Below are 57,279 nucleotides of genomic sequence, written 5' to 3'. Positions count from 1 at the left end.
ACGGCTCGCTGACTGAAGATGAGTTCAAGCCGCTGCGCCTGATGAACGGCCTGTATCTGCAGCTGCACGCCTATATGCTGCGGGTTGCCATTCCCTATGGCACGCTGAACAGCGCACAGATGCGCCAGCTGGCCCTGCTGGCCGAAAAGTGGGACAAGGGCTATGGCCATTTCACCACCCGCCAGAACATCCAGTACAACTGGCCGAAACTGAACGACGTGCCGGATATGCTAGACGCGCTGGCCGAGGTTGGCATGCACGCCATCCAGACCTCGGGCAACACCATCCGTAACGTGACCGCCGACCATTTCGCCGGTGCCGCCGCGGATGAGGTCGCCGACCCGCGCCCATATGCCGAGCTGCTGCGCCAGTGGTCGACCGACCACCCGGAATTCCAGTTCATGCCGCGTAAGTTCAAGATCGCCATCACCGGTTCAGAAAACGACCGCGCCGTGATCAAGGCGCACGATATCGGCCTGCAACTGGTCGAGCGTGACGGCGTTCTGGGTGCCCGCGTCATCGTTGGCGGCGGTCTGGGCCGCACCCCGATGATCGGCAAGGAACTGTCAGACTTCGTCGCCTTTGACGACCTGCTGGCCTATCTTGAGGCTACCGTTTCCGTCTGGAACCAGATCGGTCGCCGTGACAACAAATACAAAGCCCGCATTAAGATCACCGTGCACGAGCATGGGATCGACGCCATCCGCGCCAAAGTCAACGAACGCTTCCTGCAGGTTCGCCCGCAATTCAAAGGCGCTGACATGGCTCTGCTGGACGAGATCAAGGGTCATTTTGCGGCTCCTGCCTTCCGCGAAGGTTCGGTTGCGTCCTTTGAATCTGCCTACACCAATGATCCGGTCTTCCGCTCGTGGGTCGACACCAACATTGCGCCGCACAAGAACGCGGACCACGCGATTGTCACGATCTCGATCAAGAAGCACGGTCAGACGCCGGGTGATGCGACCGCAGAACAGATGCGCGTGATGGCCGATCTGGCCGAGCAGTTCGCCTATGATGAACTGCGCATCAGCCATGAGCAGAACGTGATCCTGCCGCATGTTCACAAATCGGACCTGCCCGCGATCCATGCCAAGCTGAAAGAGCACGGACTGGCCACCGCCAATATCGGTCTGATCAGCGATATCATCGCCTGCCCCGGCATGGATTACTGCGCGCTGGCGACGGCCCGCTCGATCCCGGTTGCGCAAGAGATTGCGACCCGGTTCGAGGACCTGAAGCTGGAGCATGACATTGGTCACCTGAAGATCAAGATCTCGGGTTGCATCAACGCCTGTGGTCACCACCATGTGGGCCATATCGGCATTCTGGGCCTGGATCGCGCTGGCGTCGAGAACTATCAGATCACGTTGGGCGGTGACGGCACCGAAACGGCAGCCATCGGCGACCGCACAGGTCCGGGCTTTGCCTATGATGAGATCGTTCCGGCGGTCGAGCGCATCGTCGACACCTATCTGGAACAGCGCGAAAGCGCCGAGGAGACATTCCTGGAAACCTATCGCCGCGTAGGAATGGCGCCGTTCAAGGCGGCCCTCTACCCCGAGGCTCGGGCGAATGCCGCTTGACCTGATTCAGACGGAACTGGGTAAGGACCGCGCTGAACTGACCGAAAAGGTCAGCGCGCTGAATGCCCGGTTCCGCCATCACAGCGCGCATGATGTGATGCACGGCGCCATTGCAGAGATCGACGATCTGGCTTTGGTCTCAAGCTTTGGGGCCGAGTCGGTTGTTCTGTTGCACATGGCTGCCGTTGTCGACCGGATGACGCCGGTTCTGTTTGTTGACACTATGATGTTGTTTGTGGAAACGCTTGAATATCAACAGGAAGTCAGCGAACGCCTTGGCCTGAAAAACATCAGGATCATCCGCGCCGAGGATGAGGATATACAACGCGAAGACCCTTACGGCGCGCTGCGTATGCGGGATACCGATGCGTGCTGTAACCTGCGCAAAACCTTCCCGCTACAACAGGCCCTGACCGGCTATTGCGGGTGGATCACCGGTCGCAAACGGTTTCAGGCGGGCACCCGCGCCGCGCTCGAGTTCTTTGAGGTCGAGGACGGCACCGGCCGGATCAAGGTCAATCCGCTGGCCCATTGGGCGCCCGAGGACGTGCGTACCTATATGGATGAAAACAACCTGCCCCGGCATCCGCTGGTGGCCAAAGGCTATCCCTCGATCGGCTGTGCGCCCTGCACCTCGCCGGTCAAGGAAGGCGAAGACCCCCGCGCCGGGCGTTGGCGCGACCAGAACAAAGAAGAATGCGGCATCCATTTCGTCGATGGCAAAATGGTGCGCGCCGGAGAGAAAACATGAACGTAATTGTATCGGATGAGGGGTTCTCCCCCGATGACTGGACCGACGGCTTTGTCACGCTGGAAGACGCGGCCAATGATGTTGTGGCGCTTGATGTGGCCTCGGACACTGACCCGGATGAGCTGATCGACCGTCTTGGCCAAGCTCAGATGGTGCGGGTGGATTTCCCGTCCTCGGCGGATGGTCGCGGTTTCACCATTGCCCGTGTGCTGCGCCTGAAAGGCTACACGGGCCGTTTGCGCGCCAAGGGGCACATTCTGGCTGATCAATACGCCATGGCCCGGCGCAGTGGCTTTGACGAGGTCGAGATCGACGACGCCCTCGCCACGCGCCAGCCTGAAGATCAGTGGTTGGCCCGCGCCAACTGGGAAGAAAACAACTACCAGGCCCGCCTGCGGGGCTGACCCCGCCATCGCCAGCTTGTGACATCAAAGGGGCGTTTCGCCCCTTTTCCTGACTTGGATCAAAGATTAAACGGAGATGTCGGTCTAGCACACCGACAGTGAAACGATGACAGAGATGAAACCCGTGAGTGAAGCAACCGCCGTAAAGGCCCCCGTTCTGCCGGACGCCCAGACCGTGACCGAGGTCAAGCACTGGACCGACAGCCTGTTCTCGTTCCGGGTGTCGCGCCCTGCGACGCTGCGCTTCCGCTCGGGTGAGTTCGTGATGATTGGTCTGATGGGCGATCCTGATCCGAAAACCGGTCGGCAGAAACCGCTGCTGCGCGCCTATTCGATTGCGTCTCCGTCTTGGGACGAAGAGCTGGAGTTCTACTCGATCAAGGTACAGGACGGCCCGCTGACCTCGAAACTTCAGCACATCCAGCCCGGCGATCAGATCATCCTGCGGCCCAAACCCGTGGGCACACTGGTGCATGACGCCCTGCTGCCCGGCAAACGCCTGTGGTTCTTTGCCACCGGCACCGGCTTTGCCCCTTTCGCTTCGCTGCTACGCGAACCTCAGACCTATGAGGACTATGACGAAGTGATCATCACCCACACCTGCCGCGAAGTGGCTGAGTTGGAATATGGCCGCCAGTTGATCGAAAACATCCGTCAGGATGAAATGCTGGCCGAGCTTATGGGCGAAGGTTTCGGCGACAAGATCCGCTACTACCCGACCACCACTCGGGAAGAGAGCCCGAAGATGGGTCGCATCACCAACCTGCTGAAAGACGGCACCGTGTTTGCCGATCTGGGGATCGAAGGCGGTATCAAGCCGGAAACCGACCGTGCGATGGTCTGCGGTTCACTGGCGTTCAACCTGGACATCAAGGAAATCCTCGAGGAATTCGGCCTGCGCGAAGGTGCGAACTCGGACCCGAAAGAGTTCGTCATCGAAAAAGCATTTGTCGGCTGATCAACCTGTCTGGCCGGGTCCATCGGGTCCCGGCCGGCAGTTTCCCGTGTTCAATCATGGGAAATTCCAGTCTTTGAGCCTTTATGCTGCTTGAAACACTGCGCGCACCCGTCTAAATTCCAACCTCGAAATTCTGCAATCATCAAAGGAATGAACCCATAGCTCGCAGACCCCACAACGCGCCGCCGCAGAGAGACACCGGCCCGCGCGTCAATGACAAGATACGTGCCCCAGAAATCCGCCTGATTGGTGCCGAAGGTGAAAATGTCGGGGTGGTTCATCCTGCCAAAGCCATGCAACTTGCCGCTGATGCCGGCCTTGACCTGGTCGAGATTTCGCCCAATGCGAACCCGCCTGTCTGCAAGATCATGGATTTTGGCAAGTTCAAATACGAACAGCAGAAACGTGAGAGCGAAGCCCGCAAGAAACAAAAGATTATCGAGGTGAAAGAGGTCAAATTCCGACCCAACACCGACACGCATGACTATGACGTCAAGATGCGCAACGTATTCAAGTTTCTGGAAAACGGCGACAAAGTAAAGGTCACTCTGCGCTTTCGTGGTCGTGAAATGGCGCACCAGAACCTGGGTCGCGAATTGCTGGAACGAGTCGCCGAAGACACCAAGGACCTGGGCAAGGTTGAGAACATGCCCAAGATGGAAGGCCGTCAGATGATCATGATGATCGGCCCACTGCCGCAGAAATAATTCGGCCCATCACCGCAATTGTCCAAGCCCCTTCGGCCTCCGAAGGGGCTTTTTTTCATTCCGCTTTCCGACTACGCATCCAATGTGCTGCATCACGCACGTCGAATACCAAAGAAATTGCATCGACAATCAACAGCAGCCACAGGAACCGAATGTAAGCCGGGTTGAGCGTTTCCGCGGCGCTCAGAAGCCCCATCGCTACAATCACCAATGGCACCCAGCACAAGATATGCGGCAGAGCCATCGCCCCGGTCATCCCGCGCGCCGCAATCATGATCGGCAGATTCAGTGCCATGCCGATGATCGCAAGACCGGCAATCAAAAGCCCCTGCGGCTGGTCCAGAAAGAACAGCGGCATCAGGTTGACCGGAACCAAAATCACGGCCACCCAGATTTGAACCCAAAGGTGCAATCCTCGGAAACTCCGCCAAATATCCTGCACCATAGCCGCACCCTTTTTCAGTTCGCGCCAAACCTAGCGAAATCGCGCTGGACGAAAAGAGCCGTCACGGGATTGTCAGATCACGGCGGCGATCGCCCGGCCAAGCTTGGCGACAAGCTCGTCTATCTGCTCGTCTTCGATGATGAAGGGTGGCGCCAGAAGGATGTGATCCCCGGCCTGGCCGTCGCGTGTTCCCGACATCGGGTAGCAGATCAACCCCTCGACCATCGCCGCCTTTTTGATCTTTGCAGCCACCCCCTGCGCCGGATCGAACGGAGTTTTGCTTTCGCGATCCGCGACCAGCTCAATCCCGCGAAACAGGCCCCGTCCCCGGATATCGCCCACATGGGCGTGCTGCCCAAAAGCCACTTCCAGCGCTGATTGAAGTTTACCCCCCATCACTCCGGCCCGCGCGGGCAAGTCTCGGCTGGTCAACTCACGAACCACCGCCAAGGCCGCTGCCGTCGCCACCGGATGGCCGATATAGGTATGACCATGCTGGAAAAAGCCCGAGCCCTGCTGGATCGCGTCATAGATCTTATCCGTGCAGAGCATTGCTCCAATCGGTTGATACCCGGCCCCCAAACCTTTGGCGATGCATAGAATATCCGGTGAGACGACATCGTGGTCGCAAGCAAACAGATGCCCGGTTCGCCCCATCCCACACATCACCTCATCGAGGATCAGCAGAACCCCGTATTGGTCACAAATCTCGCGGATACGTTTAAAATACCCCTCGACTGCGGGGACGGCGCCAAGGGTCGCTCCGACAACCGGTTCCGCCATGAACGCCATGACGGTTTCTGGCCCAAGGCGCAGGATCTCCTGCTCCAGTTCATTCGCGACGCGTTGACCGTAGTCAAAGCTGCTCTCGCCTTCGGGCTTTTCCGCGTATTCATAACACGGCGCAATATGGGTCATCTCGATCAGCATCGGCGCGAATTGCGCCCGCCGCCACGCATTGCCACCAGCAGACAACGCACCCAGCGTATTGCCGTGATAGCTTTGGCGACGCGCGATCACATGGTGACGTTCAGGCTGATTGATCTCCAGGAAATACTGGCGCGCCAGCTTGATTGCCGCCTCAGTCGCTTCCGAGCCGCCGGACACGAAATACACCCGGTCCAGATCGCCCGGAGCATGCTGGATCAGCAGATCGGCCAGTTCTTCTGCCGGTTCCGAGGTCATGAAACCGCTATGGGCAAAGGCAATCTGCTCAACCTGCTGCTGAACAGCTTCTATCACAGAGCGGTTGGAATGCCCCAAACAAGACACTGCCGCATCGCCGCAATCCAGATATCGTTTGCCGTTGGCATCAATCAGGTAACACCCGTCGCCGCCTGCCGCGACGGGTAGCTCGGCCTTTGTGTGGCGTGGAAACACATGGCTCATTCTTGTTCTCCTTTGATCAACGACACGAGTGTTGCAACCGACGCTGCGTTGTTCGGCCAAGTCTGGCCCGAGGAATCCGTCAGGCTGTTTTCAAATCCAACGCGCACATCCCCGCCCTGCCGCGCGGCCTTCAGCAAACAGGCATGCTCCTGTGCCCCAAACGCGCAGAGCATCCACGGCCCCGCATTCTGCGGAAACTGATCCAAATCTTCCGGAGCAGATTCCTGCCCCGTCGCATACCGCCCCAAAACAAACAGACGATCCACCTGCCCGGCCCTCACAACGCCTTCTGCCTGCAATCGCCCCAACAAAGCTGCGTCCTGCGCATCATAGAGGATATGTTGCACCCGCGTCCCCTGATCGTGGCACAGGCCGTAAACCCGATCCGCCATCTCAGCGACCTCGCGCACAGAGATCGACGCCCATTCGGGTCGCACCAACTTCAGGCACTCGAATTGAGCCTCTGCGTTATAGACCCCCGCCGCCTCGGTCGTGATTTGAACCTCCAGACCGGGGATCTGATGGCGCAACTCACCTAGGGCTTCAAGATACAGCCCCGCATCCAAAGAGTGCCACCCCTCGGCATCCCGCACATGCAGATGCAGCCCATCCGCTCCGGCCGCATGGCAGTCACGTGCCGTTTGAAGGGTCTCCTGCAAGCTCACTGGTAGCTGAGGATGATCCGCATGCCCACGCCGCGCCCCATTGGGGGCAACAAGGACATATGGCTTTGTGGCGGTGGACGTCATTAAGATCTCCGTTCTGTATGGGTTCGATCTACGCTCATCCAGATCGTTTTCAATTGGCTATCTTCAAAACATATGTTTTCTTCTATTCCATGACCGATACGCTCAGCCCTCTGATCTCTGCTCTCCGGCAAACAATCGACCAAATGCCTCCGCAACTACAGGCGGCGGCCAAATATGTGATAGACCATCCGGGCGACTTTGGCCTCGACCCGATCCGCACGACCGCGACGAAAATCGGTGTCAGCTCGAATGTTCTTGTCCGCCTCGCCCAGCGGATGGGCTTTGATAGCTACAACGCCTTCCGCAGCCCTTTTCGACATGCCCTCGTCACGGATGGTGAGGGCCGCTTGGATCAGGATTGGTTGAGCGACGAGCGAACTGACGCTTCGTTCGACACCGCTCAGGCAGGGTTTGCACGCAACGAGATGAACGTTGTGTCAAGGTCCCTACGCTTGATGGACCCGGCGAAAGCCAGCGCCGTGATCCAGCTTATTCTAGGCGCAAATCGCTGTTTCATAACGGCAACGCGCGCAAGCTATGCGCTCGCTCACTATTTCCACTATGCTGGCCGCATGGCCCATCCCGGCTTGCAACTGGTCCCGCGCCACATGGGATCCGCAACCGACGATCTTCTGGATGCGGGGCCAGATGACTGCCTGCTGGCCATAACCGTACGCCCCTATTCATCCGAGACGATCCGAACCATGCGCTTCGCGGCGGACCGAGGTCTGAAGATCATCCTGATCTCGGATAGCGACATGATCGCGCCGGGTATTCGCCCGGACCAGAGCCTGCAAATCAGCACGCGGTCGATGCACCACTTCTCCAGTTTTTCCGGAGCTATGGCCGTTCTGGAATGCCTGCTTGGCCACCTCTTTGCAGCTGGCGGAGAAAACGCGCTGCGCCGCGTGGAAGCCTATGAAAAAACGCGCGAAGACACCGGGGCCTATTGGCAACCTGCAAAGCTTCCGAAGGTTAGAAAACCATAGCAAAAGCCCCGGGGTTTTGCCCGGGGCTTTTGGGTTTGTTGTTTCTGCGTTTACGAGCAGTCTTGGACGGCGCGTTTAGTCATGACGCTGACCAGATGGGCGCGGTAGTCTTTGCTGCCATGCAGGTCGGCGATCATGTTCATCGGGTTGACGCTCAGGCCCATCAACGCCTCGGCGCTGAAGGATTTGTTCAAGGCCTCCTCGGCCTCTGCCCACCGGAACACACCGTCTTCGCTGGCGCCGGTCACGGCCACACGGACACCATCCGCAAAGCGCGCCAAGTAGACACCGACCAGGGCAAACCGGGACGCGGGCTGCAGGAACTTCTGATAGCTTGCGGCCTGCGGCACCGGGAACCGGACCGTGGTGATGATCTCACCCTCATCCAGCGCGGTGGCAAACATGCCCTGAAAAAAGTCATCCGCCGCGATCTGCCGCACGTTGGTCACGATGGTCGCGCCCGAACCTAGAACACCCGCCGGATAACAGGCCGCCGGATCATTGTTGGCCACCGACCCGCCGATGGTGCCGCGATTGCGCACCGCCGGATCACCGATCTGACCCGCCAACGCCGCCAGCCCCGGATACGACCCCGCCGCCTCGCGCGCCACCACCGCATGGGTTGTCGCCCCGCCGATGACGACCGATCCGTCATCCTCGACACAGACACCGTGCATCTCGGGAATCCCACCCATGCTGACCAGCACCGAAGGGGCTGCCAGGCGCTGCTTCAGCGTCGGGATCAGCGTCTGACCCCCGCCCAACGGCTGCGCATCCTCGGTCCCTAGCGCGGCAACCGCATCCGCAATGCTCGAGGGCTTCTCAAACTCGAAACTGTACATTTCGTCTTCCTTTCCGAAGAGCGCAGATCCGCTCTTCATCTGGCTATAAATACCTCGGGGGTCCGGGGGCTGGCCCCCGGTCCACCCTCTCAACTCAGCTGTTCATCGCCGCCCAGACGCGCGACGGGCTCACCGGCATGTCGATGTGATCCACCGCCTTGCCGCCCGAGTTCATCGCATCCAGAACCGCATTGACCACAGCCGGCGGAGAGCCAATCGCCCCGGCCTCACCGCAGCCCTTCACACCCAACGGGTTATGCGTACAGGGCGTCTGGCTGGAATGATCAACACTGTAAAAGGGCACGTCATCGGCACGCGGCATGGCGTAATCCATGAAGGACGCGCTCAGCAGCTGGCCATTCTCGTCATAGGCGCAGTTCTCCAGCAGCGCCTGGCCGATACCCTGACCAATACCGCCATGGACCTGGCCATCCACGATCATAGGGTTGACGATGTTGCCAAAGTCATCCGCTGCCGTGAAGGCTTCGATGCTGACCTGACCGGTTTCCGGGTCGACCTCGACCTCGCAGGCATAAGCGCCCGAGGGGAAGGTGAAGTTGGCCGGATCATAGAACGCGGTCTCTTCCAGCCCCGGTTCGACCTCCAGCGGGTAGTTATGCGGCACGTACGCCGTCAGGGTCACATCGCCCCAGGCCACCGACTTGTCGGTGCCCGCCACGCTGAACTGACCGTCCTTCAGCTCGATATCCGCCTCGGAGGCCTCGAGCAGGTGGGCCGCGATCTTCTTGGCCTTGTCGATCACCTTCTCGGTGGCATTCACCATGGCCGAACCACAGACCGCCAGCGAGCGCGAGCCATAGGTGCCCATGCCGAACGGGATCTTCGAGGTGTCGCCATGCACGATCTCGATCATCGATTCATCAATGCCGATCATGTCAGCCACAACCTGCGGAAAGGCGGTCTCATGCCCCTGCCCATGGCTATGCGCGCCAACCATGACACTGATCGAGCCGGTGGCATTCACCCGCACGGTCGCCGCGTCATAAAGACCCGCCCGGGCCCCCAGCATGCCAACGATGTTCGAAGGCGCAATGCCGCAGGCCTCGATATAGCAGTTGATGCCCAGACCCCGCAGCTTGCCTTTGGCCTCGCTTTCCGCACGGCGGGCGGCAAAGCCTGCCAGATCGGCGGCGGCCTCAAGCTTGTCCATGGTCCCGTTGTAATCCCCGGTGTCATAGGTCAGCGCCACCGGCGTGTCATAGGGGAACTGGGTGACAAAGTTCTGACGGCGCAGGGCGATCGGATCGACCCCCAGCTCGCGTGCGGCCTTGTCCACAACGCGCTCCAGCTGATAGGTCGCCTCGGGCCGACCAGCACCGCGATAGGCATCCACAGGCACCGTATTGGTGAACATCGCCTTAACATTCACCTGAATGACCGGCGTCTTGTAGTTGCCTGCCATCAACGTGCCGTGCAGCCATGTAGGCACGGAACTGGAGAAGGTCGACAGATACGCCCCCAGATTGGCAAAGGTATTGGTGCGCAACCCGATGAAGTTATTGTCTGCATCCAGCGCCAGTTCGATTTTGCTGACATGATCGCGGCCATGGGCGTCCGACATGAACGCCTCGGACCGGCTCGAGGTCCACTTCACAGGCCGGTTGCAGGCCTTGGCGGCGAAGGTACAGAACGCCTCTTCCGCATAGTGGAAAATCTTGGTGCCAAAACCGCCGCCTACATCCGGGGCCACCACGCGGACCTTATGCTCGGGCAGGCCAAGCACGAAGGCGCACATCAGAAGCCGGATCACATGCGGGTTCTGCGACGTGGTAAAGAGCGTGTACTCATCCGTGCCGCGCTTATACTCACCCACCGCCACGCGTGGCTCCATCGGGTTGGCCACCAGGCGGTTGTTGACCAGATCCAGCGTGGTCACATGGGCCGCATTGGCGAAGACCTCGTTGACCTTTGCATCGTCGGTCTCGCCCAGCTGCCAGTCATAGCAGATGTTGTTCTTCAGATCGTCATGGACCAGCGTCGCGCCATCTTGCGCGGCGGCCTTCATGTCGACCACAGCGGGCAGTTCCTCGATGTCCAGATCAATCGCCTCGGCCGCATCACGCGCCTGTTCCAGGCTGTCGGCCACAATGGCGGCAATCGGGTCGCCCACATGGCGCACCTTGCCCTGGGCCAGAATGGGATGCGCTGGTTCCTGCATGGGCGCGCCGTGCTTGTCGGTCACCTCCCAGCCGCAGGGGATGCCGCCCACGCCTTCGAAATCCTTGCCGGTGAACACCTTGACCACGCCCGGCATGGCCTCGGCCGCCGAGGTATCAAGGCTGGTGATCCGGCCATGCGCGATGTCCGAACGCAGGAAATGAACATAGGCCTGTCCGGCCACGTTGATGTCGTCGGTGTAATTGCCTGCTCCGGTCAGAAAGCGCACGTCCTCACGCCGCTTGGAACTGGCTCCGATGCCACTGTCTTTGGGCATTGCTTGTTCTCCTCCCTCGGGCCGCTTATTCGGCGGCGATGCTGCTGACGTCCTGACCCGAAGCGGCCATGATCGCCTTGACGATGTTGTGATAGCCCGTGCAGCGGCACAGGTTGCCTTCCAGATACTTGCGGATCTCGGCCTCGGACGGGCGTGGATTGTCCTTCAGCAAGGCCGCCGCGCTCATCACCATGCCCGGCGTGCAGAAACCGCACTGAAGCCCGTGGTGATCCTGAAACGCCTGTTGAAGGGTATTGAGCGTCCCATCTTCAGCCGCCTGCCCCTCGATCGTGTCGACCTCGGCCCCGTCGGCTTCAACAGCCAGCATGTTGCAGGACTTCACGGCCTCACCGTTCACATGCACCACACAGGCCCCGCATTGCGCCGTATCGCAGCCAACATGCGTCCCCGTCAAACTCAAGTGATCCCGTAAAAAACCGGACAATAATGTCCGGCCCTCAACGTCACCGCTCACGGACATACCATTCACATTCAGCGATATTTTTGGCATAAGACCTCCCCTTCTTTGGCTCATTCGCTTGAGGCGAGTTAAACACGGGTGGTCTTGCTTGAGAACAAAAATCTGTCGCTATTTGACGCCAATGAGACGGAAACCGCCAAGGACACAAACCCGTTTGCGCCCCAGCGAGGCTCTTGACCTACTTCTTGCGTTGCGCGCGGGGTTGCGGTCGGGTCGGGATTTCCTTGAGCAGACCGCCCACGCCCATCGCCGCAATATCGGCACCTGTAGTCTCGACCCCGCAGGCCACGCGCGACAAAACCCAATCGGCCCCGTTCAAAGCCGGAGAGCGCGCGCATCCCGGCAGACCGATCACGGGACGTTCGTTCAGCGCCCCCAGAAACAGCAAATTGCCCGGATCTACCGGCATGCCAAACCGATCAACGTCCCCGCCGGCTGCGCGCACCGCGGACGGTGCCACATCGTTCACATCCGACGTCGCCGAGGCCGTCAGGATCATCAGCACATCGCCTTCGGCACGATCAATAGCCAAGGCAAGTTGATCGGTCTTATGTGGAACGATCTGTACATCGCACAGGTCCATTCCCAACGCTTCGACACGCCCGCGCATGGCCGCGATGCCTTTCTCGTTGGGCGGCCCTCCGGCGATATCTGTCACGATCAAACCCGCGCTGCGATAGACTGGCACGACAAGACGGACCGAGGCTTGTGCTAAGGCGGCCGCGCGTTCGACATCGGCCTTGGGGACCGCATAAGAGATCACCTTGATCGTTGCGACCATGCCGCCCGCGCTCATTTGCTGATGCTGCGGGACCGTTGCGACGGTGATCATGGGATTGATGCGGTTGAACTGCTCAAGCGCGGCCACATCCAGCACCACCACGCCCGGACCTTCGGCCAGAAGGTTGACGCGACCGGTAAACGCCTCGGTCAGGCGCAGATTGGCGTCCGTAGGATCAGGGACCAGAGCGCGGGCCAGCATCTCGGCGGCTTCGTCTTCATGACAATCGCCGGGTTCCAGACGGGCGACGATGACCTCGTCAAAGCCCGCGCTGGACAATTGCGAGACATGTTGGGCGGTCAGCATAAGCCCCTTGCGCAGCTTTTGGTCCGCCACTTTGACGGAATGCGCGAGAATGGCTCCGACAGATTCGGTCACAGGCACAGGGCCGAATTTCATGCCTTACCTCGCAGAACGGCGGTCATTTGCGCCAGAATGGCCACGGCTATTTCGGAAGGGCCTGCGGCACCGATATCAAGGCCGACCGGCCCGTGAATGCGCGCGATCTGAGCTTGGGTAAACCCCGCCTCGGTCATTCGCTCGACCCTTTTGGCATGGGTGCGGGTCGACCCAAGGGCGCCAATGTAGAACACATCCGCATCCAGCGCGGCCTGCAGGGCCGGATCGTCCAGCTTTGGATCGTGGGTCAACAGGACTATGGCCGTGCGCTGATCCAGACCCAGTTTAGCAACAGCCTCATCCGGCCAATCGGTCAACAGGGTCTCTCCGGGGAACCGGCTGTCGGACGCAAATGCCTCACGCGGGTCGATGATGGCCGGGTCATAGCCCGCAATCCGCGCCATCGGCACCAAGGCCTGGGCGATGTGAACCGCACCGACGATGATCAACCGCAACGGCGGGTTGTGAACGGCGACGAAGGTCTTGTCGTCTTCCTCGAACCCGGACCGGTCCATACGCAACCGATCCGCATAAGCATTGCGGCGCAAGGCCCTGTGACCACTGTCTATATTCACTTCATAGGCCAGTGGTTCGCGGCGTGCACGGGCGGCGACCAGTTCGGCCAGCATCGGCTCAGGCAGGACAGAGCCTACCGGCTCGACCAACACACGGATCGTGCCGCCGCAGGCCAGACCGACGGCAAAGGCGTCTTCGTCGCTGACACCGAATTCAAGCAGGCGCGCCTCGCCCTCATCAATTGCTTCAATGGCTTCGACGATCACCGCACCTTCGACACAACCGCCTGAGACCGACCCTTCAATCCGCCCGTCCCCACCTATCACCAGTTGAGACCCCACACGGCGCGGTGCGCTGCCCCAGGTTTCGACAACAGTGGCCAGCGCGGCACCGCGACCGCTGCGGTGCCATTCCAAAGCGCGTTCCGGGCTGCTGTCGAATCGATCCATCGAATCCTCCTAGCTTGTTGCAAACCAACATAGGCAGCCTTGGGCCAATGAAAAGCGAACGTTCGTCGGAGACGGCAGTCAATTCGCGTTTATCTGGGCGATAAAAGGCCGATTTGATATTCACATTCTCAAAGGATTGATTGCGAATACCCCACGTCCTAAGTTGAAACTGCGCCTGAATTCAGACTGGGCGCTCTCACTAAATTTTTCAACGGAGACGAAGAGTTGAAACGCATTCTTACACTGGGAACGGCGCTCGGCCTGTTGGCCTCGACCGCTGCATGGGCTGAAACATTCGAACGCTACGGTGAGGTTGAAGGCTGGAAAGTCTTCATCGACAACGAAAAGAAATCCTGCCTGATTGAGGCCGTGGATGACGCGGAAAACGTTGTTCAGATGGGCCTGACCGAGGATCGTGGTGTGGGCTACGTTGGTGTGTTCACCAAGGCGGAAACCGACATCAAGCGCGGCGAGAAAGAAGCCGTGGCGATTTTGCTGGGTGAAAACCTGTATGTGGGTGAGGCCACGGGCATGAAGGGCAACATTACCAAGGGTTATTCCGGTGGCTATGTCCTGTCCGACGACCCACAATTTGCGGATGATCTGGCCAAGAAACAAGTCATGATCGTCTTTCCCGAAAAGGAATTTGCATTCACCGTCGATCTGACAGGCACTTACAAGGCCATGGAAATGGCGCGTGAGTGCAACGAAAAGCAGCTGGGCTGAACCCTAGCCGGAAAGCGCGGACATCAGCCGCGCTTTCTCTCCGACATCGTCTTGGACTGAGATGACAGTGGCGAGGTCTTCGAGCGACGCAATCGAATGACCTGCGCGGAAGCTGTCGACATGGGGCAGCATGGCGGCCACGCCCTGCGCTTTTGGGGCGAACCCATCCCAACGCAGCAGCGGATTCAGCCAGATCAGACGTCGGGCTGAAAGATGCAGGCGCTCGGTTTCTTTCGCTAGAGCTTCAGGCGCGCCGCGATCCAGACCGTCCGAGATCAGCAGAACCACCGCCCCCTGCCCCATGACGCGCCGCGACCAGTCCCGATTGAAGGCGTGCAGGCAGTCTCCGATCCGCGTGCCCCCTTCCCAATCCTGTGCCTCGGCCCCGGCGGCGGTCAACGCGGCATCCACATCGCGCTGGTGCAGGTGACGGGTGATATTGGTCAGTTGGGTGCCGAAGGTGAAGGCATGGACCTTGGCCCAGCCGGCCCCCTTCGCGTTCGAGACCGTGTGCAGAAAATGCAGGATCAGGCGGCTATACTGACTCATCGAGCCGGAGATATCGCAGAGCACGACCAGATTGGGCCAGCGCGGTCGGGGTTTTTGTTTCGCGATATCGCGCAACTCTCCGCCCTGACGCATGGCGGCGCGCAGAGTTCTTGCCCGATCTATCCGGTGACCTATATGGCTGGCCTGACTGCGGCGGCTGTTGATCGGTTTGACCGGCAGGCTGAGGCGCGACAGGAGGCGTTTGGCCTGTGCGATCTCATCGGTACTCATCTGTTCGAAATCCAGACTGCGCAGACGCTCCTCGGACGAGGCGGTTTGCGAAGCGTCGATCTCAAGCTCGGTTTCGCCCTCCTGATCCTCGGAGGTTTCGGGTTGATCGCGTTCAACCCCATCGAGCAACGCCTCAGCCGCGCGTTTTTCACCGGCGTCAGCTTTGCGTTCTTCCTGTACGCCGCGAATAGCGGGCAGCATCATGGACATCATGTGTTCCAGATACCTCGGGTCGCGCCAGTAGAGGCGAAAGACCTGCGCGAAGACGGTGCGATGTTCGGGGCGGTTCACGAAACAGGCATGCAGGGTCCAGTAGAAATCCTGCTTTTCGGTGAAGCCTGCGGCCTCAACCGCCCGAATGGCATCCACCACGCGACCGGTACCGATCGGTAGCCCGGCCTTGCGAAGGGCGCGGGCGAAATGTGTGATGTTCTGCGCCAGCTTCGGGTTTTCGGGAATGTCGAGCGGGATTTGTTCGGCCATCAGCATTCATGGGGGCTCTGCCCCCATACCCCCGAGGTATTTTCAAACAGAAGAAGCATCAGGCCGGTTCTAAGTCGGCCTTGGCTTCGTCAAGAATGCGTTTGGCCTCGGACCCTTGCAGCTTCTGGATGTCGTCCTGGTATTTGAGGATTGCGCCGAGGGTGTCTCCGATCACTTCGGGGCTGAGGTTGATGACGTCCAGCGCCAGCAGGCATTTGGCCCAGTCGATGGTTTCCGCCACGCCGGGTTTCTTGAACAGGTCTTCGGTGCGCAGGCGCTGCACGAAGGCCACAACCTCGCGGCTGAGGGATTGCGCCGCCTCGGGCGCGCGGGCGTTCAGGATTTCAATCTCCCGCTCGAAATCCGGGTAATCGACCCAATGGTAGAGGCAGCGGCGTTTGAGGGCGTCATGCACCTCGCGCGTGCGGTTGGAGGTGACGATCACCACCGGCGGTTCGGGGGCTCTGACGGTACCGAGTTCCGGGATTGTGACCTGAAAATCGCTGAGCGCCTCCAGCAGGAAGGCCTCGAAGGGTTCATCGGTGCGGTCAAGCTCATCTATCAGCAGCACCGGCGCGCCGTTTTCATCGGGCCTCATGGCTTGCAGCAATGGGCGTTCGACGAGGTAGTCATCCGAAAACAGCTCGGTCTGCAGGGCAGAACGGTCTGCGCCGCCCGCGGCTTCGGCGGTTCGGATGGCGACCATCTGCGCGGGAAAGTTCCATTCATAGACGGCAGAGGACGCGTCCAGCCCTTCGTAGCATTGCAGGCGGATCAGGCGGCGACCAAGCCCTGCAGCCAGCGCCTTGGCGATCTCGGTTTTGCCGACACCGGCCTCGCCTTCCAGAAACAGCGGCCGACCGAGTTTCAGCGACAGGAAGACGACCGTTGCGAGCGCGCGGCCGCAAACATAGCCCTGTGCGCTGAGCATTGTTTGAACCGCGTCGATGGAATCTGGCTGTGTCATGTGCTGAATTCTCCCTTGCCACAAAAGGTCATGGCCGCGCCTGTGCGTCAAGGCCATGACGCGTTTATGAGCTACGACGATCGAACGAGTTGACAAGGGCTTTTCCGGCGGCAGCCTCTGTGTTAGCCGGGGCATCATGACCGATAGCATCACGATCCGCCGCCCCGACGACTGGCATCTGCACCTGCGCGATGGCGCGATGTTGCAGGCCGTCCTGCCCGAAACCGCGCGCCATTTTGGCCGTGCGATCATCATGCCCAATCTGGTGCCCCCGGTGGTGACCGGCGCGCACGCCGCCGCCTACCGCGACCGTATCATGGCTGCGCTGCCCGAAGGGATGACGTTCGAGCCGCTGATGACCCTGTATCTGACCGAAGATACGGATCCCGAGGACCTGGCGGCTGCGCATGCAAGTGGGTTGGTCAAGGCAGTAAAACTCTACCCGGCAGGTGCGACGACCAATTCGCATTCGGGTGTGCGGAATTTCGACAAGGTGCGCCCGCTGCTGGAGAAGATGGCCGAGATCGGTCTGCCTCTGTGTGTTCATGGAGAGGTTACTGACGCCGAAATCGACATCTTCGATCGTGAGGCTGTGTTCATCGACCGCGTTCTTGATCCGATCCGCAAAGCGACCCCCGGCCTTCGCGTTGTGATGGAGCATATTACGACCCGCGACGGGGTTCAGTATGTTGCCGCCAACGAGACCGATCTAGGTGCTACGATCACCGCGCATCACCTGATCATCAACCGCAACCACATTCTGGTGGGCGGGATCAAACCGCACTATTACTGCCTGCCCGTCGCCAAACGGGAAGAGCATCGGTTGGAGCTGCTGAAAGCCGCGACCTCGGGCGATCCACGTTATTTCTTGGGCACGGACAGCGCGCCGCATACGGATGACAACAAGGAAATGGCCTGTGGCTGTGCGGGGTGTTTCACGGCGACAAACACCATGTCCCTGGTGGCCGAGATGTTCGACCGCGAAAGTGCCATGGACAAGCTGGAAGGGTTCGTGTCGTTGAATGGTCCGGCCTTCTATGGCCTGCCGGTGAACGAAAGCACGATCACGCTGACCAAGGGGGAACCAGTCGAGTACCCGTCTAAGATCGAAAGCGGCGACGGCCCTGTTACTGTCTTCGACCCCGGTTTCCCATTGCACTGGCGCGTGGTTTAACCCGCCAGTTTTGCAGCCAGATCACGGGCGCGACCTCCGGTGCGCAGCATCGACCAGATCGCGTCCGCCTCATCCCCTCCAATCAATTTCGACGCTTTGGCGCGGACACGGTCTTCCCGATCCGCCAGAGACATCGGAGCCATCAGATCATGCGTGACCTCGCGCCGCACGCCGTCGCGCCGTAGCAGCTCCAGATGGGTTTCGGTCTCAGTCAGGGCTTCATCCGCCTCGACCGTGATGCGGTCCTGTAATGAGCGGATGCGCGGATCGGCGCAGACCTTCTGCGTGTAGCTGCCTGGCAAGGCGGTGTCGTAGCCGAGCGCCTGCATGGCGATCACTGTGCGATAGGAAAACTTCGCCCCCAAACCCGTGGTCGGAGACATCTGGTTGCAGACGCTCATCCAGCGCGGATGGGTTTTGACCTTGATTTCAGCCACTTCGGGTTCGGCAATATCCAGACGCAGAGCGGCCTCAAGCGCCGCGTGCAGACCGTGGCAGCAGGCGTGAAACTTGTGGCTGACCGATTCGAATAACCATTCCTCGCCCAACCCGTCCAGAGCCGCCGACATATCCGCCGCGCCCTGATGGGTTGCGCCAAAGCCGTATTGGCCTTCTAGCGCGCCCGCATTTGGTTCAAAGCCCCGTTTTATCAGCAACGCGGCTTCGACCCCGGCTGATGCGGCTAACCCTGCATTGTAAGGTTTGCCCATAGTGCCGAACTGAGCTTTCAGACCGGCCGCGCGCGTAGTCGTCAGACCCAGAACTTTCTGCATCTGCGCGGCATCAAACCCAAGCACTCGACCCGCTGCAACTGCAGCCCCAAAGGCGCCAGAAGTCGCTGTTTGGTGAAACCCGGATTGATAGTGATCGCGACCGAGCCACAAACCGATCCGGATCGAAGCCTCCATCCCGATCAGGGCTGCCTCCAACAGATCCACGAGGATACGGTCATCCCATTCCGAAACCGCCAAGGCCGCAGGTAGGATGGCAACCGACGGATGGCCGATATGGGCGAAATGGGTGTCGTCATAGTCCAGCGCATGGGACACTGTTCCATTGACCAGAGCTGCCGCACGCAGGGGCGCTGCTCCGCCGCCGAACAGATGGGCCTGCGCTGTGCCGCCCTCCTCCTGCACCATGTCGCGGATGGCGACCGACACGGGCTCGGACACACCGGCACGACCCACCGCGATCCAGTCGAGAACGGAAAGAGACGTAACAGCCCGCGCCTGCGCGGTTGTGTTGACGGGGCCAGCGGCAAAACGCGCAAGCGTTGAGGTGAATCCAGACATAGCGCGCAGTCTAGCGCGCGTCGGTCGTTGGTAAAGCCTTAGCTGTAAAGCTCGGCAGCACGCGCCTCAAAAGCGCGCACAATACGCTGCATGGCCTCGTTGAAGACTACACCGATGATCCCTTGCAGGATGGCGTTCTTGAACTCGAAATCCACATGGAATGAGACGTTGCACCCACCTTCGGGGGCATCTTCAAACTGCCAGTCTGATTTCATGTATTTGAACGGACCGTCCAGATATTCGGTGTCGATCCTCTTTTGACCGGCAAACAAGGTCACACGGCTGCCAAACCGTTCGCGAAACACCTTGAACGAGATCACCAGATCGGCCTCCATCACCTCGGCCTCGCCAGCCGCATAGGTCTGGCGAATACGTGCGGCGGCGCACCAGGGTAGAAACTTGGGATAGCTCGCCACGTCAGCAACCAGATCATACATCTGCTGGGCCGTGTAAGGCAGGTGACGCGTTTCCGAGTGGATAGGCATGGCAATCCGGCATTAGAAGGTGACAATGGCGCGTCATGTCGTATGTTGCGCGCCAAAGATCAAGGGGGCTGCGATGACTGACCGCGCATATGTGATAGATGAGATGATCTCGGCCAAGGCAATTGCAGCCCGAATCGAAGAGCTTTGCCGCGAGATTACCGACGAATTCGGCACTACCGACAAGCTGGTGGTCGTCGGCCTGCTGCGTGGGTCCTTCGTGTTCATCGCGGATCTTGTGCGCGAACTGGACCTGCCGATCGAGGTGGATTTTCTGGAGGCCTCCTCTTACGGCGACGCGATGGAGAGCAGCCGGGAAGTGCGCATTCTCAAAGATTTACGCGGTGCTATTGAAGGCCGCGATGTGCTGGTGGTCGAAGATATCGTCGATACGGGCCACACGCTGAACCACGTCACAAACCTGCTGCATAGCCGCAAGCCGAAACGGCTGAAATCCATTGCCCTGCTGGACAAACCCAGCCGGCGCGAGGTCGATTTTCGTTCAGATTGGATCGGGTTTGAAATCCCAGATGAGTTCGTTGTGGGCTACGGCATCGACTACGCGCAGCGCAATCGCAACCTGCCGTTTATCGGTAAAGTTCGGTTTACCTAAAGTGTTTCGGGTTTTACCTGAATCGCCAAGTGACACGAATGTCCCGAGAACGCTGAAAGCGTGACAGGGTCTTCGTGTCTCAGGTTTAACCCGAAACGCTATAAACGCGGCCTCAGCCCAGAACCCGCCGGATCGCTGCCAGAAAGACTCCCGTGCCAACTGGGATCAGCGCATCCGGGAAATCATAGTCAGGATTGTGAAGTTGGGGGTGATCTTGCCCTGCGCCCAACCAGAACATCGCTGATTTCGCACCTTTGCCGAACTGGCCGAAATCTTCCGAGAACCTCTGCGGTTCATCAGCAAGGCGGCTGGGAACACTCTGATCGTCGCAAGCTTGAGCCAGAATAGCCACCGCTTCGGAATGATTGGTGCATGCCTCGAAGACATCCTCGTAGGTGATTTCGGTACTCAGGTTCTCGGACTTGGCGATCTGCTGGACCAAGGCCTCAGAATCGGCAATGAGCTTTGCCATCCGGTCGTCTGACACGGTGCGCAACGTCACCCACAGCTCGGCCTGACCGGGGGCGACGCCAAAGGTTTGCTCTCCGAGGCTGGCATGCGTGATCGTGGTCAGTGCATAGTCGTCGTTCAACGCGCCTGCTGTGCCGAGCCGGGTAAGTTCCGGGATCAGTGCAGACAATGCGCCCGCAGGGGAAACCCCATCCTGCGGTGCAGCAGCATGAGAGGTCTTTCCGGTCAACGCGATCCGCATACCCCGCGAGGCGCAGTTGGTTGGCCCCTGACACAATTCAACCTCGCCCAGTTTCAAACCCGGCAAGTTATGAAGAGAAAACACGTATTCCGGTGCGAGCTTAGCGAATTCAGGATCGTTACGGAATGCCTTGGCGCCTTGCCCGGTTTCTTCGGCGGGCTGGAAAATCAGAACCGCCCGTCCGCGCGCCGGGCGCTGTTCCTGCAATTCAAGAGCAACGCCCAGAACCATCGACATATGACCGTCATGCCCGCACAGATGCCCTTTACCCGGCACGGTCGAGACATACGGCAGCTCCGAAAGCTCCTGAATCGGCAAGCCATCCAACTCACACCGAATTGCGACGGTGGGACCGGTCGTACCGCTGTCGAAAACAGCTGCAACTCCGTGCCCGCCGAGGTCGGTCAGCACGATATCCGCCCCTGCACGACGCAGCTCATCAGCCATGCGCGCGGCGGTTTCACGCTCTTTCCCGGAAAGTTCGGGATGTTGATGCAAACTATGGCGCAGCGCTGTCAGCTGCGCCAATCCTTCAGGCGTCACGCTTTACCCAGCTTGGCCTGCCGCGCCGCACGCAAACGCGCGAAATCATCCCCCGCGTGGTAGGACGAGCGCGTCAGCGGAGTGGCCGAGACCATCAGGAAGCCCTTGCCATAAGCCGCTTTTTCATACGAGGCGAACTCCTCAGGCGTCACGAAACGATCCACCGCGTGGTGCTTGGGCGTTGGTTGCAGATACTGACCAATGGTCAGGAAATCTATGTCAGCGGCGCGCATGTCATCCATGACCTGACCGACTTGCTGCTTGTCTTCACCTAGACCAACCATGATGCCGGATTTGGTGAAGATCGACGGGTCCAGTTCTTTCACCCGCTGCAACAGGCGCAGTGAGTGGAAATAGCGCGCACCGGGACGAACCTCAGGGTAGAGGCCCGGTACAGTTTCGAGATTGTGGTTGAACACATCCGGCCTGGCTTCGACCACGGTCTCAAGCACCTCGGGCTCACACTTCAGGAAGTCCGGCGTCAGAATCTCGATCGTCGTCTTCGGCGAACGGTGACGGACGGCTCGAATGGTCTGCGCGAAATGATCCGCTCCGCCGTCTTTCAAATCGTCCCGATCAACCGAGGTGATCACGACGTGGTTCAAACCCAATTTTTGCACCGCATGCGCAACACGACCCGGCTCGAAGGCATCCAGCGAGTCCGGACGTCCCGTCGCGATGTTGCAGAAGGTACAGCCGCGGGTACAGATCTCACCCATGATCATCATGGTGGCGTGACCCTGGCTCCAGCACTCACCCACATTGGGGCATCCTGCCTCTTCGCACACCGTCACCAGATTGTTTTCACGCATGATCTTGCGCGTCTCGGCATAGCCCTTGCCGCCTGGCGCCTTGACCCTGATCCATTTCGGCTTCTTAGGCTGGGCGTTGTCCGGGCGATGCGCCTTTTCGGGGTGACGTTGTTCTGGGATTTTCAGATCGCGCACGGGCAGTTTTCCTAACTTTGGGTCAACTTTGTGTACCCATACCATAAAACACTCACGCCTGTTACACCAGCGACGCATAGCCGCTATGCAGGTATCTCGCGAGCATCAAGTTAGTTTAGCCTTAAACTATTTTTTCGCATGAAAAATCAATAGGCAACCAGACCAAACCTATCTTGCAGATGCAGCATTTCATGCATTGAAGGCCGTTTAGAACTGATTTAAATCGCCAGAAAGTCACAACTGAATCACAGGAACTTGAACATGAAGACCGGAGCAAAACTGCCCGATGTGACCTTCCACACGCGCGTCCGCGACGAGGCCGTCGAAGGCCCCAACCCGTTCCGCTGGGAAGACAAGACTACCGCCGATTATTTCGCTGGCAAGCGGGTGATCCTGTTCTCACTGCCCGGCGCTTTCACCCCCACATGTTCGACCTACCAGCTGCCCGGGTTTGAAAACGGTTACGCCGACTTCACCGCCAAGGGTATCGACGAGATCTACTGCATGTCCGTCAATGACAGCTTTGTCATGAACAAATGGGCGCAGGATCAGGGCCTGACAAACGTCAAGGTCATCCCTGATGGTTCAGGTGAGTTCACCCGCAAGATGGGCATGCTGGTCGACAAGGACAACCTTGGCTTTGGCATGCGCTCGTGGCGCTATGCGGCCATCATCAATGACGGCGTTGTCGAAGCATGGTTCGAAGAGCCCGGCCTGATGGATAACTGCCCTGAAGACCCCTATGGCGTGTCATCGCCCGAGACTCTGATCCAGCATCTGGAAGCCGCAGCCGAACCGGTCTTGGCGTAAATCTGATGCTAAAGCGTTGATTTCAGGCCCGCTTCAGGCGGGCCTTTTCATATCCGCGTGGCCGAAACGATCTGCTCCCCCACATCCCGGATCACCTGGGCCAAACGATCCACCCAACCGTCATCTGTTGTTGATGCACGCCGGACCAGCCCCACCGTGCGCGCCGGTTGCGGGGCGCCGAAACGCAAGAGTTTCATGCCGGGAACAGCCTCTGATTCCGATTTCGCGGCCAGTTCGGGCATCAGGGTCAGGCCGAACCCCTCGGCAACCAGCCGGGAAAGCGTCGCAAGCGAGGAGGCTCCCATGTTGATCTGCCCACTACCCCGGTCCTGCCCGCAGACCTCAAGCGCTTGATCCGTCAAGCAATGGCCATCCTCCAACAACATCAACTGCGCCGATTGCAAGTCCAGAGGGCGCAACATCTCGGGACTGGTCGTTACGCGTTGCAACCGCGCGGCGCTGCCTGCCAGCAGGAAGTGATCTTGGAACAGCGGCGTTTCGCGGAATTCCGAGCCGCCCGCCGGCAGGGCCAGAACCGCAGCGTCGATCTCACCTTCGCGGAGCAAAGACAGCAACCGTTCCGTCCGCGCCTCGCGGATCTGCACACGCAAAGAAACGTCTGCCGCTCGCAAGCCACCCAGAACACCGGGAAGAAGATAAGGGGCAATCGTCGGGATGATCCCGATCGACAGCGAGCGATGCCCGCCAGAGTGATCCCGCGCGAATTGGTCCAACCGCACAGCTGCCCCCAGCACCTGACGCGCATGTTCCAGAACGTCTCGGCCCAGCGGCGTCAGCAGGATGTCCCGCGCCTGACGCTCGAACAGTACACCGCCCAGCGTTTCCTCAAGCGATTTGATCTGCACAGAAAGCGCAGGTTGCGACACATTGCAAACCTGTGCGGCGCGGCCGAAATTGCGCTGCTCGGCCACGGCTTGAAAGTACTGCAACTGTTTGAGTGTGAAATTCATAGCCCTTGATTATCAGCAAGGGCCGAAACCACAAGAGAGGCTTATACCTATCCGATCATGCGATCTTGCCCGGAGAGATCCTCATAGTGTCGCTTCAAGCGTTGCAAGGCGATGCGCAGAACGATCTTACCCGAACGCGCGGACCAGCCCATGCGCTTTTCGGCCAGTTCCAGCCCCTCAAGATAGCAACAACAGCGCAGCGCGACGTCGCTCAGCCCCGGGCCAAGATCCGACAAGGCGCGTGCTACGCGGTCTTTCGCGTCCGAGGCCCCTCGCCCACCATGGGATTCACTGTCAAAACTGCCGCGCCCGCCGCCGGTCAGAAAACGATCCCAGTTCTGCGCGACCTGCGGGCCGATCTGCGCCAGCTCAAAATCTTCGCGCAGACGTTCACCGGCATTGACCAGCGTTTCATCCAGAAACGGATTGCCATCCCGATCCCGCCGCCGCGCCAAGGCGACCAGCGGGCTTTCCGCAGCACAATAGCGCATGCGTCGGGCGCGCTCTGGGACGCATCCGCCAGATTTCGGCTGGAACGAGGCCTGCGCCTCGGCCATTCCAAATTCGTTGCGCGACCGCGCCTTGTTTTCCGCCTCGGCCACCAAACGGTTGAGCGCGGCGCGCCCCGATGTCGAGATGCGGTACCGGGAAATGCGGCCCGGATTGTTACAGGAAATCCAGTCCTGCAAGGCAAGGGCCTGCGCGATCTTGCAATCAACAACGGCCGTTCTGGTGGTGCCAGCCTCGCCCGTGTCGCGTACCACAACAGCCTTGTCCATATCTTCGGCCACCGCCAGAACCGATCCCGTCTCACACAGGCGGCGCAACACGCGCATCGCTTCGCCGTCGAACGAGCCGTCGTCTTTCTCGTCCTGCCCCGCTACGTCAAAGCGGCGCGTCCGATCCGAGACCGCGAAATGTGTCTCGGCCAGCGATTGCAGGGCTGCATCGACCAAAGGATCATCACGGCGCATTTCGACACGGCGAATTTGTCTGAGAATGGTAGAGGCATGGCACCCGGCGGATCGTGCGATATCCCGGATCGACTGACCGGTTTCCGTGTGCGCAAGATAACGCTGTGCCCCCTCGGGAACCCATGCCGGAATAGAAAATGCCACGTTGTTTTCCATATTCATTTGCCCTCGTCGACAAAACAGACTGCCACTTTTGCCCCCCGAAATTAAAGTTAACCAAATCTAACTAGAGGTGATTTCGTTACTCGTTCGTTAACCCCGAAGCGCAGCAACCAGATTTGATTCAAAAAGATAAACAGTCGTGAAACCAACGTTCGGGGCGACCCTCTTGCACGCAACGCCCGCTTAGGTTGTGTGACAAACAGGGCGTCAACTATCCGAACACGAGGCACCTGAAATGCAAGACCTGATGACCATGATCACCACCCTGCGCCGCCCCCGCCTATTGGCGCGTGCTGCGAAACTCGGGGCACAGGATTACAACCGGGACCGGCATCTTCAGCGCATTCTGGGATATGGTCGACTGCCGGGGAACGGGGCCGCGCTGATGCGGCTTTTGGATATGGAGCGAGAGCAAAATACACTGCGAAAAGAAGAGGATGCCGCCTACTCACTGGTCAGGCACCTTGATCTTCTGATTGCGCTTTTGGGTGAGGCGCAGCTGTATCAAGCCAGCCGCGCCGCACAGTTCGATTGATCAGGTAAACGCGTCCGGCATCGAGGCTTTCTTGTCGGCAATATAAGCCTCAAGCGCCTCTTTGGTGGACGGGTCCATCTGCGGCTGCTGGTAATTGGCCAGCAGATGCTCGACCCGGGCCGAGGCCAGCTGACGCGTATCGCGCGAACCTTCGTCCTGCCAGGTCTCGAACGGTTTGTAGTCCAACACGTCGGATTTCCAGAAGGCTTCCTTGAAGTTGGCCTGCGTGTGGTCGCAACCAAGATAGTGACCGCCCGGCCCCACTTCGCGGATCGCACCCATCGCCTGCGCGTTCTCATCATAGGCAACGCCTTTGGCCAGACCGTGCAGAACACCCAATTGATCGGCATCCATCACGAACTTTTCAAAGTCAGCAACCAGACCGCCTTCGAGCCAGCCACACGAGTGCAGCATGAAGTTCACGCCCGACAGCAGACCCATATTCAGCGAGTTCGCAGTCTCATACGCCGCCTGCGCGTCCGGCAGTTTCGAACCACAGAACGACCCTGCAGATCGGAAAGGCAGGTTCAGGCGGCGGGCCAGCTGACCTGCGCCATATGTGATATTCGCGGCCTCGGGTGTTCCAAAGGTCGGCGCGCCCGAGTTCATGTCGATCGAAGTCACAAACGCACCAAAGATCACGGGTGCGCCCGGGCGAATGATCTGGCTATAGGCGATACCCGCCAGAACCTCGGCCAGAACCTGCGTCAGTGTTCCTGCAACCGACACTGGCGCCATTGCACCACCGACGATGAAGGGCGAAACGATACAAGCCTGATTGTTCTTCGCGTAGACTTCCAGCGCGCCCATCATCACATCGTCGAAGGTCATCGGCGAGTTGATGTTGGTCAGCGATGTCATCACGGTGTTGTTCTGGACAAAGTCCTTGCCGAACAGAATCTCGCACATCTCAACCGAATCCTGCGCCCGGCTGGGATCGGTTACGGACCCCATGAAGGGTTTGTCCGACAGGGTCATGTGCGCCATCAGCATATCAAGATGGCGTTTGTTCACCGGAATATCAGTCGGTTCGCAAACGGTCCCGCCCGAGTGGTGCAGCCACTTGGACATGTAGGCCAGTTTCACGAACTTGTTGAAATCATCCATGGTCGCATAGCGACGGCCACCCTGCGCATCACGCACGAACGGAGGGCCATAAACAGGCGCCAGAACCAGATTACGGCCACCGATCACCACCGATTTCTCGGGGTTGCGGGCGTGCTGAGTGAACTGGCTTGGCGCTGTTTTGATCAGCTGGCGCGCCAGACCACGCGGGATGCGCACGCGTTCGCCATCAACGTCAGCGCCTGCATTGCGCCAACGCTCCAGCGCGGCGGGATTGTCGACAAAGTTGACGCCAACCTCTTCGAGAATCGTTTCTGCGTTGTACTCGATGATCTCCAACGCTTCTTCGTTGAGGACCTCAAAGTTCGGAATGTTCCGCTCAATATACTTTGCAGTTTCAATCCGAACCGCAGTGCGTTCTGCCCGGCGGGCGGCTCCGCCACCACCGCGACCCCGACGACGTGCTGATGCTTCAGCCATTTTTCCTCACCATACTTTGGATGTCTTGATTTGGTTTCTGTCTAGCCCGACAACACCCGCAACTATTGGAAGATAACGGCTATTGGCACATAAAAGCGACATTGCGCCGCGACGTGACCCCTAGGAATAACGCGATTGGCTCTCGTTCACGTCTTCTCACGCGACACTCAGAATCCCCGGCACAAGCCCAAGAAGTGCTGATTATTTTGCTGAACGATTTCAGCGTGATCTTTGGCCAAGACAAAAACCTCGTTAATTTGCAAAGCCTTGCAGGCTGCCCCCTTTTTGAAACTCGACATACGCATCCCGTTTTGCACCAAAGCCATAGTGCCGCCGCACAAACATCCGCCAGCGCGCCTTCCGCGCATTGCACGAGGATGTGGAACTCATGTTCGGGGTGTCAGCGTGACGCATACGGAAAGATCGTCAAGTATTTGTTATAAAACTCCTACAAAAGCTGAGGCGCAGATTCACTGAAATGCGGGTAGACGCCCTGTTGCAAAGACCTTTCTCTTGCGAATTCGTCACGCTTGGCCTATGGCCCGCACATGAGTGATACATCCCACGACCGCCTTCTGATCATCGACTTCGGCAGCCAGGTGACGCAGCTGATTGCACGCCGCTTGCGCGAACTGAATGTCTATTGCGAAATCCACCCCTACCAGAACGTCACCATGGAATTTGTGCGCGAAATGGCGCCCAAAGCGGTGATCTTTTCGGGTGGGCCGGACAGTGTCACGCGCGAGGGCTCTCCGCGCGCGCCGCAAGAGATTTTCGACTATGGCGTTCCGATTCTGGGCATCTGTTATGGCCAGCAGGTGATGATGCACCAACTGGGCGGCAAGGTCGAAAGCGGCCATGGCACTGCCGAGTTTGGCCGCGCCTTTGTCACCCCGAAAGGTCAGTTGGATATTCTGCAAGACTGGTTCGCGGATGGTGATGAACAGGTCTGGATGAGCCATGGTGATCATGTCAGCGAGATCGCTCCGGGGTTTGAGGTCTACGGCACCTCCCCCAACGCGCCGTTTGCCATCACGGCAGACAGCAAGCGTCATTTCTACGCGGTGCAGTTCCACCCCGAGGTGCATCACACCCCCAAAGGTGCGAAACTGTACGAGAATTTCGTAAAACTCGCCGGGTTCCGCGGCGACTGGACCATGGGCGCCTATCGTGAGCAGATGATCGAGAAGATCCGCGAGCAGGTCGGCGACAAGAACGTCATCTGCGGCCTGTCCGGCGGTGTCGACAGCTCGGTCGCGGCGATCCTGATCCATGAAGCCATTGGCGATCAGCTGACCTGCGTCTTTGTCGACCACGGGCTGCTGCGCAAGAACGAGGCACAGGAAGTCGTCGGCATGTTCCGCGACAACTACAATATTCAGCTGATCCACGCGGACGAAAGCGATCTGTTCCTGGGCGAGCTGGACGGTCAAAGCGACCCCGAGACCAAGCGCAAGATCATCGGCAAGCTGTTCATCGACGTCTTCCAGAAACATGCCGATACGATCGACGGGGCCGAGTTCCTGGCCCAAGGCACGCTCTACCCGGATGTCATCGAATCCGTCTCGTTCAGCGGAGGCCCTTCGGTCACGATCAAGTCGCACCATAATGTTGGTGGCCTCCCCGAGAAGATGGGCCTGAAGCTGGTCGAACCCCTGCGTGAGTTGTTCAAGGATGAGGTCCGCGCGCTGGGTCGCGAATTGGGCCTGCCCGACAGCTTCATCGGCCGCCACCCTTTCCCCGGACCGGGCCTGGCCATTCGCTGCCCGGGTGAGATTACCCGAGAGAAGCTGGAAATCCTGCGGGAAGCGGATGCGATCTACATCGACCAGATTCGCAAACACGGGCTCTATGATGAGATCTGGCAGGCCTTTGTGGCGATTCTACCCGTCCGCACCGTAGGCGTCATGGGCGATGGCCGTACTTATGACTATGCCTGCGCGCTGCGTGCCGTGACGTCAGTTGATGGCATGACCGCCGACTATTACCCCTTCAGCCATGAGTTCCTTGGCGAAACAGCCACTCGGATCATAAACGAGGTCAAGGGGATCAACCGATGCACTTATGATATCACTTCGAAACCTCCGGGAACGATCGAGTGGGAGTAGTTCGATTGAGCGGGTGCCCATGGGTTATGGATACGTAAACAGATAAATCAAGTGGTCAGTCGCGGGATGCGCGACAGACTTCTACAACAATGAAATGGTTGCTAAAAATGTCAAATTCCGACTCCCAGTATTCGCAGAGCTTTCGGATTACAACGCGTACGATCTCTTGGAACAAGCCTAGGATTGGCAAGACAATTGCATCCTGGAAGCAATGGCGGGCCTTAAAGCAACAAAAAGACATCAAACTGGAACTGGGTTCCGGAGAGAAAATCGGAACAAATGGTTGGACAACCGTAGATACCGCGCCCTGCGACTTTCGCTATGATTTGCGCAATGGAATCCCGCTTCCTGACAACTCAGTTTCAGCGCTCTATGCATCTCACTTCCTGGAACACCTGAGCTACAAAGATCTCTGTACGTTCATTCCCGAATGCCACCGCATTCTGAAATCCGGAGGTACTTTCTCGGTCTGCGTTCCCAATTTCCGCCTCTTCATTGAGGCCTACATGGAGAACCGAGAGTTTGAGCCCAAAGAAGGTCAATTTCAGCCTGCCGTCGTTTCAACAGGGTCCAATATGGATCAGATAAACTACATCGCTTACATGAACGATGAGCATAAGTATATGTTTGATCAGGAAAACCTCTTGGCTATTCTCAAGAAAGGCGGTTTCGAAACTGTCGAAAAACGGGGGTTCGATCCGGAGCTTGATCTTGCCGAAAGGGATTATCAGTCAATCTACGCCCTCGCCACAAAGGCTTAAGTTGGCAGCTGTAACTTAAAGGAAAGAGATTGAGGGACGCGACTGGCTCGATTGGCAGGGCCGCCCTATGGATGACCGGTGCCATTGCCTCGTTTTCCTCAATGGCCGTCGCCGGGCGAGAGCTGAGCCTGCATCACGATACTTTCGAGATCATGATGTATCGCAGTTTTGTTGGTGTGTTAATTGTAGCGCTGGTACTGACGGTAACCCGCAAATGGCACCAGGTCACAACCAAGCATCTTGGTTTGCATGCGATCCGCAATACCTTCCATTTCACGGGTCAAAACCTGTGGTTCTACGCGGTTGGAGTGGCCCCTCTGGCACAGGTTTTTGCGCTTGAATTCACCCAGCCGATCTGGGTGATCCTGCTCTCTCCTTTGCTGCTAAAAGAGCGTCTGACCGCCATCAGAATGACTTCGGCGTTGATTGCATTTGCAGGGGTTCTTATGGTGACAAGGCCCGGAACCTCAAGCTTGTCGCCGGGCATTCTCATGGCTGCCGGAAGCGCAATTTTCTTTGCGTTTACAACGATCACGACGAAGCACCTCACCCGACATGCCAGTATCGGATGTATCGTGTTCTGGCTAACCGTGATGCAGGCTGTTCTTGGTACGGTTGCGGCAGGGATAGACCAGCAGATCGCTTTGCCAACGCCACAGACGGCACCCTTTTTGCTGCTGGTTGGTCTGGCCGGTCTTCTGGCGCATTTCTGCATCACAAACGCTCTGGCGATTGCACCAGCAACCGTGGTTGTGCCGTTCGACTTTGCCCGCCTACCGACAATCGCGGTTGTCGGCATGCTTCTTTATCATGAACCATTGGATCACTGGACGCTACTAGGCGCAGCCGTGATCTTTTCAGGTATCTTTCTGAATGTCTGGTCCGAAAATCGTAACAGTTTAGCAACAGTTCACGCAGACACTCACAAGAAGTAACGCACGGTCACCAGTTGACGATAAAACTGTGAGCAAGACAGTATCGGGCATCATTATTCGAGCGGGCCGGCATCTTTTCACTCACATGGACGCCATACAGGCCTTCGAGGGACAGTAAGGGAGGAATACATGAAAAAAGCGCTACTATCAGCGTGCGCAGTTTGCGTGGGGGCAACAGCGGGCCACGCTGGCGGCATAGACCGGAGCGGTCAGGGCATAAACATGATCTTCGAAGAAGGGTCGGTTGTGCAATTTCGTCTAGGGTACACGGACCCGAGTGTCAGCGGCACAATGCGTGGTGTCGATTCGGGTAACGTCGCGAACGACTTTTTTACCCCACATCTGGGCTACAAGACATCTTTGACCGAAAAGATCGACTTTGCGATCATGTATGATCAGCCGTTTGGTGCAGATATTGCGTACCCATCCAACTACCCATTGTCGATCAACCCTTTGGCACCAACAACACCTGGCTCATTGCGCGCGAAGGCCGACACCGATGCTATCACCGCTTTGTTTCGCTACAAATTCGACAATGGCTTCAGCGCCCTTGGCGGCATTCGCGCGCAACGCGTGGAAGCAAGCATAAATGTTCCGGTGGCGGCAGGGTATTCCGTTGACACCGACGCCGATACAGCTTTTGGCTATGTTCTTGGTGTTGCCTGGGAAAAGCCGGAAATTGCCGCTCGTGTCGCGCTAACATACAACTCGAAGATATCGCACGACCTCTCGCAAACAGAAAGTAGCGCATTCGGTACGTTCGAGACCAGCAGCGAGATCGAAACACCACAATCGTTGAACTTGGATTTTCAAACCGGCGTCGCGCCTAAGACGCTCTTGTTCGGATCGATTCGCTGGGTTGACTGGCCACAGCTGTCTTACGATCCGCCAAACTACCCGCCAACCACTGCACTGGTCGATTACTCCAATGCCACCTACACCTACACTCTAGGTCTAGGATATCAGTTCTCCGAAGAGTTCTCGGGCGCTGTGACCTTGGGATATGAGACCGACGAAGGTGAACCGGTCACCAATCTTGGTCCCACCGACGGCTTCTGGAGCATCGGCCTTGGCGGCACATACTCTCTCGAAAAAGCCAAAATCTCGGGCGGCGTTCGTTACACCGATATTGGGGATGCCATAGCCGATGGCACCGGTCCAGGCGATCGGGCTGACTTCTCCGGCAACAGCGCGTGGAGTGTTGGGTTCCAGATCACCTACGCTCTGGACTAAAAACCGGCACACAAAACCAATCAGACCCCGCCGTTTCGGTGGGGTCTTTTGTTTCCGCATCTTTCGGGTCGCCGCATGAACTCAAAGCTGCGACAACCTGTTCATGGAACAGCAAAAACACCTCTCCCCTCGCGCATGGATCGAGCTTGCATTGCTGGGTATCATCTGGGGTGCCTCATTTGTTTCAATCTGCATTGCGCTGGACACGATACCAGTGATGACCTCGGTCCTGCATCGGACGTTTTGGGCTATGCTGGCCTTGTGGTTGGTGGTTTGGTTCAAGGGCTCAAGCGTTCCGACCTCACCGCGCCTGTGGTTGGGTTTTTTGGTTATGGGGCTGCTCAACAACGTGATCCCGTTTTCTTTGATGGCGTGGGGGCAATTGTACATAGACACCGGCCTCACGGCGATTTTGAACGCGGCAACAGCTATCTTTGGCGTTCTCATCGCTGCCTGTTTCTTCTCAGACGAGAGGTTGACACCACAGCGTCTGCTTGGTGTCGGGCTGGGCTTTTTCGGCGTATCCATTGCAATCGGGATCGGCAATCTGACTGGCTTCAGCCTGCAAAGCACGGCTCAACTTGCCGTCCTCGCTGGCACCGTGTCTTATGCGTTTGCAGGCGTTTGGGCGCGTAAGCACCTTAGCTCCCTACCCCCGATTGTCGCCGCTGCCGGTATGCTGACCGGCTCGACCCTGTTCATGATCCCGATTGCCTTTGTGACGGACGGTATCCCAAGCCTCAGCCTGCCTGCAGCCACTTGGGCGGCAATCGCGTATTATTCTCTGATTGCGACGGCGGGTGCGTATCTTCTCTATTACCGGGTCCTTGCAATGGCGGGCAGCGGCAATCTGATGCTCGTTACCCTTATCATACCCCCTGTCGCGATCCTTTTAGGGGCAGCATTGCTGGACGAGGCCTTGGACCCGCGCGCCTATATCGGCTTTGCGGTGCTGGCTGCGGGATTATTGATCCTCAACCGGGCGGCCTCACGCGATTGACGCCGCCGCCTGCCCGATTTAGCAAAGGCAAAAACAAGGGACGGCGCAAGATGATCTACAGCTCGGCGAGTGATTGGCGTGGTGCGGCACGCAAAAAGGTGCTGTTTTTCGGCATGTCGGGGCTGGGCAAGACCTATGTATCCAACATCCTGCGGGACAGCGGCGGCTGGTTTCACTACTCGGTCGACTACCGGATCGGCACACGTTACATGGGCGAATACATCGCCGATAATGCCAAGGCCGAGGCAATGAAAGTTCCCTTTCTAAGGGATCTTCTGCTATCGGATTCGATCTATATCGGCTCGAACATCTCATTCGAAAACCTGACCCCTGTTGCATCCTACCTTGGCAAACCCGGCAATCCGGCGCTTGGCGGGTTGGAGATGTCCGAGTACCGCCGCCGGCAGGAGCAATTCCGGCTGGCCGAAATTCACGCCCTTCTGGACACGGAATATTTCGTGGATCGGGCAGAGCGTCTCTATGGCTATCCGCATTTCATCTGCGACACGGGCGGGTCGATTTGCGAGTGGGTCGACCCGGATGATCCAACGGATCAACTGATGTCCGAGCTGTCAAAACAGGCGCTGATGATCTGGCTGAAGGGCGACGACGACCACACGGCCGAGCTGGTCCGTCGCTTTGACAAGGCCCCCAAGCCGATGTCTTATCAGGCTGAATTCCTGACCCGCGTCTGGACCGAATATCTGGATCAACACGGCTGCGCCGAGGCTGACGTAGACCCCGACGCGTTCATCAGGTGGACCTACGCTCAGGCGCTTGCCCATCGTCAGCCCCGGTACGAGGCGATGGCGAAAAACTGGGGCGTTACGATTGCGGCCAAAGACATCGGAAAGGTGCGCGATGCGGCTGATTTCGATGAGTTGATCGAACGCACCCTTGAGACCGGGCGCGATCGCGCCTAACTACCTCCTCTTAACCTATTCAAAAGTCTGACCCGATGCCGATCAAAATCCCATCCGAACTGCCCGCCTTTGACGTCCTGACCCAGGAAGGCGTCATGGTCATGGCGGCGGATCAGGCAATGCGGCAGGATATTCGCCCCCTGCGGATCGGGCTTCTGAACCTGATGCCCAAGAAGATCCAGACCGAGAACCAGTTCGCGCGGCTGATCGGGGCCACTCCGCTGCAGATTGACCTGTCGCTGATCCGCATGACCGAGCATCGGACCAAGAACACCGCCGCTGCGCATATGGCCGAGTTCTATCAGCCGTTTCAGGACGTGAAGGATCAGAAGTTCGACGGACTGATCATCACCGGCGCGCCGATCGAGCATCTGGAATTTGATGCTGTCACCTATTGGGAAGAACTCCGCGAGGTGTTTGAGTGGACCCAGACCAGTGTCCACTCCACATTCGGGGTCTGCTGGGGCGGCATGGCGATGATCAACCATTTCCACGGCGTTAAAAAACACATGCTGGATGCCAAGGCCTTTGGCTGTTTCCGGCATCGCAACCTGAATCCGTCCTCTCCGTTTTTGCGGGGGTTCTCGGATGATTGCGTTATTCCCGTCAGCCGCTGGACCGAGATGAAACAGGCCGAGATCGACGCTGCCAAAGACCTGAATACCTTGCTGGGTAGCGATGAAGCAGGTCCTTGCCTGGTTGAGGACCCGGCGCATCGTGCGCTTTATATCTTCAACCATTTCGAATATGACAGCGATACGTTGAAGCAGGAATATGATCGGGACATCGCCAATGGCACACCGATCAATGTGCCAATGAATTATTACCCCGATGATGATCCGACACAGACACCGCAGAACCGGTGGCGTAGCCATGCGCATCTGCTTTACGGCAACTGGATCAATGAAATCTACCAGTCCACCCCCTTTGATATGAACGAAATTGGCAGTTAAAATCGGGATACTCGTGACGCTGGGCCTGATCGGGTTTGCAACGTTCACCTGGTGGCGCGCGGCGCAGAATGACGCCCGCGCCGAACAAGCATTTCCGCCCGAAGGCCAGATTCTAGACGTGGACGGGATTGCTGTGCATGCGGTTGTCACGGGGGATGGCCCTGATGTGGTCCTGATCCACGGCTCCAGCGGCAACACCCGAGACATGACTTTCGCCCTGGCCCCAATTCTGGCCAAAAACTACCGCGTGATCGTGTTTGACCGTCCTGGCCTTGGCTATTCGGATAGCTTCAATCCCGAAGGCGAGACCATTCAGGAACAAACGGATATTCTGCAGCGCGCCGCTGCCCAACTTGGCGCAGAGAAACCCATTGTCGCCGGGCAGAGCTTCGGTGGATCCGTCGCGTTGGCCTGGGCGGTGACCCGACCCGACAATATCTCGGGCCTTGTGCTGATCGCCCCGGCGGCGATCCCGTGGGAAACGCCGCTGGACAATTTCAACCAGCTGGCGGCGACCAAGCTTGGCAATGCGCTCGCCCTGCCCCTGATCTCATCCTACGTGCCGGAGTCTTACGTCGAAACGGCCCTCGACAAAGTATTCGCGCCGCAAACTGCCCCCGAAGGCTATGCCGAGCATTTCGGCCCTGCCCTGACGATGCGCCGCGCCTCGATGCACGCCAATGCCAAACAACGGGTCCGCTTGCTGGAAGAGGTCGAGCGTCTGCAACCCAGATACGGTGAAATCTCTGTACCCACCGAGATCGTTCACGGCACGGCGGACACGACGGTCAAGCTGGATTGGCACTCGACCCGTTTGATCGAACAGATCCCGGGTGCCGAGCTGATCGAGCTGCCAGGCATCGGCCATATGCCTCAGGTCGTCGCAGCCGATGAAGTTGCCGCCGCTATTGACCGCGCCGTGCAGCGGGCGGGTTTGCGTTAGGCCAACACCTAATCCATAGTAAGATATGGATTTTATCGCGAGGTAGCTGATGGCCCGGTCAGAAAAAGGTGCAATCGAGACGTATTTCCAAAAGAAAGCGCCAGATAACGTGCGCAAAATGATCGAAAAGGCGAACAAGGGCGAAATCCTCAATTCGACCTACCCCTATGCCGAAAAGATGAAGTCCAAGGACTATTACCGGCAGATGGATGCGCTGCAGATCGAGCTGGTCAAGATGCAGGCTTGGGTCCGGGAAACAGGACAGCGTGTTGCCATTATTTTCGAAGGTCGAGACGCCGCAGGCAAAGGCGGCACCATCAAACGTTTCCGCGAAAACCTGAACCCACGCGGGGCGCGGAACGTCGCGCTTAGCAAACCCTCGGCTTCCGAGCGCAGCCAGTGGTATTTCCAACGCTATGTCCAGCACTTGCCCTCGGCTGGCGAAATCGTGTTTTTCGACCGCAGCTGGTACAATCGCGGAGTCGTTGAAAACGTTTTTGGATTCTGTACGCAGGACGAGCGCGAACGCTTTTTCCGGCAGGTGCTGCCGTTGGAAACCGGGTTCGTGAACGACGGGCTCAACCTGTTCAAATTCTGGCTGAACGTCGGCCAGGCTGAACAGCTGAACCGCTTTCTGGCGCGCGAGACCGACCCGCTGAAGCAATGGAAACTCAGCCCCATTGATATTGCTGGTCTGGACAAATGGGACGAATACACTCAGTCGATTTCTGAGACTCTGACCCGATCACACTCGGAACATTGTCCTTGGACAATTGTCCGTTCCGACGACAAGAAACGTGCGCGCCTTGCTGCGATCCGGACGGTTTTGATGGCTTTGGACTATGATGAGAAAGACGAAAAAGCCATCGGCGCGAATGATCCGAAAATCTGTGGGGGTCCAGACGTTTGGGAATCATGAGGTCTGTGCGGGGCTGGCCAAGAATTGATTGCCTGGGCGTTGGACCATTGGCTGGAATTGAACTATCTGTTGGCACCCGAACACGTGAAAAACCAATAACCTGAGGCCGGAATGACGAAGCGCGGGTATCACCATGGAAACCTGAAGCAGGCCTTGATCGAGGCCGCGCTGTCGTTGATCGAAGAAAAAGGTCCCACGGGCTTCACCCTGTCCGAGGCCGCCAAGACCGCCGGGGTCACCCCCGCTGCCGTCTACCGGCACTATCACGGGCGCGAGGATCTGATTGCCGAGGCCGCCCGCCAAGGGTTCGAGATGTTCGCCGACCTGATGCAATATGCCTATGACGAGGGCCAGCCATCCGCGCTGGCCGCGTTTGAGGCCACCGGGCGCGCCTATCTGGCCTTTGCCCGTAAGCATCCCGGCCACTACATCGCCATGTTCGAAAGCGGGATTTCCCCGAACCGCACGCCCGAGCTGTCTTTGGCGTCAAGCCGGGCCAAAACGGTTCTCGAGAAGGCAGCAGCGGACCTGTCTCAACATATCCCACCTGAAAAGCGGCCACCCGCGTCCATGTTCTCGGCCCATATCTGGGCGATGAGCCACGGTGTGGTCGAACTCTATGCGCGCAACGCCACTGGCGCGACCTCGCCCTTTTCGCCCGAAGATCTGCTGGAAAGCGGTATCGGGATTTACCTGCGCGGGCTGGGTCTGGTGTCGCAGGACGACTGATCCTCAGATCGCTTTGCATTGGATTTGAATCGAAATACGCGGTCTTTCCCTGAGGTCGAACGCGCATTTCGATGGTTTCGCCTCAGAGAAAACGCAAAACGCTTTAAAATGATCGGCTTCCCTGAGTGACGCTGAGGCCCGACGAGACGTTGATCAGGTCCATCTCTCCCATCCCCTTGATCTCGACCCGCCCAAGGTCCGAGACCTGAAACTCGTCAATCAAAGCGTATTTCATCTCTTCCGGAGCGACGATATTCATCGGATTTGCAAAGACTTGCAGGCGCGCGGCGATGTTCACGGCTGGGCCGAACACGTCATAGACATATTTCTGAATGCCAACGACCGACCCGACAGCAGGCCCCATACCCAGACCGATCCGGGCCTGCCATTTATGCGGGTGGCTTTCGTTGCGCCTTTCCAAATAGCGCAGAAAACGCACCGCGCAATGGGCGACAGCCGTGGCATGGTCCGGCGTCGCGTCCGGCATGCCAGAGACGGCCAGATAGGCGTCCCCGATCGTTTTGATCCGCTCGCATCCGTATTGCTCGACGATCCGGTCGAAGGCCGTGAAGATATCATTCAACTCGCTCAACGTGACTGTCGGGTCGGTTTTGGCGGCAAAGTCCGTGAACCCGACGAAATCCAACATCACCACCGAGACCTGATCGAACAACTGAGGGGTCACGACGCCAAATGTCTTGAACTCTTCATAGACCGCGCGGGGCATCACGTTCAGCAACAGACGCTCAACCCTTTCCTTTTCGCGTTCCAATTCACGCGTATTGCGCTCGACCATGGTCGAGTAGCTGTCGATCATGCTTTCAAGCTCGCGAATGCGGGTGATGTTCTGGCATTCGATGATCAGCATCTGATCCGACGGCCCATTGGCCAGCGACACCGTGACGGCAAAGATCAATGTCCGTCGCTTGGGTTTGATCTGAAGCTCAACGGAATACCGAAGGCCGGATTGTTTGACATCCTCCAGTTCCTTGATGTCGAGGTCCGGCAGGATATCCAGCAGCGACTGTTTTTTCTCGGGCTTGCCAAACCATTCCGCGAACGGACCGTTGTGAAAGACAAATTTCAGATCCGAGGCCCGCACAATTGCAACGCCGACACCGATGGCACGCAAAAGCTGTTCATTGATGGCCAGGATGCTCATGCCGCGTCACGGCTAACGATGATCGAGCGTTTGCCTTCAATCGCGCCAAGGGCTGTTTTGATATCGCGTTCGGACATGCCATGCATCTCAAGCGCTTCGCCGAATAGCTCGGCCATGACATCGAAGTGGTCATGTGAAATATCAAGGTGCTGGTGTACAGCCTCGATCCTGTCGTCGCTGAACGACGCAGGACCACCAATCAGAGACGAGACAAACTTGGTCTGATGGTCGATCAAACGCGGCATGTCGATATCTTCGAAAAAATGCCCGATTTCGTCGGACTCCAGCGCTATTTCGTAGAAACTCATCACCACACGGCTGATGGTTTTGAAGCCGCCATATTTCTCGTAAAGCGTTTGTGACACCCCAACACCCAGTCAATAACCAGAAATAACGCCACAAGCTTATATCAAATTGGTATTTTTGTTAATGCTTTTGAAAACTTGAGGTCTTGGGCCTCGGTTTGCTTTTGCCCCGATGAAACAGACCTCAGACCCGAAGGTCCGTATCAACAGGAATGAACCCGGCAAACCCACCCTGATCGAGCAGGTTTTTCTGCCCTCCAAAGCGCCAACCTAGCTTGCGTCTTGCCGCCAACAGTTCGCGCCGCGCCCGGAACCAGAACGGGCCTTTGTCCAAGCCTGTATTGGTGGATTGATCGCCTTCCCGCTCGCTGGTCTTGACCTGTTCAAGATCCTGCTGCTGCTTCGACCAGATCATCTGCACACCTACAGCCGGGAACACCTGATACATCCGCCAGTCAGGCCGAGGGATCGAAACAAAATCGTCCAGATGATCGGAGTACTGCCGAGACCAGGCCAGCAGTTTGCGACACCCCTCCTGCGATAGAACATAGGCTGCGGCACTCGGTGCCATTTCCAGCAAAGGCCGAACCGTTGTGCCTCCAATGACGTCCTCGGCCCCAAAACGCAGACTGCGTGGCGAGTAGTCCAACTTTGCGAAATCGAACCGGTCCGCATTTTGCACAAGGCTCTCGATCGCCTGCCCCAGTCGGGACGACATCTCGACATCATCCTCGAAGATCGCGGCTGCCTGCAGGTTTTGATCCACCACTTGCTGCCAGACGGCGCGATGGCTTTCAAAACAGGCGATCTCGCTTTGTTTCAACCCCCAGCGAGAGCCAACACCCGGCACATACCCATTCCCCTCCAGAGCATCCGCCTGACGCGCATCAACCGCGCTGAAACGGATCGGGTCGGTCACGCCGGCACTCGCGAACTGCGCCTCCATGAACGCACGGCGTTCGGGAACCCGGTCAAGGTTTATGTAAAACACAGCCGTCTCCAGCTGCTTGTCCGCTTGCGTCACGCGTTGCCCTTTCGTCGCCGTCTATACGCCATGCGACCGATCATAGGCCGAGACACTTGGCTGAACATGCGACTGCCGCGCCGCCTCACCCGGATCAAAGATCTCGATCAACAACGGATAGCACGCGGCGGTGTCCGAGGAATGCTCGGACGAACAGTCGCCACCCGGACAGGCTGAGAGGCCGACGATCAGGTCAATCTCGGCGTGGAATTCAAGGTAATCACCCGGACGCACCGGACTGGCCTTCATGAAATACTGACCGGTGTCACGCGTGAACCCGGTACACATGAAGACATTCAGAACGTCATGCACATGGGTCTCCGCCTCGTGCAGAGGCAGATCGCAATGCTGCGCCAAGGCCCGGGTCAGGTTCGAATGACAGCAATAGTGATAGTCATCCCCGGACAGCAACCGCCCGGTATATGGGTCGCAGCGGGTACCGATCACGTCATGAACGGAGCCACCAAAGGCGTCAAAGCCGTACCAGTCCAGCGTGTCAGCCGTTATCGTCGCCATCGGCCGCATATTTGGGAAGGTCGACCACATGCGGTCTCCGGTCGAAAGATGCGTCCCGTGCAGGGCGCGGGTTTTACCGGAGTAGAACCGTTCGGTCAGATCGTGTTTGCTCCACAGGTTCAGATCGCCAACTTGCGCGCCTTCGACGGAAGTAATGCGGAAAAAAGCACCGGCTGGCACGTCGATACAGGAGGCGTCCCTCGGCGCGGCTGTAACTTCTGCGGATTTGACCGCAGTGCCCCGCAAACGTGTTAGCCCATCAAGATCTGGGCTGGGCAGAGTCTCTGGCGGATAGCAGATGACGGGTCGGATGGCCTTGCGGTCCTCGGCATCCGTGGGTGCCGGGAAATTTGGGGTTGAGAGTTTCACTTAGCACCTCCGCCAATACGGGCAATTCTGCACCTAACATCGCAAGACATAAAGCAAATACAGCTCGGCGGCCAATGCTCAAATCGGCCCATACTGATGCAACTACCCAGCCATACGCGCACGTCGCCGCGCCATGGACTTGTGAAACGCCCAATCGCTGAACAGTGTCAGTGGGAACAGGACCCTCTCACCCAACCCGTCAATGACGACAAGTCTGCCGCCGCGTTCTTGCGCGCGCACGATGTTTCCGATCCCCATGTCGCCAACAACGATGCGCCCGCGTTCCAGATCATCCAGCAATTCCAGCAATTCCGCCCGCAACTTCTGAAGAACTTCAGGGTCACCATTCGCAGCAACCATCTCGGCATGCAGGGACGGCGCAAGATCCCCATCCGGGCCGGTCATCTTTTCCACCACGATTGCAGGCCCCCGAGAGGTCTTCGCATAGCCCATAAACTGCGCCAGACGCTCGATCTCGGGGCAGCCACGGTGCAGTGCGGCAAGGTATTCGTTCGCTTCGCGGTTCCACTGTCGCAAGTTGCCGTAACGCCATTCCGCATAGCGCGGAATAAGGTGGTTGCGCTTCGGCTCATCCACGCGAACTTTCAACAGGGCGCCATCCATTTCGGGATGCTGGAAGATTTCATAGTTCTGGCTTGTACGCAGAGGCACCTGCCCGGTCAGGTCAATCATATTCGTCCGTCTGTCCTGTACAGAAAATTCGCGTCGACCGGCACTATATGGCTGTCATGGAATTGATACAATGCAACCTGAGCCCGCTCCATAGAGCGCTCATATCCAGGTGCGACATACATTGATCAATTGGATTGTGGCGGAGAGACAGGGATTCGAACCCTGGAGACGGTCTCCCGCCTACACACTTTCCAGGCGTGCGCCTTCGACCACTCGGCCACCTCTCCGTGAGCGCGATATGTGACGCAATGCAAAGGGATTTGCAAGGCCCCAATTCCGTGAATTCACGCCCGATTGTACATTAATTCACAGACCTTTCCCAAGGCGGTGGAAGGTCAGAGTTCATCCCCTCCATCACCGTCCAGATCGGCCTCGGTCATGGCAACGGGCTCGGCGCTGGGGACCTGTTGTTCAGGTGCCGGTGCGGGCGGGTCCTGAGCTTCGGCGCGCAGCGCTTCGGGGTTGCGAATCCAGACGTCGCGTTGTGCGAACGGGATCTCGATCCCTTCTTCCGCGAAACGGCGGTAGATTTCGTGGTTCATGTCGGATTTCACCGACAGAACCCAGTTCACATCCCGCAGAATGCCCCGGATTTCAAAGTCCAGCGAATCCGCGCCAAAACCCTGAAACACCACACTGGGGGCTGGGTTCCCCAAAACCATGGGATGAGAATTCGCGATCTCGCCCAGTATGGTCTCGACCTTGCGCGTATCGGTCCCGTAGGCCACACCCACAGGCACAATCACCCGACCAATCGTGTTGCCGCGGGTGTAATTGGTAACCACGCCGCTAATCAGATCCGAGTTCGGAACAATGACATCCGTCCGGTCAAACGTCTCAATCCGCGTGGAACGGACCGAGATATCGCGGACATAGCCCATCATCCCGTTCACATCGATCCAATCCCCTTTCGAGATCGGCCGCTCAACCAGCAGGATGATCCCCGAAACGAAGTTTGAAACGATGGTCTGAAGGCCAAAACCAATGCCGACAGACAGGGCACCGGCGACAATTGCCAGCGATGAGAGATCAAAGCCAGCAACCGTGATCGCAACGAGCGCGGCAAGGAAGATGCCGACGTAACCAGTGCCCGACACGATCGCGTTCTGACCGCCCGGATCAATGCTTGTCTTGGGCAGAAGTGAATTGCGTAACCCCCCCTGCAGCAACCGCGTCAGGCCATATCCAATGGCAAACACAGCCACAAACGTCAGGAAGTTGGACGGAGAGATCGTAACCCCGCCCATGCTGAACCCTTGCAGGATTTGCGACCAAATCTCACTCAGATCCGCTTGGCGCGCGCCCCAGATGATCGCAAGAACCGGGATCGAGACCAGGGCGAGGAAAAACCCGACGAGAACCGCGAACAGGGAATCGCGGGCGCTGTCGCCCTGCCCCGTGAACCAACCGTAGAGAGAGCTGACAAAGCGCTGCAGGATGACAAGTACAGCGATCAGGATCAACGTGTTGACGGCGGGGAAAACAATCGCTTCGGCGGCATTGGTATAGCCCAGCAAGGACAGAACAGGCGCGCTAATCCCAAGCAGGAATACAATCCGCCGGATCACCTCGACAACTTGGGAAAAGCCGCTGGCACGCGCGGTCTCTGCATCTTCGGACGGTGGATCTGTCCGCCTGATCTGGCGAATACGCAGCAGCAGAAGCGAGGTGACGACAATGACCGGAAAGATGACAACGGCGCGGGTGGATTCCGCTATGTTCTCTATCTTTTCGAACAGGTCGACCATGTCATGCAGGATCAGCATCACCGCCAGAATATCGACATAGATACGGATTTCGGTGATCTGCCCCGCCGAGAACCGTTGGAAATTCTGCGCAGAGGCCATCAGATAGACTTGCCGCCCGACCCAGTCGAAAACGAACAGGATCGCCGCCCAATACGGCACCTGTTGCAGCAAAAGCGTGCCACGCAGCCCAAGCACGCCTGTCAGGTCAATCGCAGCTGTCAGAGCCACCACACCGACCCAAGGCAGGATGATGCGCAGCAGGGATATGACAAAGGTCCAGGCACCTGTTCCGCGCCCACCGAAACGACGCAGGTAGTCGCCTCCGCGTTCAGACCACCTGCGCCCGTAAACCAGCAAGACGACGCCAAGGGCCAGCAACGCCAGAATTGCCGGAGCTTGATTCTGCACGCGTTCTTTGGTGACGTCCGAGGTCACATTGGTCGACGTCTCATTGAACAGCCCCAACAGGGCTTCACGAATATCCGACCACGCGGCGGGCCAGGTTGACAGGTTCAGTGGCGATGGCCCGCGTTTCAGAAGCTGTTTTTTCTGACGCTCCCGCAGGATACGGTCAATTTCGCTGATCAAGCCATTGGCACGACTGAATGCTTCCTCAGAGATGATCCGAGGCACACGCAGGTTGTTGAGCTGTTCGTCCAGATGGTCGCGGAGCTGTGCAATATCCGCCGGTTCCTCGGCCCCTTCTTCGGGCTTGGACCCCAGCGCCTTGATCTGGCTTTCCAGCGTCTGGATACGATCGGCATTGGCGCTTCGGGCCGTGTTAAACGTATCGCGATAGCCGTCGATCTCGATCCGCAACTGCTCCATCGCAGCATCCGACGCCTTGTCTGCCGCAACAACGCTTTCAGCGCGGTCCGCAGTTCTGAGCCAACCCTTGTAGAACTCGCTCTGCCGATCGGTCAGCTGGGCCGAGACCGCCCCCGCCAACCCGACAAGGATCAGCGCAGCGAGGGCCAGAAACAGGCGGACCTGTCGCAGCATCAGACGTCCTCGAACACGCCCGGTATCTTGCGCGGAACGTCTGTCATCCAGTCCGGAACCGGCAGTTCTTTTTCACGCAGGAATTCGGGGTTGAACAGTTTCGACTGGTAGCGCGTGCCATAGTCACACAGGATGGTCACAATCGTGTGCCCTGGCCCAAGGTCCTTGGCCAGTTTCACTGCACCAGCCATATTGATCGCGGTCGAGCCCCCCATGACCAGACCTTCTTCGCGCAGCAGATCAAAGATGTACGGCAGGGCCTCATTGTCGGTCGCCTGATAGGTGTAGTCCGGCTTGAACCCTTCGAGGTTCTTGGTGATCCGCACCTGCCCGATACCTTCGGCGATCGAGCCGCCCTCCATCGCGATTTCGCCAGTTGTGTAATAGGAATACAGCCCCGCGCCCATCGGATCGACCAGGCCGATCTTCACGCCCTTGGGCTGCAGCGCATCGGCCACGCCCGCCAGCGTTCCGCCCGAGCCGACCGCGCAGACAAAGCCATCGACCTTGCCGTCGGTCTGTTCCCAGATTTCGGGGCCCGTGGTTTCCACATGGGCCTGACGGTTGGCGACATTGTCGAACTGGTTGGCCCAGATCGCGCCGTTGGGTTCGGTCTGCGCCAGTTCCTCGGCCAGACGGCGCGAATAGTGAACGAAGTTGTTCGGGTTACGATACGGGGCCGCCGGGACCTGAACCAATTGCGCGCCGGCAAGACGCAGCATGTCCTTCTTTTCTTCCGACTGAGTTTCCGGGATCACGATCACCGTTTTAAAGCCCATCGACGCGCCGACCAAGGCCAGACCGATCCCGGTATTGCCTGCGGTGCCTTCCACAATGGTGCCACCGGGCTTCAACTCACCCCGCGCGACCGCGTCGCGGATGATATAAAGCGCGGCGCGATCCTTGACCGACTGGCCGGGGTTCATGAATTCTGCCTTGCCGAGGATCTCGCACCCGGTCTCTTCACTGATGCGCTTCAACCGGATCAGTGGCGTTTTTCCGACTGCGTCGGCAAGATCTCGTGCAATGCGCATGGCACCCTCATTTCGTTTTGTAACACTGCAGATTTACAGCCGCCTTGCGCCAACCACAAGCGCGATAGTCACCCGCGCAGACGGTCGCGATGGCGCGCCAGCCAATGGGCCAGGTTCAGCAGCTGCAAATCTTTGAAAACATGGCGGTCCACCATGTCAATGAACGTGTCAAACGGCAGGATCTGCGAACGGATGTCTTCCCCTTCGACATCCAACCCTCCGGCCATCGTCGTGTCGGTCAGCGAGGCCAGGCCAACATAGAAATACAGATACCCTGTCGAAGAGCCGCTGGAAGAATATCCACCCCCCGCAAAGTGCAACGCGTCGAAGGTAATCCCTGCTTCCTCCATCCCTTCACGATGGGCTGCCTGTTCCGGGGTTTCGCCGGGGTCGATCATACCGGCCACAGCCTCCCACAGCCAGGGTTCGGGATCTTCCAGCAGAAACACAGGCGGACGAAATTGTTCGATCAGCAGCACCGTATCTTGCACGGGGTCGTAGGGCAGAATGGCGACCGCGCTGCCCTGCATCAGGCTTGCCCTGCGCAACACCGGCCCCATGGTTCCGTCATGCTGCCGATGCTGCAGGTCGATCTCCTCCATCGCGAAGTAGTTGACATAGGCGCGGTGATGGCGATGGACGATCACGTCCTTGGACACATCACGCGCATCCCCCGTTCGCCGCTGACGGGCAAACAGTTTTGCCCAGGCCCGCGTCTGAATCGCTAGCATGCTGCGCGCCATATCCGAGGGTGCGACCCGTCCGAAATAGCCCATCTCCTCTTGAGCGGCCAGCGCGGTGACTTCTCCGAGGCGGTCAACCCACCCGTCCAGAGACCACGGCCCATCCGGCACCCAGGCCGTCGGTTCGGGAAAAAACACCTGCGCCTGTGCCCGGGTTCCCCCCTCAAGCGTCACAACCAGAGGCCTGAGGTCGTAGTCAAACCCGCCTTCATAGTAGGCCAGTCGATCCAGATCCACTTGTGTCAAGCCCTGTACAAACAACCCGACAGCCTGCGCGCCGCCTGCAGATTGGATCATTGGAAATTCCTGCCCCTGAACCGCAGAAACAACGTGGTCTGGCAGGATGGCAGGCGTCAGCGACAGTTCGGACGACGAACGCCCCAGAACGGCCTCTAACAGCGGCACATGCCGTAGGGTTCCATAGAAGAACAGATCGGACACGAGGGAACACGCTTTCGTTAAGAGGTCACATTCAGCGCCAGCGGCGGCTTGCTATTTCTGTCAGCACCCCGGTGGCGACGGCCCCGACACCCAAGCTGATCAGAATTTCAGGCACAAGCAACTGCTGACCGAATTCGACGCCGATCTTGAAAATGGCAATCAGGGCCTCGAAGGGGCCATCATAGCGGTGACGCATGGCAAGGCGGAACATCTCATAGGTGCCCTGAACAAACAGGCCCCAAAACACCAGCGAGGCTACTCCGGTCAGACCGTTGTTGACACCGGCCGTCCAACCTCGGCCAGCGCGCTTACCCATGATTTTCCAGCCACAAATCCAACCCAGGGCGATATTGACCACGGTAAAATACCCATAGTCCTTCCCCTCTTCTCCGTTTGCGATAACCATGCTGGACACGATGAACGCCAACACCACTAGACAAGCGGCGGCGACAAGGCGACTGGCGGTGGGCATGTATGACTTCCGTTCGTTAACTTGGCTTTGCTATTGTGATCTGTGTCACATCGCAATTGCCTGTGTCAAAGGCTGCGCCGCAGGCCGTCAAATAATAATTCCACATGCGGCGAAAACGCTCATCAAATCCCATATCCGCGATCTGGTCCCACTTGTCGTTGAACGTATCAAACCAACGCCGCAGGGTCAGATCATAGCTTTTGCCGAACTCTTTCGAACGCACCAGATCCAACCCCGCCTGATCAATCTGCTGTCGCAGGATCGAAGGCGAAGGCAGCATCCCCCCCGGAAAGATGTATTTCTGTATGAAATCAACGCCGTTCCTGTAGTAGTCCCAGCGATGATCGCCCACGGTGATGATCTGCAACGTGGCCTGCGCCCCCGGCTTCAACCGATCCCGCACAGTATCGAAATAAACCGGCCAGTATTTCTGCCCAACGGCCTCAAACATCTCGATCGAGGCAATTCCGTCATACTGCCCTTGTTCGTCGCGATAATCTTGCAGCTTCAGATCAACCAAGTCTGATATTCCCGCCTTATCAATACGTTGCTGCGCGAACTTCAACTGCTCTTGGCTGATAGTCAGGCCCGTTACGCGCAGGCCACGCTCTTTCGCGGCATATTCGGCGAAACCACCCCAGCCACAGCCGATCTCAAGCACGTGATCGCCGGGTTTCACACCCATCTCATCGACCATGCTGGCGTACTTGGCGGTCTGCGCCTTTTCGAGGCTTTCCTGCCCGGTTTCAAAAATCGCGCTGGAATAGGTCATCGTATCATCCAGCCAGAGCGCGTAGAACTCGTTCCCCAGATCGTAGTGATACGAGATATTCTTCTTGGCTTGTTTGCGATTGTTCCGATGTAGCCAAAACCGCAAACGCTCATAAGCCTGAACAAGGAATTTACCGGTAAACCCGTCATACACTGTTTCACTGCCCAAATGGACCAGATCCATGAACGCGCGCAGATCAGGCGTGCTCCAATGCCCTTCCAGATAGGCATCAGAGAACCCAAGCTCTCCTTCGCGGATCAGACGGGCAAACACGTCGGGTTCGTGAATTTCCACCTCGGCAACAGGGCCCGGTTTTGTGCCTTCAACACGGAAAGTTCGGCCGTCGGGCAAAATAATATCCAGGCGTCCGGATTCCATTTTGCACAGCATCTTGAACACCTGCGCGAAATATCTGGGCAGACCTTTTTGGCCTTCGGTCGTTGTCAAGATCATCGGCTCTCCCCTCTGCGGCCGTTGATGAAGGCTAGGACGCAATTGTGTTTGTGGCAAGTTTTCAGTTCCTTACTGGTTTTTTCGGCGTTCATACGCGGCCAGCGCGCGGGCGCGCCCTGTTGGCAGATCGACCACCGGCGGCGGGTAATCTGCCTTGGGGTTCAGACCCCAGAATCGGGGCGCGGCCTCAAAATAAGATAGCGCGGTCTCAGACGGGTTTGGGCGACCCTCGGCAATCCACTGCTTTAGGTAGGCACCCTTTGGGTCGAACTTTTGCTGCTGCGTAACCGGATTGAAAATGCGAAAGAACGGAGACGCATCCGGCCCGGACCCCGCCACCCATTGCCAGCCCATCGCATTGCAGGCCGGGTCCCAGTCGATCAGGCAGTCCCCGAACCAGTCCATTCCGATTTTCCAGTGGGTCATCAGATGCTTGGTCAGGTAACTTGCCACGATCATCCGTGCGCGGTTGTGCATCCGCCCGGTCACATACATCTGCCGCAAACCCGCATCCACAACCGGAATGCCGGTTCTGGCTTGCAGCCAGGCCTGCACCTCGGGCGTATCTGTGGCCTCGTTCCACGCAAAAGCGTCCCATTCCGGCTTCCAGTTGCCCGACACCAGCTGAGGCGTGTGGTACATCAGATGATAGGCAAACTCGCGCCAGACAAGCTGTCGCAGGAACGCACCGGTGCCTTGGGTCCCCTCGAAAGCCGCGCGTTGCACCCGATGCCAGACGGTACGCGGGCTGATTTCACCCAATGACAGGTATTCGGACAGGTTGGATGTACCATCCAAATCCAGCCTGTCCCGATCTGCGCCGTAGTCCGCGATCCGGTTCACGAACCCCTCCAGATGATCAAGCGCCGCTTGCTCGCCGGGTTGCACATAAGGCCTGACAACCGCCGCCCCTCGGTTCATCGCCGCGCCAAGGTGCCATGCCGCCAGATCGTCAGAGGCAGGCCAGTGCGCGGGGGCGGTTAGCCGGGTCGGTGCGGCCTCGGGTGGGGGGACCTCACGCCCCTGCACAGCGCGCCACATCGGAGTGAAGACGCGAAACGGCTGTCCGGCCTTGGTTGCAACTGTCCAGGGTTCGAACAGAAGATGACCGGCAAAGGATTTCGCCTCGATCCCCTGCTCTTTCAACGCCGATTTTATATCTGTGTCCCGCGCAATTGCGTCCGGATCGTAAGCGCGCGACCAGTACACTTCCGTCGCGCCGGTTTCAGCGATCAGCCGCTGCAATTGCGCCAAAGCATCGCCCTGTCGCAGAATCAGACGGCTGCCAATGTCGTTCAGTGAGCGGGCAAAGACCTCAAGCCCCAGCCCTAGTCGCCATTTCGGAGCAGCCCCTAGGTCTTGCAACAGGTTGTCGAAAATGAACACGGGAACCACGGGGCGACCCGCCCCGACCGCTGCGGCCAGCGCAGGGTGGTCACTTAACCGCAGATCACGCCTGAACCACAAAAGGATCGGAGGTCGCCCGTCTTCCATATTCGCCCCGCCGTTTTCTTTCCACTACGGAGCCTATCGAAAACTGGATCACAAAACCCGGTCAAGTACGTTCAATAACTGATCAATTTCCTGTTGGGACGTGTAATGCGTGAAGCTGACCCGCAATACGCCCTGTTTGGGATCAACGCCCATCGCCTCCAAGGCGCGCACGGCGTAGAAATCATCTCCACCCGCCATGACGCCATGTTCTGCAAGCTCTGCCGCCACAGAACCAGCCGGTCGATCCAGTGCCAGCGCCACGGTGGGTGCGCGCCTCGTGGCCTCGGACGGGCCTAGCAATCGCACTTTGTTTCGGTTTTTGACCGCATCAAGGACGGGCTGCAGCAGCGCGACCTCATGATTGCGCATCAGGTCATGGGCGAAAGCACCTTGCGCGGCGGCGCCCTCGGCGGGACCGCCATGGTGGGCGCTGAGCTGCGAGATATAATCCGCCATCCCCGCACTGGCCGCGATCTGCGCATGGTCCGGCCCCGCCGGAGTGAACCGTTTGTACAAAGTACCGCCGTTGAAATAGTGCCCCTGATTGGGCAGTAGCTCACCCAGAGCACGCCGGATGACCATACAGCCCTGATGTGGGCCGTATGTTTTGTAGGCTGAAAACAAATAGATATCCGGCCCAAGATCTCCCACATTCGGAAACCCATGCGGCGCGTAGGACACGCCATCCACACACACGAAGGCCCCCGCCGCATGAGCAATGGCAGTGATCTCGGTCACCGGGTTGATCTCTCCCACCACGTTCGAGCAATGCGGGAAACAGACCAGTCTGACCTTTTCATCCAGAAGGTTTTCCAGATCCTGCGGGTTCAGAGATCCCGTTTCAGGATCAATCTGCCACTCGCGCACTTCAATCCCGGCATCAGCAAGGCGTCTCCACGGGCCGGAATTGGCCTCATGATCCTGATTGGTGACGATGATTGTTTCGCCGGGGCTCATCCACTGCCGGAAGGCCTGCGCCAGAACATATGTGTTCTGGGTGGTCGATGGGCCAAAACTCAGCTCATCACTTTCAACGCCCAAAATTGCGGCCATCCGCGTGCGGGCCTCATCCATTTCTGCACCCGCAAGGCGGCTGGCTTCGTAGGGTGCATAGGGCTGCACCTTGCGCTGAGTGTAAAACCGCGTCAGCCGATCGATCACCGGCTGACAGGTATACGACCCGCCTGCATTCTCGAAAAAGGCCTGCCCCTGAAGGCTGGGCTCGGCAAAGGCCGGGAACTGAGCCCGAACGAAATCAATATCCAAAGCAGTCATGATCAGACCTTTCGATGACTTGAGGGAACGGGAATAGATAAGTGCGCGGCTTAGCCCTCAACCTTGGTATAGGTCCCTTCACCGGCCAGAATGCCGCGGAAGCCGCCCGGCTCATCCAGACCGAACACGATCAGCGGCAGGTTGTTGTCCCGCGCCAGCGCAATAGCCGAAGCATCCATGACCCGCAGTCGCTTGGCCAGAACATCATCATAGGACACCTTGTCATAGCGCACCGCATCGGCATGTTCTTTGGGGTCTTTGTCATACACACCATCCACGCCGTTCTTGCCCATGAAGATCGCCTGACAGGCCATCTCATTCGCGCGCAGAGTGGCGGCGGTATCGGTGGTGAAATACGGATTGCCCGTACCAGCGGCAAAGATACAAACCCGTTTCTTTTCAAGGTGGCGCACGGCGCGGCGTCGGATATACGGCTCACAGACCTCATCCATGCGGATGGCCGAGATCACGCGGGTAAACACCCCGATCTCTTCCAGTGCCGACTGCATCCCCAATGCGTTCATCACGGTCGCCAGCATCCCCATATAGTCTGCCGTGGTCCGCTCCATCCCCTGGGCCGAGCCGCTGAGACCCCGGAAAATATTGCCGCCCCCGATCACCATACAGATCTCAACGCCCAGATCATGGACCGATTTCACCTCCTGCGCGATGCGCTGGACGGTGGGCGGGTGCAGACCGAATCCCTGATCACCCATCAGCGCCTCGCCGGAGATTTTCAGCATCACGCGTTCATACTTGGGTTTTTGGGTGTCTGTGGACGAGGTCAGGCTCATGTTGCGCTCCGGGCTGGCACGGGTTTATTTTCCGGCGCAAAATGAAGCAAAACGACCGCAGGTTCAATGCGGATACTGAGGGCCCATGACCAATTACCCCACCGCACCGATCTGGGACCGTATCCCTACTATACCGGATGGCATGCCGATTCTGATCGCGGGCCCGACGGCCTCGGGTAAATCCGAGCTGGCACTGCGCATTGCCGAGTCGTTCGGCGGGGTGATCGTCAACGCCGATGCAAGTCAGGTTTACGACTGCTGGCAGGTGATCTCGGCCCGCCCCTCGCCGGAAGAGGAAGTCCGCGCGCCGCATCGTCTCTATGGTCATGTCGCCTATGATCAGGAATATTCCACCGGCCACTGGCTGCGCGAGGTCATTCCGCTGCTGACAGGCAGCCAGCGCCCGATTATCGTGGGCGGAACAGGGCTGTATTTCACCGCTTTGACGGAAGGAATGGCCGAGATCCCGCCGACACCCCTGAATGTGCGTCAGAATGCCGATCAGATGGATCTAGCCCAGCTGATGGCTGGCGTGGATGCCGAAACCCTGTCCCGGCTGGACACCAATAACCGCGCCCGCGTTCAGCGCGCGTGGGAGGTTCAGCAAGCAACCGGGCGCAGCCTGTCATCGTGGCAGGCGGACACTCCGCCGCCCATTCTCGCTCTGAAGGACACGGTCCCCATCGTTTTTGACGTCGACAAAACATGGCTACAGGACCGCATCACCCGGCGGTTCGATCTCATGTTAGAGGCTGGCGCATTGGACGAGGTTGCGGCAATGCGCGACCGCTATGATCCGTCTTTTCCCGCCTGCAAGGCGATCGGGGTACCCGAACTCATGGCCTATCTGGATGGCACAATGACCTTGGAGCAAGCGCGTGAGCGGGCCACAATATCGACCCGTCAGTTTGCCAAACGTCAGCGCACCTGGTTCCGCGCAAGAATGAAGGCATGGAATCACCTTGATTTATCAAACTGATACGAAAGGCGGTTGATTCCCCCTTATCCGGCCCGGCCATCCGGCAAAATGACCACAAATTCATAGTAGTTACGAAAACCTCGCCCGAAGTGTTGGCGAAATATTCCACGCCGGGAATAGGTAGAAAATATTGGGCACCCAACACGCAACGACTAACCCGAAATGTCGTTTTTTTGCACTTGATGCCGCATTCGAACGTTGACGTCACCGGGATTCTGTTGCCGAATACCGGCATGGGGAATTCCAAAGTTCAAAAATCCGAACCCTTCGACCTACGCCTTGGCCTGAAAAACGCCCGCTAGGTTCGTTCATTCAATGCAAAAACAATATATGTCACAGGGAGAGACATTCATGACCAACCAGACAACTAAGGGAATGTCGGTGCACTGGGCCGCAGAGATGCACGCCCAGGAATACCGCGACGGCAACCTAAGCCGCCGTGAGTTTCTGGCCCGCGTCACCGCTCTGGGCGTCGCCGCTCCGGTCGCCTACGGAATGATCGGTCTGCAATCACCCGCAGCCGCAGCTGAGCCGCAGCAAGGCGGTACCATCCGTTATCAGATGGAAGTGCGCGCACTCAAAGATCCGCGTACTTATGACTGGACACAGATCGCGACATTTACGGCGGGTTGGCTGGAATACCTCGTTGAGTACAACAACGATGGTACATTCAAGCCGATGCTGCTGGAAAGCTGGGAATCCAACGATGACGCGACCGAATACACTCTGAACGTCCGTAAAGGCGTCAAGTGGAACAACGGCGATGACTTCACTGCAGAGGACGTAGCGCGCAACATCGAAGGCTGGTGTGACTCGTCGCTGGAAGGCAACTCGATGGCCTCGCGCATGGCCTCGCTGATCGACGAGAGCACTCAGAAGGCGGCTGATGGTGCCATTACTGTGGTCGATACGCACACCGTGAAACTGAAATGTAACGCGCCGGACATCACCATCATCCCCGGCATGGCGGACTATCCGGCTGCCATCGTCCACAGCAGCTTTGACGCAAATGACATGCTGTCGAACCCGGTTGGCACGGGCTTCATGCTCCCTGAAAGCCACGAAGTTGGTGTGAAGGGCGTGCTGGTTCGCAACGAGGGCTTCGACTGGTGGGGCTATGAAGCAGGCAAAGGCGGCTACATCGATCGGATCGAATTCATCGACTATGGCACCGATCCTGCAGCCTTCCTTGCGGCTTACGAGTCCGAAGAAATCGACATGAACTGGGAGTCGGTCGGCGAATTTGTCGACATCTTCGACAGCATCGGTCTTGCCCGCTCAGAGATCCCCTCGGGCTTTACCATCGTCATCCGCCCGAACCAGCTGGCTGAAGACGCGGACGGCAACAAGATCTACGGCGACAAGCGGGTCCGTCAGGCCCTTGCCATGGCCGTGGACAACAGTGTCTGCCTTGAACTTGGCATGTCCGGCTACGGCATTCTTGCCGACAACTGCCATGTAGGCCCGATGCACCCCGAGCATGACTCGGCCGTGACCCGCCTGCCCTACGATCCGGCAGGTGCGAAGGCACTGATGGACGAAGCGGGCATGGGTGATTTCGAGCACGAAGTGCAGTCAATCGACGATGACTGGCGCCGGAACACGACCGCAGCTGTTGTTGCTCAGCTGAACGACGCGGGCATCAAAGCCACGCATACGGTTCTGCCGGGCTCGACCTTCTGGAACGACTGGACCAAATACGCCTTTTCCTCGACCAACTGGAACCACCGCCCGTTGGGCACGCAGGTTCTGGCGCTGGCTTACAAGTCGGGTGTCGCCTGGAACGAATCCGGCTTTGCCAATGAAGAGTTCGATGCGTTGCTGGCCCAGGCCAACTCGCTTGCCGATGTGGACCAGCGTCGCGAAGTGATGGCCAAACTACAGGCGATCATGATTGACGAAGGTGTGACCATCCAGCCGTACTGGCGGACTGCAATGCGCCACCATCGCGACAACATGGTCGGTGTCGAAAAGCACATCGCGGACCTGCCACAGCTGTACAAGTTCGGTCTGACCTCCTGACCCAAGACACAAGAAAGGGCCGCGCCACACTGGCGCGGCCCTTCGTCCTCAATACGGCGACCATAAGAATAGCAACACGTGAGGCGGAATACCGTCCACGCCAGCCGACCAACAGGGGCTAACATGGGACTTTTCATTTTAAGGCGTTTGGGGATTATGCTGCTAACAGCATTGTGCCTGACATTCCTGGTCTTTTTCCTCACCAATCTCTACCCGAACCTGGAAAAGCTTGCGAAAACGCAGGGCAATTTCCGGATGTCGGATGAACAGGTCGAGAGCTTTTTGCAAAAAGGCGGATACCTTCAGTCGACGCCCATAAAATACGGTGAGTGGCTGGGCGTTCTGCCCTCATACCGGCACACGAATGAGGACGGCACTGTTCAGGGCCGATGCATTCTGCCGGGCAAAACAGCCGAAGAGTCTCCTAATTTCTGCGGTATCCTTCAGGGCTACTGGGGGTATTCGACGGTCTTCAAAGAAGAAGTCGGGACCGTCGTCGGCACCCGTCTGGCCTTGACCGGGCGCCTGATGTTCTGGGTGATGCTGCTGATGGTTCCCTCAGCCCTGATCCTTGGTATTCTGGCCGGGATGAAAGAGGGGTCGGCCACGGACCGGACGCTTTCGACCTTTGCCATCACAACCACCGCGACGCCGGAATACGTGTCGGGGGTAATCTTTATCGCGATCTTCACGTCATCCGCTGTGGGCCTGAAATGGTTCAAAGGCACGGCAACGCAAGCGATGGAGAGCCCGACATTCGAGAACTTCTTCCTGCCGGTACTGACCATTGCGCTCTATGGGATGGGCTACATCGCCCGGATGACCCGCGCCTCGATGACCGAGGTGATGACGGCGCAATATATCCGCACCGCGCGCCTGAAGGGTGTCTCGTTCCCGAATATCGTTATGAAGCACGCACTGCGGAACGCGCTGATCGCGCCATTCACTGTCATCATGTTGCAGTTCCCATGGCTGCTGAATGGCGTGGTGATCGTCGAGACCCTGTTCAACTACAAGGGCTTTGGCTGGGCGCTGGTGCAGGCGGCGGGCAACAATGACATCCAGCTGTTGCTGGCGATCTCGGTCGTGTCGGTCTTTGTGGTTCTGGTGACGCAGCTGATCTCGGATATCGGCTATGTCTATCTCAACCCGCGCATTCGCATTTCTTAAGGGAGGGTCAGATCATGGAACCACTTACCTGGACCGGCTCTATCGCCTTCCTCAACCCGCTATTCGCATTGGCACTGGGGCTTACGGCCCTGTCCATCGTCGTCTGGATGCTGGCCAGCATTGTGCTGCCCGAGGATCAGATGACGGTAAACCCCGATGGCACGCTGACCTCAAGCTCGGGCCTGCGCAACATGATACAGGCTGCGCTGCGCTATAGCTTTATGGCCAGTGTTGGGATCGCTGTCGCCTATATCCTGCTTGGCATTCTGATGGGCACCAGCGCCGGGATCATCGGTGCGATTTCACGGCAATTCCTGCCCGTCTGGTTTTCGCTGGTCATTCTTTATGCGATGTCGATCGCTTTCAAACGCAAGCTGGGTCTTTACGGCAAGCTGTTCGACAGCCCCATCGGCATGATCGGCTTTGGCCTAGTGATGTTCTGGGTCTTCACGGGCATCTTCGGTGCGCTTGATCTGATCGTGACCCATGACCCGCTGGCGCAGATCTCTGGCATGAAGAACAAGGTACCCGGAACGCCGCTGCCCAATCTGGAGGACGGACAATACGCCTGGTACCTACTGGGCGGTGATAATCTGGCCCGCGACGTATTCAGCCGCATGGTCAAGGGCGCGTGGATCGTGGTGCAGATTGCACCGCTGGCCACGATGTTTGCCTTTATGGTCGGGGTTACAC

The 57,279-nt window shown here is 58.3% G+C and carries 55 protein-coding genes and 1 tRNA gene (2 of these 56 cut by a window edge); 25 read left to right on the top strand and 31 right to left on the bottom strand.

From position 1 onward, the window contains the following. The 5 genes from AC2FD8_RS10020 to infC form a co-directional block, all read left to right on the top strand. Positions 1 to 1,583: the 3' portion of a nitrite/sulfite reductase gene (locus tag AC2FD8_RS10020; RefSeq protein WP_496855761.1), read on the top strand. 82 nt of this gene lie to the left of the window's left edge; only the last 1,583 of its 1,665 coding nucleotides appear in the window; the start codon falls outside the window, past its left edge; the stop codon is at positions 1,581 to 1,583. Continuing rightward, a complete protein-coding gene (locus tag AC2FD8_RS10015; RefSeq protein WP_496855760.1) occupies positions 1,573 to 2,334 on the top strand; it encodes a phosphoadenylyl-sulfate reductase in 762 nt (253 codons plus the stop codon). The genes AC2FD8_RS10020 and AC2FD8_RS10015 overlap by 11 nt, the downstream gene beginning before the upstream one ends. After that, positions 2,331 to 2,738, top strand: a complete 408-nt coding sequence (locus tag AC2FD8_RS10010; protein WP_496855759.1) for a DUF934 domain-containing protein — start codon at positions 2,331 to 2,333, stop codon at positions 2,736 to 2,738. The genes AC2FD8_RS10015 and AC2FD8_RS10010 overlap by 4 nt, the downstream gene beginning before the upstream one ends. Before the next feature lie 106 nt (positions 2,739 to 2,844). Beyond that, the gene (locus tag AC2FD8_RS10005) at positions 2,845 to 3,696 is read left to right on the top strand and encodes a ferredoxin--NADP reductase (RefSeq protein ID WP_496855758.1); all 852 of its coding nucleotides are present in this window, start codon (positions 2,845 to 2,847) and stop codon (positions 3,694 to 3,696) included. A gap of 116 nt (positions 3,697 to 3,812) precedes the next feature. Next, positions 3,813 to 4,403 carry a translation initiation factor IF-3 gene (gene infC / locus AC2FD8_RS10000; RefSeq protein WP_496855787.1) on the top strand — a complete coding sequence of 197 codons (591 nt, stop codon included), beginning with the start codon at positions 3,813 to 3,815 and terminating at the stop codon, positions 4,401 to 4,403. A 55-nt stretch (positions 4,404 to 4,458) separates the two neighbouring features. Here infC and AC2FD8_RS09995 read toward each other — a convergent pair whose 3' ends face one another. The 3 genes from AC2FD8_RS09995 to AC2FD8_RS09985 all read right to left on the bottom strand — a co-directional run bounded on the left by AC2FD8_RS09995 (position 4,459) and on the right by AC2FD8_RS09985 (position 6,986). Continuing rightward, on the bottom strand, positions 4,459 to 4,848 hold the full coding sequence (locus AC2FD8_RS09995) for a hypothetical protein (protein ID WP_496855757.1): 390 nt from the start codon (positions 4,846 to 4,848) through the stop codon (positions 4,459 to 4,461). 72 nt (positions 4,849 to 4,920) lie between these two features. After that, complete coding sequence (locus AC2FD8_RS09990; RefSeq protein ID WP_496855756.1) at positions 4,921 to 6,237, bottom strand: aspartate aminotransferase family protein; 1,317 nt, start codon at positions 6,235 to 6,237, stop codon at positions 4,921 to 4,923. Further along, entirely contained in the window at positions 6,234 to 6,986 is a 753-nt protein-coding gene (locus AC2FD8_RS09985; protein WP_496855755.1) for a beta-keto acid cleavage family enzyme, read from the bottom strand. The genes AC2FD8_RS09990 and AC2FD8_RS09985 overlap by 4 nt, the downstream gene beginning before the upstream one ends. A gap of 89 nt (positions 6,987 to 7,075) precedes the next feature. Between AC2FD8_RS09985 and AC2FD8_RS09980 the strand changes: the two genes are divergently transcribed. Next, positions 7,076 to 7,975, top strand: a complete 900-nt coding sequence (locus tag AC2FD8_RS09980; protein ID WP_496855754.1) for a MurR/RpiR family transcriptional regulator — start codon at positions 7,076 to 7,078, stop codon at positions 7,973 to 7,975. Positions 7,976 to 8,025: 50 nt separating this feature from the next. On the opposite strand, the gene AC2FD8_RS09975 is transcribed toward AC2FD8_RS09980, so the two are convergent. From AC2FD8_RS09975 to AC2FD8_RS09955, 5 genes are all read right to left on the bottom strand, one after another. Further along, a complete protein-coding gene (locus AC2FD8_RS09975; RefSeq protein WP_496855753.1) occupies positions 8,026 to 8,817 on the bottom strand; it encodes an FAD binding domain-containing protein in 792 nt (263 codons plus the stop codon). Between the two features lie 94 nt (positions 8,818 to 8,911). Further along, complete coding sequence (locus AC2FD8_RS09970) at positions 8,912 to 11,272, bottom strand: xanthine dehydrogenase family protein molybdopterin-binding subunit (RefSeq protein ID WP_496855752.1); 2,361 nt, start codon at positions 11,270 to 11,272, stop codon at positions 8,912 to 8,914. A gap of 25 nt (positions 11,273 to 11,297) precedes the next feature. Continuing rightward, on the bottom strand, positions 11,298 to 11,783 hold the full coding sequence (locus tag AC2FD8_RS09965) for a (2Fe-2S)-binding protein (RefSeq protein ID WP_496855751.1): 486 nt from the start codon (positions 11,781 to 11,783) through the stop codon (positions 11,298 to 11,300). A gap of 148 nt (positions 11,784 to 11,931) precedes the next feature. Further along, the gene (locus AC2FD8_RS09960) at positions 11,932 to 12,933 is read right to left on the bottom strand and encodes a molybdopterin-binding protein (protein ID WP_496855750.1); all 1,002 of its coding nucleotides are present in this window, start codon (positions 12,931 to 12,933) and stop codon (positions 11,932 to 11,934) included. Beyond that, on the bottom strand, positions 12,930 to 13,898 hold the full coding sequence (locus AC2FD8_RS09955; protein WP_496855749.1) for an XdhC family protein: 969 nt from the start codon (positions 13,896 to 13,898) through the stop codon (positions 12,930 to 12,932). Before AC2FD8_RS09955 ends, AC2FD8_RS09960 begins: the two co-directional genes overlap by 4 nt. 225 nt (positions 13,899 to 14,123) lie before the next feature. Between AC2FD8_RS09955 and AC2FD8_RS09950 the strand changes: the two genes are divergently transcribed. Next, on the top strand, positions 14,124 to 14,624 hold the full coding sequence (locus AC2FD8_RS09950; RefSeq protein ID WP_496855748.1) for a hypothetical protein: 501 nt from the start codon (positions 14,124 to 14,126) through the stop codon (positions 14,622 to 14,624). A 3-nt stretch (positions 14,625 to 14,627) separates the two neighbouring features. Here AC2FD8_RS09950 and AC2FD8_RS09945 read toward each other — a convergent pair whose 3' ends face one another. Continuing rightward, positions 14,628 to 15,887 carry a vWA domain-containing protein gene (locus tag AC2FD8_RS09945; RefSeq protein WP_496855747.1) on the bottom strand — a complete coding sequence of 420 codons (1,260 nt, stop codon included), beginning with the start codon at positions 15,885 to 15,887 and terminating at the stop codon, positions 14,628 to 14,630. Positions 15,888 to 15,945: 58 nt separating this feature from the next. Further along, positions 15,946 to 16,854 (bottom strand): AAA family ATPase, encoded by a 909-nt coding sequence (locus AC2FD8_RS09940; RefSeq protein WP_496855746.1) that lies wholly within the window; start codon positions 16,852 to 16,854, stop codon positions 15,946 to 15,948. A 136-nt stretch (positions 16,855 to 16,990) separates the two neighbouring features. Here AC2FD8_RS09940 and pyrC point away from each other — a divergent pair, with 136 nt between their 5' ends. Beyond that, a complete protein-coding gene (gene pyrC / locus AC2FD8_RS09935; RefSeq protein ID WP_496855745.1) occupies positions 16,991 to 18,028 on the top strand; it encodes a dihydroorotase in 1,038 nt (345 codons plus the stop codon). Here pyrC and AC2FD8_RS09930 read toward each other — a convergent pair. Together AC2FD8_RS09930 and AC2FD8_RS09925 are read right to left on the bottom strand one after the other, a co-directional pair. Next, entirely contained in the window at positions 18,025 to 19,320 is a 1,296-nt protein-coding gene (locus AC2FD8_RS09930) for an MmgE/PrpD family protein (protein ID WP_496855744.1), read from the bottom strand. The genes pyrC and AC2FD8_RS09930 overlap by 4 nt on opposite strands. A 38-nt stretch (positions 19,321 to 19,358) precedes the next feature. Continuing rightward, positions 19,359 to 19,805, bottom strand: coding sequence for a type II toxin-antitoxin system RatA family toxin (locus AC2FD8_RS09925; protein ID WP_496855743.1), 447 nt, complete (start codon positions 19,803 to 19,805; stop codon positions 19,359 to 19,361). 73 nt (positions 19,806 to 19,878) lie between these two features. Between AC2FD8_RS09925 and hpt the strand changes: the two genes are divergently transcribed. Beyond that, on the top strand, positions 19,879 to 20,415 hold the full coding sequence (hpt, locus tag AC2FD8_RS09920) for a hypoxanthine phosphoribosyltransferase (RefSeq protein ID WP_496855742.1): 537 nt from the start codon (positions 19,879 to 19,881) through the stop codon (positions 20,413 to 20,415). 112 nt (positions 20,416 to 20,527) lie between these two features. On the opposite strand, the gene AC2FD8_RS09915 is transcribed toward hpt, so the two are convergent. Both AC2FD8_RS09915 and lipA read right to left on the bottom strand, forming a co-directional pair. Then, positions 20,528 to 21,670, bottom strand: coding sequence for an amidohydrolase (locus AC2FD8_RS09915; protein ID WP_496855741.1), 1,143 nt, complete (start codon positions 21,668 to 21,670; stop codon positions 20,528 to 20,530). Further along, complete coding sequence (gene lipA, locus AC2FD8_RS09910) at positions 21,667 to 22,617, bottom strand: lipoyl synthase (RefSeq protein ID WP_496855740.1); 951 nt, start codon at positions 22,615 to 22,617, stop codon at positions 21,667 to 21,669. Before lipA ends, AC2FD8_RS09915 begins: the two co-directional genes overlap by 4 nt. Before the next feature lie 261 nt (positions 22,618 to 22,878). On the opposite strand from lipA, the gene AC2FD8_RS09905 reads away from it, so the two are divergent. Further along, positions 22,879 to 23,427, top strand: a complete 549-nt coding sequence (locus AC2FD8_RS09905; RefSeq protein WP_496855739.1) for a peroxiredoxin — start codon at positions 22,879 to 22,881, stop codon at positions 23,425 to 23,427. A 47-nt stretch (positions 23,428 to 23,474) separates the two neighbouring features. On the opposite strand, the gene AC2FD8_RS09900 is transcribed toward AC2FD8_RS09905, so the two are convergent. Then, on the bottom strand, positions 23,475 to 24,398 hold the full coding sequence (locus AC2FD8_RS09900) for a LysR substrate-binding domain-containing protein (protein ID WP_496855738.1): 924 nt from the start codon (positions 24,396 to 24,398) through the stop codon (positions 23,475 to 23,477). A 47-nt stretch (positions 24,399 to 24,445) separates the two neighbouring features. Beyond that, a complete protein-coding gene (locus tag AC2FD8_RS09895; protein WP_496855786.1) occupies positions 24,446 to 25,528 on the bottom strand; it encodes a DUF6456 domain-containing protein in 1,083 nt (360 codons plus the stop codon). Positions 25,529 to 25,781: 253 nt separating this feature from the next. Between AC2FD8_RS09895 and AC2FD8_RS09890 the strand changes: the two genes are divergently transcribed. Beyond that, positions 25,782 to 26,069 (top strand): DUF6477 family protein, encoded by a 288-nt coding sequence (locus AC2FD8_RS09890; RefSeq protein WP_496855737.1) that lies wholly within the window; start codon positions 25,782 to 25,784, stop codon positions 26,067 to 26,069. Here the strand turns inward: AC2FD8_RS09890 and AC2FD8_RS09885 are convergent, their stop codons facing one another. Beyond that, positions 26,070 to 27,614, bottom strand: coding sequence for a trimethylamine methyltransferase family protein (locus AC2FD8_RS09885; RefSeq protein WP_496855736.1), 1,545 nt, complete (start codon positions 27,612 to 27,614; stop codon positions 26,070 to 26,072). 548 nt (positions 27,615 to 28,162) lie between these two features. On the opposite strand from AC2FD8_RS09885, the gene guaA reads away from it, so the two are divergent. From guaA to AC2FD8_RS09835, 10 genes are all read left to right on the top strand, one after another. Beyond that, positions 28,163 to 29,722: a glutamine-hydrolyzing GMP synthase gene (guaA, locus tag AC2FD8_RS09880; protein WP_496855735.1), complete on the top strand. Its 1,560-nt coding sequence runs from the start codon at positions 28,163 to 28,165 to the stop codon at positions 29,720 to 29,722. 107 nt (positions 29,723 to 29,829) lie between these two features. Next, complete coding sequence (locus AC2FD8_RS09875; RefSeq protein WP_496874301.1) at positions 29,830 to 30,483, top strand: class I SAM-dependent methyltransferase; 654 nt, start codon at positions 29,830 to 29,832, stop codon at positions 30,481 to 30,483. Between the two features lie 71 nt (positions 30,484 to 30,554). Beyond that, on the top strand, positions 30,555 to 31,418 hold the full coding sequence (locus AC2FD8_RS09870) for a DMT family transporter (RefSeq protein ID WP_496855733.1): 864 nt from the start codon (positions 30,555 to 30,557) through the stop codon (positions 31,416 to 31,418). A 222-nt stretch (positions 31,419 to 31,640) separates the two neighbouring features. Further along, a complete protein-coding gene (locus AC2FD8_RS09865) occupies positions 31,641 to 32,651 on the top strand; it encodes an OmpP1/FadL family transporter (RefSeq protein WP_496855732.1) in 1,011 nt (336 codons plus the stop codon). Positions 32,652 to 32,754: 103 nt separating this feature from the next. Continuing rightward, complete coding sequence (locus tag AC2FD8_RS09860) at positions 32,755 to 33,651, top strand: DMT family transporter (protein WP_496855731.1); 897 nt, start codon at positions 32,755 to 32,757, stop codon at positions 33,649 to 33,651. Between the two features lie 50 nt (positions 33,652 to 33,701). Further along, positions 33,702 to 34,574 (top strand): ATPase, encoded by an 873-nt coding sequence (locus AC2FD8_RS09855; protein ID WP_496855730.1) that lies wholly within the window; start codon positions 33,702 to 33,704, stop codon positions 34,572 to 34,574. Positions 34,575 to 34,609: 35 nt separating this feature from the next. Next, positions 34,610 to 35,527, top strand: a complete 918-nt coding sequence (gene metA, locus AC2FD8_RS09850) for a homoserine O-acetyltransferase MetA (protein WP_496855729.1) — start codon at positions 34,610 to 34,612, stop codon at positions 35,525 to 35,527. Further along, a complete protein-coding gene (locus tag AC2FD8_RS09845; protein WP_496855728.1) occupies positions 35,517 to 36,470 on the top strand; it encodes an alpha/beta fold hydrolase in 954 nt (317 codons plus the stop codon). Before metA ends, AC2FD8_RS09845 begins: the two co-directional genes overlap by 11 nt. A 49-nt stretch (positions 36,471 to 36,519) precedes the next feature. Further along, the gene (ppk2, locus tag AC2FD8_RS09840; protein ID WP_496855727.1) at positions 36,520 to 37,389 is read left to right on the top strand and encodes a polyphosphate kinase 2; all 870 of its coding nucleotides are present in this window, start codon (positions 36,520 to 36,522) and stop codon (positions 37,387 to 37,389) included. 111 nt (positions 37,390 to 37,500) lie between these two features. After that, positions 37,501 to 38,118: a TetR/AcrR family transcriptional regulator gene (locus AC2FD8_RS09835; protein ID WP_496855726.1), complete on the top strand. Its 618-nt coding sequence runs from the start codon at positions 37,501 to 37,503 to the stop codon at positions 38,116 to 38,118. A gap of 103 nt (positions 38,119 to 38,221) precedes the next feature. Here the strand turns inward: AC2FD8_RS09835 and AC2FD8_RS09830 are convergent, their stop codons facing one another. The 14 genes from AC2FD8_RS09830 to pyrH form a co-directional block, all read right to left on the bottom strand. Continuing rightward, complete coding sequence (locus tag AC2FD8_RS09830; RefSeq protein WP_496855725.1) at positions 38,222 to 39,280, bottom strand: adenylate/guanylate cyclase domain-containing protein; 1,059 nt, start codon at positions 39,278 to 39,280, stop codon at positions 38,222 to 38,224. Further along, positions 39,277 to 39,645, bottom strand: coding sequence for a group I truncated hemoglobin (locus tag AC2FD8_RS09825; protein ID WP_496855724.1), 369 nt, complete (start codon positions 39,643 to 39,645; stop codon positions 39,277 to 39,279). Before AC2FD8_RS09825 ends, AC2FD8_RS09830 begins: the two co-directional genes overlap by 4 nt. A gap of 124 nt (positions 39,646 to 39,769) precedes the next feature. Next, a complete protein-coding gene (locus tag AC2FD8_RS09820) occupies positions 39,770 to 40,609 on the bottom strand; it encodes a glycosyltransferase family 25 protein (RefSeq protein ID WP_496855723.1) in 840 nt (279 codons plus the stop codon). 21 nt (positions 40,610 to 40,630) lie between these two features. Further along, entirely contained in the window at positions 40,631 to 41,494 is an 864-nt protein-coding gene (locus AC2FD8_RS09815; RefSeq protein WP_496855722.1) for an urea carboxylase-associated family protein, read from the bottom strand. A 102-nt stretch (positions 41,495 to 41,596) separates the two neighbouring features. Beyond that, entirely contained in the window at positions 41,597 to 42,187 is a 591-nt protein-coding gene (locus AC2FD8_RS09810) for a YrbL family protein (protein ID WP_496855721.1), read from the bottom strand. A 137-nt stretch (positions 42,188 to 42,324) separates the two neighbouring features. After that, positions 42,325 to 42,414: transfer RNA gene (locus tag AC2FD8_RS09805), tRNA-Ser, on the bottom strand. Positions 42,415 to 42,522: 108 nt separating this feature from the next. Further along, the gene (locus AC2FD8_RS09800; RefSeq protein WP_496855720.1) at positions 42,523 to 44,937 is read right to left on the bottom strand and encodes a DUF3772 domain-containing protein; all 2,415 of its coding nucleotides are present in this window, start codon (positions 44,935 to 44,937) and stop codon (positions 42,523 to 42,525) included. After that, complete coding sequence (locus AC2FD8_RS09795) at positions 44,937 to 45,971, bottom strand: cysteine synthase A (protein ID WP_496855719.1); 1,035 nt, start codon at positions 45,969 to 45,971, stop codon at positions 44,937 to 44,939. Before AC2FD8_RS09795 ends, AC2FD8_RS09800 begins: the two co-directional genes overlap by 1 nt. A gap of 68 nt (positions 45,972 to 46,039) precedes the next feature. Next, the gene (locus tag AC2FD8_RS09790) at positions 46,040 to 47,155 is read right to left on the bottom strand and encodes an NUDIX domain-containing protein (RefSeq protein ID WP_496855718.1); all 1,116 of its coding nucleotides are present in this window, start codon (positions 47,153 to 47,155) and stop codon (positions 46,040 to 46,042) included. A gap of 31 nt (positions 47,156 to 47,186) precedes the next feature. Continuing rightward, positions 47,187 to 47,627 (bottom strand): TrgA family protein, encoded by a 441-nt coding sequence (locus AC2FD8_RS09785; protein WP_496855717.1) that lies wholly within the window; start codon positions 47,625 to 47,627, stop codon positions 47,187 to 47,189. 16 nt (positions 47,628 to 47,643) lie between these two features. After that, a complete protein-coding gene (locus tag AC2FD8_RS09780; RefSeq protein WP_496855716.1) occupies positions 47,644 to 48,852 on the bottom strand; it encodes a class I SAM-dependent methyltransferase in 1,209 nt (402 codons plus the stop codon). A 69-nt stretch (positions 48,853 to 48,921) separates the two neighbouring features. Further along, positions 48,922 to 50,346: a cryptochrome/photolyase family protein gene (locus AC2FD8_RS09775; protein WP_496855715.1), complete on the bottom strand. Its 1,425-nt coding sequence runs from the start codon at positions 50,344 to 50,346 to the stop codon at positions 48,922 to 48,924. A gap of 48 nt (positions 50,347 to 50,394) precedes the next feature. Beyond that, positions 50,395 to 51,621 carry an aminotransferase class V-fold PLP-dependent enzyme gene (locus AC2FD8_RS09770; protein WP_496855714.1) on the bottom strand — a complete coding sequence of 409 codons (1,227 nt, stop codon included), beginning with the start codon at positions 51,619 to 51,621 and terminating at the stop codon, positions 50,395 to 50,397. A 50-nt stretch (positions 51,622 to 51,671) separates the two neighbouring features. After that, positions 51,672 to 52,415 (bottom strand): UMP kinase, encoded by a 744-nt coding sequence (pyrH, locus tag AC2FD8_RS09765; protein ID WP_496855713.1) that lies wholly within the window; start codon positions 52,413 to 52,415, stop codon positions 51,672 to 51,674. An 85-nt stretch (positions 52,416 to 52,500) separates the two neighbouring features. Between pyrH and miaA the strand changes: the two genes are divergently transcribed. The 4 genes from miaA to AC2FD8_RS09745 form a co-directional block, all read left to right on the top strand. Next, on the top strand, positions 52,501 to 53,394 hold the full coding sequence (gene miaA / locus AC2FD8_RS09760) for a tRNA (adenosine(37)-N6)-dimethylallyltransferase MiaA (RefSeq protein ID WP_496855712.1): 894 nt from the start codon (positions 52,501 to 52,503) through the stop codon (positions 53,392 to 53,394). Positions 53,395 to 53,745: 351 nt separating this feature from the next. Beyond that, positions 53,746 to 55,416 carry an ABC transporter substrate-binding protein gene (locus AC2FD8_RS09755; protein ID WP_496855711.1) on the top strand — a complete coding sequence of 557 codons (1,671 nt, stop codon included), beginning with the start codon at positions 53,746 to 53,748 and terminating at the stop codon, positions 55,414 to 55,416. 123 nt (positions 55,417 to 55,539) lie between these two features. Beyond that, positions 55,540 to 56,586: an ABC transporter permease gene (locus tag AC2FD8_RS09750; protein WP_496855710.1), complete on the top strand. Its 1,047-nt coding sequence runs from the start codon at positions 55,540 to 55,542 to the stop codon at positions 56,584 to 56,586. A 14-nt stretch (positions 56,587 to 56,600) separates the two neighbouring features. Then, positions 56,601 to 57,279 carry the 5' end (the start) of an ABC transporter permease gene (locus AC2FD8_RS09745; RefSeq protein ID WP_496855709.1) on the top strand. The gene runs 785 nt beyond the window's last position, so 679 of the gene's 1,464 nt are visible here — the first part of the coding sequence; the start codon lies at positions 56,601 to 56,603; its stop codon lies beyond the right edge, outside the window.

The sequence above is a fragment of the Ruegeria sp. YTSC192 genome (assembly GCF_059609705.1).
This window is presented reverse-complemented; position numbering and strand designations above follow the sequence as displayed.

Bases quoted from the DNA above. Each gene is read 5' to 3' on its own strand.
- AC2FD8_RS10015 (WP_496855760.1), top strand. From the start codon at position 1,573: ATGCCGCTTGACCTGATTCAGACGGAACTGGGTAAGGACCGCGCTGAA.
- AC2FD8_RS10010 (WP_496855759.1), top strand. From the start codon at position 2,331: ATGAACGTAATTGTATCGGATGAGGGGTTCTCCCCCGATGACTGGACC.
- AC2FD8_RS10005 (WP_496855758.1), top strand. From the start codon at position 2,845: ATGACAGAGATGAAACCCGTGAGTGAAGCAACCGCCGTAAAGGCCCCC.
- AC2FD8_RS09995 (WP_496855757.1), bottom strand. From the start codon at position 4,848: ATGGTGCAGGATATTTGGCGGAGTTTCCGAGGATTGCACCTTTGGGTT.
- AC2FD8_RS09990 (WP_496855756.1), bottom strand. From the start codon at position 6,237: ATGAGCCATGTGTTTCCACGCCACACAAAGGCCGAGCTACCCGTCGCG.
- AC2FD8_RS09985 (WP_496855755.1), bottom strand. From the start codon at position 6,986: ATGACGTCCACCGCCACAAAGCCATATGTCCTTGTTGCCCCCAATGGG.
- AC2FD8_RS09980 (WP_496855754.1), top strand. From the start codon at position 7,076: ATGACCGATACGCTCAGCCCTCTGATCTCTGCTCTCCGGCAAACAATC.
- AC2FD8_RS09975 (WP_496855753.1), bottom strand. From the start codon at position 8,817: ATGTACAGTTTCGAGTTTGAGAAGCCCTCGAGCATTGCGGATGCGGTT.
- AC2FD8_RS09970 (WP_496855752.1), bottom strand. From the start codon at position 11,272: ATGCCCAAAGACAGTGGCATCGGAGCCAGTTCCAAGCGGCGTGAGGAC.
- AC2FD8_RS09965 (WP_496855751.1), bottom strand. From the start codon at position 11,783: ATGCCAAAAATATCGCTGAATGTGAATGGTATGTCCGTGAGCGGTGAC.
- AC2FD8_RS09960 (WP_496855750.1), bottom strand. From the start codon at position 12,933: ATGAAATTCGGCCCTGTGCCTGTGACCGAATCTGTCGGAGCCATTCTC.
- AC2FD8_RS09955 (WP_496855749.1), bottom strand. From the start codon at position 13,898: ATGGATCGATTCGACAGCAGCCCGGAACGCGCTTTGGAATGGCACCGC.
- AC2FD8_RS09945 (WP_496855747.1), bottom strand. From the start codon at position 15,887: ATGGCCGAACAAATCCCGCTCGACATTCCCGAAAACCCGAAGCTGGCG.
- AC2FD8_RS09940 (WP_496855746.1), bottom strand. From the start codon at position 16,854: ATGACACAGCCAGATTCCATCGACGCGGTTCAAACAATGCTCAGCGCA.
- pyrC (WP_496855745.1), top strand. From the start codon at position 16,991: ATGACCGATAGCATCACGATCCGCCGCCCCGACGACTGGCATCTGCAC.
- AC2FD8_RS09930 (WP_496855744.1), bottom strand. From the start codon at position 19,320: ATGTCTGGATTCACCTCAACGCTTGCGCGTTTTGCCGCTGGCCCCGTC.
- AC2FD8_RS09925 (WP_496855743.1), bottom strand. From the start codon at position 19,805: ATGCCTATCCACTCGGAAACGCGTCACCTGCCTTACACGGCCCAGCAG.
- hpt (WP_496855742.1), top strand. From the start codon at position 19,879: ATGACTGACCGCGCATATGTGATAGATGAGATGATCTCGGCCAAGGCA.
- AC2FD8_RS09905 (WP_496855739.1), top strand. From the start codon at position 22,879: ATGAAGACCGGAGCAAAACTGCCCGATGTGACCTTCCACACGCGCGTC.
- AC2FD8_RS09900 (WP_496855738.1), bottom strand. From the start codon at position 24,398: ATGAATTTCACACTCAAACAGTTGCAGTACTTTCAAGCCGTGGCCGAG.
- AC2FD8_RS09895 (WP_496855786.1), bottom strand. From the start codon at position 25,528: ATGGAAAACAACGTGGCATTTTCTATTCCGGCATGGGTTCCCGAGGGG.
- AC2FD8_RS09890 (WP_496855737.1), top strand. From the start codon at position 25,782: ATGACCATGATCACCACCCTGCGCCGCCCCCGCCTATTGGCGCGTGCT.
- AC2FD8_RS09885 (WP_496855736.1), bottom strand. From the start codon at position 27,614: ATGGCTGAAGCATCAGCACGTCGTCGGGGTCGCGGTGGTGGCGGAGCC.
- guaA (WP_496855735.1), top strand. From the start codon at position 28,163: ATGAGTGATACATCCCACGACCGCCTTCTGATCATCGACTTCGGCAGC.
- AC2FD8_RS09875 (WP_496874301.1), top strand. From the start codon at position 29,830: ATGTCAAATTCCGACTCCCAGTATTCGCAGAGCTTTCGGATTACAACG.
- AC2FD8_RS09870 (WP_496855733.1), top strand. From the start codon at position 30,555: ATGACCGGTGCCATTGCCTCGTTTTCCTCAATGGCCGTCGCCGGGCGA.
- AC2FD8_RS09865 (WP_496855732.1), top strand. From the start codon at position 31,641: ATGATCTTCGAAGAAGGGTCGGTTGTGCAATTTCGTCTAGGGTACACG.
- AC2FD8_RS09860 (WP_496855731.1), top strand. From the start codon at position 32,755: ATGGAACAGCAAAAACACCTCTCCCCTCGCGCATGGATCGAGCTTGCA.
- AC2FD8_RS09855 (WP_496855730.1), top strand. From the start codon at position 33,702: ATGATCTACAGCTCGGCGAGTGATTGGCGTGGTGCGGCACGCAAAAAG.
- metA (WP_496855729.1), top strand. From the start codon at position 34,610: ATGCCGATCAAAATCCCATCCGAACTGCCCGCCTTTGACGTCCTGACC.
- ppk2 (WP_496855727.1), top strand. From the start codon at position 36,520: ATGGCCCGGTCAGAAAAAGGTGCAATCGAGACGTATTTCCAAAAGAAA.
- AC2FD8_RS09835 (WP_496855726.1), top strand. From the start codon at position 37,501: ATGACGAAGCGCGGGTATCACCATGGAAACCTGAAGCAGGCCTTGATC.
- AC2FD8_RS09830 (WP_496855725.1), bottom strand. From the start codon at position 39,280: ATGAGCATCCTGGCCATCAATGAACAGCTTTTGCGTGCCATCGGTGTC.
- AC2FD8_RS09810 (WP_496855721.1), bottom strand. From the start codon at position 42,187: ATGATTGACCTGACCGGGCAGGTGCCTCTGCGTACAAGCCAGAACTAT.
- AC2FD8_RS09800 (WP_496855720.1), bottom strand. From the start codon at position 44,937: ATGCTGCGACAGGTCCGCCTGTTTCTGGCCCTCGCTGCGCTGATCCTT.
- AC2FD8_RS09795 (WP_496855719.1), bottom strand. From the start codon at position 45,971: ATGCGCATTGCACGAGATCTTGCCGACGCAGTCGGAAAAACGCCACTG.
- AC2FD8_RS09785 (WP_496855717.1), bottom strand. From the start codon at position 47,627: ATGCCCACCGCCAGTCGCCTTGTCGCCGCCGCTTGTCTAGTGGTGTTG.
- AC2FD8_RS09780 (WP_496855716.1), bottom strand. From the start codon at position 48,852: ATGATCTTGACAACGACCGAAGGCCAAAAAGGTCTGCCCAGATATTTC.
- AC2FD8_RS09775 (WP_496855715.1), bottom strand. From the start codon at position 50,346: ATGGAAGACGGGCGACCTCCGATCCTTTTGTGGTTCAGGCGTGATCTG.
- AC2FD8_RS09770 (WP_496855714.1), bottom strand. From the start codon at position 51,621: ATGACTGCTTTGGATATTGATTTCGTTCGGGCTCAGTTCCCGGCCTTT.
- pyrH (WP_496855713.1), bottom strand. From the start codon at position 52,415: ATGAGCCTGACCTCGTCCACAGACACCCAAAAACCCAAGTATGAACGC.
- miaA (WP_496855712.1), top strand. From the start codon at position 52,501: ATGACCAATTACCCCACCGCACCGATCTGGGACCGTATCCCTACTATA.
- AC2FD8_RS09755 (WP_496855711.1), top strand. From the start codon at position 53,746: ATGACCAACCAGACAACTAAGGGAATGTCGGTGCACTGGGCCGCAGAG.
- AC2FD8_RS09750 (WP_496855710.1), top strand. From the start codon at position 55,540: ATGGGACTTTTCATTTTAAGGCGTTTGGGGATTATGCTGCTAACAGCA.